Below are 47,308 nucleotides of genomic sequence, written 5' to 3'. Positions count from 1 at the left end.
GGCGCGACGAAGGAGCCTATCCGCAGAGATACGTGACTGAGGAGCAACGAAGCCCACGGCCGAAAGACTCGCCGCCCGAAGGGTTGCGCCGCTTGGGCAGTTCTGGCGTTGTTGCTCCTCGGTCACAAACCGCTGGCGGGTAGGCTCCCTCGTCGCGCCGAGCCAGAACCGCCCAAGCGGCGCAACAGATGCCCACCCAATTCATGAAGAGCACACTAAAGCGACCGAAAATCCGCGGCTTCGAGCCGCTCGTGGAGCGCGCGGAGATCCTCGACCAGGAGATCCGGCGAGGCAGCTTCGAGTTGGGGACGCTTGTTGTACCCCGTCAAGACCGCGATTGAACGCATGCCACCATGCCGGGCGGTTTCAATGTCATGCTGCATATCGCCCACGAACACCGTACCGCCCGGATCCAGAGCGTGATCACGAATAAGTTCATGGATCCTGGCCATCTTGTCCCGCACTCCCACGTAGGCATGATCCAGCAGCGCACCGATCCCGAGTCGCCGCGATTGTTCGGCATATTGGACGGGATGAATGCTGCTGAGAAGCAAGGTGCGAATGCCACGGCTCCGGCACGCCTCGAGCAATGATCGAGCGTGGGGCAGTTCCACCACCGAATGCTGGTGCTTGGGGAATTCGGCGTGAAACCAGGCCTCGAGCTGAGGCAGGGAAATGTGCGACGTGTGCCGGTCGTAAAACTTCGTGAACGGAAGTTCAAACTCGTCGCGAAACTGTTCCAAACTCATGCGCGGACGCCCGGCAAGTTCCAGCAACGCGTTGCTGGTGTGCCAAACAGCCGGCAAGTCATCCACCAACGTGCCTGACCAATCAAAGATGATGTTGCGAATCACAGACCGATGCTAAATCCCGTCCGGGCACAAGGCAAAGGGTTCAGTTTGATCACCCTGCGGCCGGGCGGTGAAGATCCGGAGACTTCATACTGAGCTTGAATCCGCGACAGTGCGCCGCAGGAGGGCACGCGGCCTACCATCGCGACGACCTCTGTGATTGCAGGCCCGGTGTCCTCACCGGGCGTCCCGTGCATGAAATAGGCGGGCTAAAACTTCCTTGTCCGGAGATCAGCAATCCGACGCCTCCATTGACAGCGCCACAAGAAGTTGCTGTCGTTTCTGCGCCGTCAGGCCTGCGACGACGCCTCAAGAATCTCGCGGGATCGCGGCCCCTATTCGACATGTCATTCAAGCTCAAATCCATTCCCGGCTCCATCGTCGCGCCCCAAGGTTTTCAGTCGTCGGGAGTCTTCTGCGATATCAAACGGCTGGGTACCGGCAAAGGCTCGAACAAGGGCCGCAAACTCGACCTCGGCCTCATCGTTTCACAAAAGCCCGCCACCGCCGCCGGACTTTTCACCACCAATCAAGTCTGCGCCGCGCCTGTGAAAGTCTGCATCCCCAAGGTCAAGGCCGGCCATGCGCAAGCCATCGTCGTCAATTCGGGCAACGCCAACGCCTGCACCGGCCGCCGTGGCTTGAAAGATGCCGACCGCATGGCGGGCCTCGCCGCCGGCCTGCTGGGCTTGGACGCCGCGAAAGTGTTGGTGGCATCAACCGGGCGCATCGGTGTGCCACTCCCCATGCAGAACGTCGAGCGTGGCATCGCCGCCGCCAGCCAATCCCTCGGCCATGATATCCCGCACGCCGATCAAACGGCGGAAGCCATCATGACGAGCGATTCCCGACCCAAGCAAGCCGCCGTCGAATTCAGCCTGGGCGGAAAAATCGTTCGCCTCGGCGGCATTTGCAAGGGAGCCGGCATGATTCAACCCGGCATGTCGCCGGACGGCAAGCACCCCGCCTCCCAACCACAAGGCCTTCACGCCACCATGCTGGCGTTCCTGACCACGGATGCCACAGTCGAAGCCAGCGTGCTGCAAGCCGCCCTGAACGAAGCCGTGGCGTTGAGCTTCAACCGGATTACCGTGGACGGCGACATGAGCACGAATGACACCGTGCTCGTCCTGGCCAATGGAGCGGCGGGAGCTCGCTCCGTCACCCAGGCTGATTTGAAATCCCGCTCATCCGCCTACCGGGTATTCTCGGCGGCGCTCCAGCGTGTCTGCCTCGAACTCGCCCTCATGATCGTGCGCGACGGGGAAGGCGTCCATCGCGTGGTCACCGTCCGCATCCACGGTGCAGACTCCCATCGCGAGGCCGATGCCGCCGCGCGGTCCATCGGCAACAGCGCACTGGTCAAGACCAGTTGGCATGGTGGAGATCCCAACTGGGGCCGCATCATCGACGCTCTCGGATACTCCCCGGCCCGGGTGGTCGAGGAAAAAGTGGACATCGGCTACAGCACCCCGGGGAGCAAAAAGATCCTGTGGACGTTGCGGCGGGGCCAGCCGACGAAAACCTCCTTCAAGGCGCAATGCGCCGCCGTGAGCCCCAAAGAATTCGACCTCCATGTGCGCCTCAATCTGGGGGCGGGCAGCGCCGTGCTCTACGCGGCGGATTTGACCGAAGAGTATGTGGATTTCAACAAGGGAGACGTGGGCGATCCCGCTTCCCTGGGTGGTTAAAGCAACTCCTCCCGACCATGGAAACGCTGATTCAGAAGGCCGCAACGCTGCTTGAGGCATTGCCCTATATTCAGAAATTCAGCCACGCAACCTTCGTGGTGAAGTACGGCGGAAGTTTCATGGATTCGCCGGATCCTTCGGTGCGTTTTGGCGTCGCCAGGGACATCGTCTTCCTCGAGGCTGTGGAGATCAACCCCGTGGTCGTGCATGGCGGCGGGAAGGCCATCACCCGCGCCATGGAATCCGCCGGACTCCAAGCCCGCTTCATTCAAGGCCAGCGCGTCACGGACGAGGCGACCGTCGAGGTGGTGGACCGTGTGCTTTCACGGGAAATCAACCCTGAAGTCGTGCAAGCCATCAACGATCTCGGAGGCGAAGCGCAAGGCTTTGCGGGTCCCGACATCTTCACTTGCCGCAAACTGCAATCGATGGGCACCGACGGCCAGCCCGTCGATCTCGGTTACGTGGGCGAAGTGACCTCCGTCAACACTCGCCCGCTTTTGGACTGCATTGCGCGGGGCATCACGCCGGTGATCAGCCCGACGGCGAGAGGCGAGGATGGACTTATCTACAACTGCAACGCGGATGTCGCCGCCGCCGAAGTGGCCATTGCGCTGAATGCAAGGCGCCTGGTGTATTTGAGTGACGTGCCAGGACTGATGCAGGATCCAAAGGATGCCAGCACGGTCATCTCCCATCTTGAAACCCGCGAAGTGGAGGGATTGAGAGCCGCCGGAGTCATCGACAAAGGCATGATCCCCAAGGTCAACAGCGCGGTGAAAGCCGTGCGCCATGGTGTGAACAAAGTCTCGTTCGTGGACGGGCGACTGCAGCACGCCATGCTGATCGAGATATTCACCGACGCCGGGGTCGGCACCGAAATCGTGCTCTGAAGCGCCCCGTCGGCTCACGACCAACCATGCTTCTCCGGCCCCGACCGGGCCGTGCACCATTTCCAAAACCGCTCGAGAACGTCCGAAGAAACAGGCGCTCGCTCCGAGGCTTTCTCCCTCAAGTGTTGCAGGATCAATCGGCGGGAGCGTCGAATGAGGATGACATCCCAGACCGTGAAGGATAGAGGCCACAGCAAAAAGAGAATAAGGATCCAAACGCGATCGGCACTTCCCGTTCCGAAGCCAAAGAAATTGTTCATCGCAAGGAGAACGAACAAGCCGATGTAAGTGCCGGCGGGCAAACCCACCACCCCAAAAAACGCCTTCGATGGCCCTTGATTCACCTTCGTGGCATTGAGGCTCGTCCAGAGACTCACCCAGGTCAGTGTGGCAAGATCCAGCAAGAAGGTGCCGAGGAAGATCGCCGCAGACGCAATCCAGAATGTGACTTCCTCGGATGTCCTACGAAGGAGATGGACTCCATCCACGACAACCCAGGCATCGAAGAGGAGCAGAACTGCCAGGGGGCCTCGCATCTGTTTCCAAATCGCGCGCTGCTGGCCATGGATAATCGCCGTGAGGGGTAAAGAAGTCCCGGTGATCAGTTCGAGAGCGCCGCTTTGCCGGTCACGGTAAATCATGGTTCCTGATTCGCTCGCGACCCAAAGTTTGAAAATCAAGTGCAGCACAAGCGCGGTAAAGGCATACGCAGGGGGATTGCGCCAGTCCTGTCCGTACCGGTAAATTCCGTAGCTCCAAATACCAGCCGCCGTCGCCAGCATCAGCCAGAGAATCCAGTGCCCGTGCGACTTGCGCATCGCCAGCCAAAAGACGGGATTGGGAACCAGGCGCTTGGCGCGAAGCAAAAAGCCGGATGCGGAAACCGTTCGCGCTTTGGCCTCTTTCGAAGCCTTCTGGGTGCCGAACTCCTGCCAGCAACGAGGAGCACGCCAAGCCGCAAGGCTGAGGCAGGTCCAGGCGAAGGCTTGTGTCCAGAGCACGCTCGTGAGCAGATCCCATGCTTTGAGCCCGGTCATAAAGCCTCCTCCCACTTTGGTGAAAGGATACCAGGGAGCCAAGTAAGGCCAAGGCGGCGCATCCATGGACTTTTCGGTCAAAAGGTAAACGACGGCTGCAATCAGAGCCGGATAAGCACAAAGGGCCAGCATGATTCCCGCCGTCAGGGACGCGCAGGCTCTCTCGCTTCGCAGGAGGGTGGAAACGAGCAGCCCCACGCAATGAGAGAGGAACAGCGTGTTGGCCAAAAGCACGGCGGAACCGGCAATCTCGACCAAGCCAATCCCCCCCATTAGACTGATCAGCGCCAGAATGGGACAACTCGCCAGCAACATGTAAACTGCGTTCATGCCGGTAGCCGCCAACTTGCCCAGGACGACATCCCAGCCGCTCAAGTCCGTGAGAAAGAGGAATCCAAGTGTTCCCTCCCGCTTTTCCGCGCACAAACTGTCCGAGGCATTCTTAACTCCCGAGAAGAGCGCCGATCCGAAAAGCACCATGACCATGACCATGAAGAGCTGCCGGCCAACCATCGCCGGGGGCTGGGTCTTTATGAAGACCGTCATCATCCAGATCAAAAGTCCCGAAACCGTGAGACCCATCGAAAACCGATTCCAGTAAGTTGCTCGCCTCCGGGCCAGAACCAGCAACTCACGCTGGACGATGGGCAAGGATTGCATAGCGGGGCTCAAACGAGACGGGGAGGCACCGCTGCTGAAGTCCCCGCTGGACGTTCCCCAGGCGGATCCATGGGCGGCACCGCATAACCGAAATCATGGGCCGCAATCTCCCGCAACCTCCGCAGTAACCGGGTGCGGCTGACAGAGATCAAGCAGGCGTTGGTGGCAAAACAAATCGCAAAGTATCCGACCGGCATGAACCATCCGCCGAAACTCAAGGCCGGACCGCTGAACAAAACCATCCACACGAATTTCATGAGAGCCAGCACCAAACTCAAGAGGATGAAAAGAAGTGTGGGCACCACCATCACGAAGAACAGTGTGTAGAAACCCGCCCAGTTTGTCCTCCTGGACACGAGCCCCTGCCAGAATCCGGTCCAAGTCAGAGTGTGCGTGTCGAACAGGAACAAAGCCAGGTAGCCGGCAATCATCAAACCCTCCCAGCCCCAGCCTGCGGAGCCCGCTTCGGTGGCCGCCGAAACAGTCCAGAAAAGGACGCATAACAACGTCGTCAGAATGACCGGCGCCAAGAATTGACGCCTCATCGCCATGAAATGACCCTGGATGACTTCTCGAGCTGTCATCGGAGTTGAAAACAAGAGTTCGAGCGCCCCGGCCGCCCGATCGTCCGCAAATCGTCGCGCTGCCTCGGATCCAATCCAGACCTTGAGCGACAAACAGAGCAACAAACCCGTGGTCACATAGGTCGCGGGATCAAACCAATCTTCACCCACAGCCAACGCTCCCCAGACCCACCCGCAGGCCACCAGCCCCAAATATCCCCAAACCCAAGCCGGACCCAGCCGTTCGCGGGAGGAAAGCCAGAAGAAAGGGTTTCGATCCAAGAGTTTGCTGCGAAACTCGGCCCGCTGCCGATGGTTGCCCAGTTTCCACGCTTTCCAACGCTCACGCCAGCTTTGGGAACGAACCGTTTCCGGGCGGTCCTGCCACCGATGGGGAACCGCGAGGCTGGCGGCAAGCAAGGCCGCTCCGCTCAAACCCAATTGCGACGCGACAGCGATCCAGTAAGACGTGCTCCAATTCGCATAGAATGTGTCGAACGCCGCCATGGTCGCGAAGCTCGGACTCAAGGCCAGCAGGAACCCGAGAGGTTCAAACACCGGGTTGGCCCCTGGCGACGTTGCCGCCATCGCCATGAGAGGCACCGTGCTCAAAACGAGCAGCCAACCCATCGCGAGCATGGCCGCCCGCCGGCCCTGCCACGAGTACGTCGAGGCGAAGATCCCTGCGGCAAGCGACATGGACAAGGTGCAAAGCAACGCCAGTGCCACTCTCCAAAACTGGCCGGCGCTCATGCCGCCCAGCAACAAGGGCAAGGAGAGGATCGGGAAACACGCCAGCAAACCATAGGCGAGGGTGAGCGATGTGGACGCCAACTTGCCCAACACCACGTCATGCCCTCGAAGATCCGTCAGAAAAAGCAGCCCAAGCGTTCCCTCCCGCTTCTCCTGGCTCAGGCAGTCGGCCGTGGAATGGACCCCGGCGAAGAGGCAATACAGAAAGGACACCGTGGTGAGGAAAACGAACATGGAATGTCCCAATCGAGCCGGCGTCATGCCGTCAGCCATGCCCGCAAAAATCCACGCGCAGCCCAGCGCGGCCACCACCGCCGCTCCTATCCGCAATTGAAAGGTGGATCGCCGCCGGGAAATCAACCTCAGTTCGCGCTCGACGATGGGGAGAACGGTCATGCCTGTTCCTTGAGACGATCGTAGCGGGCCAGAGATGCTTGGTGAATCACGGAAGCCAATCCCCTCCGTGCCCGCCATCCCGAAATCAACGCGACCAGCGCGCAGGTAATCACCCAAACATCATACGGGCCGGTCTGGCTCCACAAAATGACCCAGCTGCGCCGGCCGAAAAGCGATCCATGCAAGCCCGCAAAAACTGCGTAATACACCACCAGGCTGATGACATACGGCAAGAACAGAATTCGAAACACCGTGATGCCCATGGCCCGATTGACGGATTTCGAAAGGAACCCCTTGCGCATGGCCACCCAGGTGATCGCCCAAAGGTCAAGCGGGAGGAGAAACAACGCCGCCCGGCAAAAGGGAGCGGGACTCCAGCCGAAGTAAAGAAACGTGTAGGCGCCGCCGCCGCGCAGTTGCATGAAATAAAGAAGGACCACATCGCAAACCACGATCACGGCCAGGGGAACACCAAACTGGCGGATCACCGCCCATCCCATGCCCGACACCATCGACCGGCTGGAGACCGGGGTGCAGAGCAAAAGTTCAAGCGCACCGCTGCGCTGGTCCTCCACCGACCGGCTGCACACCTCGGAACAGACCCACCACTTCACCAAGCCATGCGCAATGAACATGACCAGCAGCACCGCGTCATCATCGAGCATCATCTCCGGAAAACGCAGATAGGCCCAAAACCACACGACACCGAGCCCTCCCAGCATCATCCACACCAGGGTGAGTTTAAGCCGGTCGCGGCAAACCAGCCAGGCGTAGGGATTCATCTCCAGCAATCGCGAGCGATGCAGCCTGCGCAAGGCGCCGGACCCCTGCGACCAGTCTTTCCACAACGCTTGCAGGCGCTCCATGGACGCCGAAGCGGGGCGCAATCGGCCCGAGGAAGGAGCATAAAAAGCCGCCACCGTCAAAAAGAGCCAGGCCGTCCCATGCACAAATCCAGTCGTGGCCCAATACATCTGCCCCGTCCAACCCGTCATCGTGTCCCGAGTCAGCCGGTAACTCTGATAAGGACTGGGCGTGAGGAACATCCAGTCGATGGAGTAAGTCCGGCCCATCTGCTCGCTGAGCGCGAGGTAATAGTAGCCGAGGGTAAACGGACCCAGGGATTGCAGGAGCAGAATGAGGACCGTCCCGGCCATCGCTTTGCGCTCCTGCCGGTTGATCGCGGACACAAAAAGTCCGGCCGCCAGCGACCAAAACAACGTGTTGATCAAGGTGATGGTCATGAGACCGAACTCGGTTTTGGAAACGCCCCCAAGTAACCAGGCGACCGCCATTACCGGGATCATGCTGGCCAGACCCAGCGCCGCATCGATGGATCCCGCCACGAATTTCCCAAGCACGATGTCGTAACCCCTCAGATCGGTCAGGAAGAGCAACCCCAGGGTTCCTTCCCGCTTTTCCTCGCTCAACGAGTCGGCCGTGCAACGCAGTCCCGACAAGAGCGCGTAAAGAAACGCGAATCCGCTGACGGCCCGAAAAATCTCCCGGCCTTGAAGCTCGAGGGGCACCCCGTTCACAAGGCCACTCAGCGCGATGAAGGCCAGAATGCCTGTGGAAATGAGAGCGGCACCCGAACGGGACCAATACGTCCCGCGTCTCCGGGCGGCAATTCTCAGCTCGCGATCGACGACAGGCAGGGCGCGCATGACGGGGACAATCAGGCCGCGACTCCAAACGCGACTTGCAGCGCCGCAGCCTCAAGCCATCGCTTCGCCAACCCAAAGGCGACCACAGCCAGCCCAGACTGAATACCCAGGCACAAGAATGCCTCGAGCAACTCCGATGTGATCCCTGAATCGGCCCAAGTCGAGGTCTTCAACATTTTCAACTCAAGGGCGGGTAGCCCAGTCGCCAAGTCCCCAGCATGCGCATTCCTCGACTCACTCCCGGACGCAACCGGGGTTCGACCGATGGCTATTGCGTTTCGCCCCGGGTGACGCGAAGGAACACTTCCTCAAGACCCAGCTCGTCCTCTCGCAGCTCGATCAAACGCGCCCCTCCCCTGACCAGGGATTCCGCGACACAACTCGGATCGGTGTCGTGATCCTTCAAAGTCACCTTGATCCGGCCGTCCACGGTCTCCGTCGCCGTCACGTCCGGGCAACCTTTCAGCAAGGCCAGGGCCTGCTCCGCCTCGCTCGATACCTTCACCCAGACCATCCTGCCGGGCGCCATTTGATCGCGGACCCGCTGCACCGGCCCCGCGTAGATGAGCTTGCCCTTCTCGATGATGGCCACGCGATTGCAGAGCGTCTGCAGTTCGCTGAGAATATGCGAGCTGATGATGATGGTTTTCCCCAGCCGTTGAAGTTCTTGCAAGATGGCCATCATCTCGATGCGCGCCCGCGGATCAAGGCCGCTGGCCGGCTCATCGAGCAACAACAGATGGGGATCATGAATCAGCACCCGGGCCAGCCCAAGCCGCTGCTGCATGCCGCGGCTGAGAGCCCCGATGAGCGCGCCTTGCTTCTCGCTGAGCCCCACCAATTCGAGGACATCCTTGACGGTCTTTTCGCGCTGGGCGGAAGGAATCCGGTAACAGGCTCCGAAGAAATCCAGGTATTCTGTGACCTCCATGTCCTTGTAGACGCCAAAAAAGTCGGGCATGTATCCGATCACGTGCCGCACCGAGTCCGCGTCCCGCACCACGTCGTGGCCGAACACCTCGGCGCGTCCGCTGGAGGGAGCCAGAAAAGTGGCGAGGATGCGAAGCGTGGTGGTCTTGCCCGCGCCGTTGGACCCGATGAATCCAAACAAATCGCCTCGATTCACCGTGAGATCCAGGGCGCTCAACGCGGTCATCGCCCCATACGTCCGGCTCAAGCCGAACGTTTGCACGGCGGGTTTGTCCAGGGGAATGTCTTTCAAATTCGGCATAGTCGGTTCAGGGCTCGCCCGTGGAAATGATCATGCGGAACATCGTGTTTCGTTGGGAACGCTTCGGTTCAAAGCGGTGGATCTTCTCCACCGGAGAGTAATCGGGCACCCAGGCGAAGACCACGGCGTCCCCCCGGGCAACGTCATCCGTAAGTTCAAATCCTTCCGGGAAAACAAATCCCCCGGTTCCTCCGAATTGCTGGCCTCCAGCGCCAGACTCGAGCGACCGGCCAAAAGAAGCGGCAATCACAGGCTGGGGATTGCTGTCGAGACGGGCCGACTCGCGTCCGAACGCCTGCCGCCGCCCTTGCACCACGCCTGGAAAAACGCCGCCATTCTGCGACACGAAATCCACCAGCGACTGACCTGACTGGGCACCCAGCGTCGTAGTCACCGACTGACCGGCCGGCACCGCGCCCACCGTATAGAGGCGGCCGCGATAGGCAACATGCACATGCGCAAGATCCCGGTTCAGGTGATTGCGGAGGGTCGCGACCTTCGAATTCACTGTCCCGGCAAAATGGATCGTGACCGCGGATTCGCCCTGAAGCAGCCACTCATGCACAAAGAGTTGGCTGGTCCAAACCGGCACGAAGAGCTCCGCCATGCTGCCGTTGCCCTTCTGATCCAGGGTCAAACGCGAACTATCCGCGCCACCACCCCACCCGCCATGAAACTCTCCCCGCACCGAGGCGAATCCGTGGTTGGTCGCCGAGACCGGATACTGCGCGTTCACCGGGGAATAAAGCGACGCAAAGGAACGCCCGCGCAGGTCCGACTTCTCACCGTGCGGCACCGCATCCACCACGTGAAGCTCGTTGAACTCCATGTCGCCCGCACGCAGCTTGGCGGCAATGAAATAAATCAGAACGGAAAAGAACGCGACGTAGGCGGGAAAGGTCACCCACGTCCACATCTGCTTGTTGATCTTTTTCAACCAATACTGATCCAACGGTCCGATCACCACCAGATACACCACGAGCAGCAAAAGCAGCCACTCCACAGGCAGCTTGCGCACCTGACGGCTGTCGAGCATGGCGCCGAAGATGCCGTCCGAACCCAGGCTCGCGAAAACATGCTCGGCGTTGGGGGCAAACAAAGCATTCGGCAACCCGGCGAGCCGGCTCCAAAACCAGGCGCGATTGGACCAGGACCGAAAGGGCTCGCGGTCCGGACTGAACGTCAAAAGGGTCACCGATCCGCGTCCGCGGGTCATGCTCGCCACCGCGGGAACACTTCCCACCGCCAGCAGGCTTTCCGCGCCGGCCGCGAGCTTCCCGGTTGCAAAAACCATCTCCGCTAGGTCGAACGCCCCATCGTCAGCACTGGGAGCAGGGCCCGAAAAGGCGGAATCACCCTCAGGCCCCAGCGCATTGCGGCGACCACCCGAACGGCGGATCCGCGGTTCAGGATCAGAGGATGAGGAGCGGATCCATTGATTGAAAGCGCCGTTGAGCTTCAATTGGGCGGAGCCCGTGAGCTCGATCGGAGATAACCGGCGCAGCCAGGGCGCGCCCGCCAGATCCGCCGCTTGCTCGACCCCGACCAGGAGATGTCCTCCTTGGTAAACCCACGTGATGAGCGCCGTGATTTGCGGTCCCTTCAGCTCCACCGCCCGCTCACTCGACAGGTAGAGGGCCTGCATGCCTTCCATCGCAATGGGGTTGTCCGGCAACAACTCGCTCGTGAGGCGGACCACCTTCGGCGCGCGATCATTCGCGTTGGCGGAAGTGCGGGGAAATTCCGGGCGCCCCGCCTGCGACTTGGGAATGGAGGCAAGCAGAAAAGCCGAAGCCGCAACCGTGCTCGAAAAGCGGATGTTCTGCTTGTCGGCGCGCAGATTGCCCTTTTCGTCCAGCAGCTTGGCGTCCCACGTCGCAAACCGTGTCTGTGCAAAAACCGGGAGCACGATACGCTTGCGGGTATGGGTCGGCAATTCCACCGCCACCCGGCGCATTTGTCCCGAGCCGGCTTGCGCGGTCGAAAGTTCGATGACCCCATTGAACGACGGTCCATCATTGAAGACTTCAAAAGTAACCGGGAACCAATTCCCTTCACGAATGGTCTCATCGAAGCCCGCAAAAACATCGAACTGCAGGGCGGCTCTCGCCGGAACCACGGAAAGCAAGAAGGCCAGGAATAGCCCCGCCAGGCCCACGGCCCTCAAACCAACCCCTTTTGTGAAATCGAGCGACTCAGGGAAGTCCCACTTCAGGGTCAGAGCCATCCCCCGCGCCTTGGCAGTCCTTGAAAACATGCAGTGCTGAGGGGGGTGTATAGAGGATGCGCGGGAGGGTGGCAACTTCGGAATCTACACGTGAACCCTCGATGCGCAACCCGCGCCCCGCCGTCCAAACCCGCTCCGATTCCCTCCCTCCCGAAAAGTAGGCCTCGCACTCGTTTGACCTCGCCCCGTGTTTTCCACCATGATCCGCCCATGGGCAACACCTTTGGACATCTCTTCCGCATCACCACCTGGGGTGAATCCCACGGCGGCGGCGTCGGTGTGGTCGTGGATGGATGCCCTCCCCGGCTGTCGTTGAGCGAAGCCGACATCCAACCGGACCTGGATCGCCGGCGTCCCGGCCAATCCCGCATCGTCACGCCGCGGAACGAGGCCGACCAAGTCGAGATCCTCTCAGGGGTGTTCGAAGGAAAAACCCTGGGCACGCCCATTTCCATGCTGGTGAAAAACAAGGACGCCCGATCCTCCGCCTACGATGAAATGGCCGTGAAATTCCGGCCTTCCCACGCGGACTACACTTACCAAGCCAAATACGGGATCCGTAACTGGCAGGGAGGCGGTCGCACCAGCGCGCGCGAAACCATCGGACGCGTGGCCGGCGGGGCCGTCGCCCGGAAAATCCTGCGTGAACGATACGGCGTCCAAATCGTGGGTTACGTCTCCCAAGTCCAGTCCATTTCGGCCCGCATCGATCCGGAAACCGTGCAGGCGATGGACGTGGAATCCAATATCGTCCGCTGTCCCGACTCTCGCGTGGCTCCCCGCATGATCCGCCTGATCGAGCGAGTGCGATCCGCAGGCGACACGGTGGGGGGGATCGTCGGCTGCGCCATCCGAGGCGTGCCTCCCGGATGGGGCGAACCCGTCTTCGACAGGCTGGAAGCGGACCTGGCGAAGGCGATGTTGAGTTTGCCGGCTTCGAAAGGATTTGATGTGGGTTCCGGCTTCAACGGACTGGCGTTAACCGGCCTGAAGCACAACGACTTGTTCCGCAACCGTGGCGGCAAAGTGATCACCCTCTCCAACCGTTCCGGCGGCATCCAGGGCGGGATCAGCAACGGGGCCACGATCTATTTCCGCGTCGCCTTCAAACCCGTGGCCACCGTCATGCACGAACAGTGGACGGTCGATGTCCAGGGCCGCAACGCGAGCCTGAAAGGCAAAGGCCGGCATGATCCCTGCGTGCTCCCTCGTGCCGTGCCCATGGTGGAAGCGATGGCGGCCTTGGTCTTGGTGGATCACGCCTTGCGGCATGAAGCCCAATGCGGACCCGCGCCGGCCAAGCCTGTCCGGCCCGGAAAAATCAAAGAATAACCATGCGCGCGACAATCGTGAAACTTTGGCTTCTCGCCCTGGGGGTGGCAGGTTGCGGACTTGGGAATGCTTCGGCCGCTTCAACTCGCGGCGCCATCGGCTCCATCACGCTCGACTGGGACAAGAACTATCTCCAAGTCTCGGCGCCCAGGCTCCCGGGTGGCCCCGTGCGAATCCTCTGGTGGGAAGCCTTTTGCCGCAAAGGCTCCACCCACCGCCGCTGGCAGGACACCACCATTCCCCATCGAACGGAGCTGCTGAGCCGGAGCAAGGATGGCCAGAAGATCCGCTTGCGAACCCGAGTCGAACCTGACGTTTGGGTGGAGGAATCGATCGAGGCCGGAGTGGGAGAGGTGAAGTTCGACATCGTCTTGCGCAATCGCGGGAGCCAGGCGGTGGATCTCGAATGGTGTGAACCGTGCATTCGCGTCGATCGATTCACCGGGCTGGCCCAGTCCAATTACACCGCGCGTTGCTTCATCTATGATCAACGCGGACGCGCCTGGCTCGATCGGCTCCCGCAAACGGTCGCAGCGCTCTACCGCGGCGGTCAGGTTTATGTTCCGCCTTTGATCCACACCAACGATGTCAATCCTCGACCCATCAGCGCGGTGGTGCCAGGGAACGGACTCATGGGCTGCGTCTCCGCCGACGGCAATTGGGTTCTGGCCACGGCATGGAACCGGACTCAACACCTGTTCCAAGGTGTGGTCGTGTGCATCCACAGCGATCCCCACGTCGGCGGCCTCGGCCCTGGAGAACGTCGCCGTCTCAAGGGACGGCTTTACTTGCTGCCCAACGATCCGGAAATGTTGCTCGAGCGTTACCGCAAAGACTTTGGGAAGCCAGGCCTCCGCTTCTGAACCTTCGGTGTCCCCTGGCGGTCTGCCTCCCCGCCATGAAATCGACTGAAGGCTTCGGTCAAACGACCAGGCTTTCAAACTCCTTGTCGATGAAGGCGCGCATCGTTTCCGTCCGCACGTAGCCCAACTCGGCAAGCCCGGCCAGGAGTCGCAGAATCTTCTGCTCGTGATCGGCCTTCAGGATCAGAACGCCGTCGTAGCGTCCCATCGTCCAGTATTGTCCCTCGACTTTCACGCCAGACCGGGCGGCAAGCTTGTCGAAGGCATGAGCGCGGGAAGTCGATTTCTTCATGTTCTTGGCCCCTTGCGCGGTGAACTTGAGCAGAGCGATGTATCGAGACATAGAATTCCTTTCCTTAAGGCGTTGCCGTGAAGGGTTCCCACTTGGGACTGGATGCCTGAGCATGCGCCTCGGAAACCCTCGTTCACGGCGTGTCGAACGATGCACCCGTCGCGCTGCGGAAGCTCCGCAGAACTTGGCTTTGCCAGGGACTGTCTTGGCATTCGAACCAGACCCTTGCCCTCGTTGGGCCATGCAACCGAGGCAACGAGCTGATCCGAGCGGAGTCATCGGTGTGTCCTCAAGTCCGATCGGGGTCGGGACGAGGGATAGAACCTCGCCCAACCCTCCGAACCGCGCCGTTCACGACGCTTCCCCGTCGCGCAAATTCCGCCCGCGCCTAACTTCTCCAACCACAGGGCAGGCCAGAAACAAGATCGTTCCTCCCTCACACCAAACCAACCTCCTCGAACGCGCCAGGCGTTCTCATTTTGCACCGGAGCGCGGCGGTGTCGCCAGCGCGGATCATCGACAACCCGCGGATGCACCCCCACGGAGCCGCCCGTGCATCCCGATGTTGCCGGTGATGCAGGGAGGGCGCGTCCGTCCCGGCGCGCCGCCGGAGCATGATGTTTTGCATCCCGTGGGCGGCGGGCTGGGACAGGCCCGCCCTACCAACAACATCGGGATACACGGCGGAGCCGCGGAATCGCCGCCTTGTCCTTTCCATTTCCCCACTCGTCCACTACGCTGCCTCCTACGATTCATGATCCACACCTCCCCACAATCTCGCCGGAAATTCCTGCAGACCGCCGCCTTGACCGCTCTCGCGGCCGGATGCCGGACCAAGCCTACACCCGCCTCGCGAGTCATCCACCCCTCGGATCCTTTGGTCATCATCGATACGCATACCCACTTCTACGATCCGAGCCGTTCAGAGGGTGTTCCCTGGCCGTCCAAACTCGATCCGTTCCTTTATCGCACCGTACTCCCCCGACATTACAAGGCCCTCCCCCTGCCCCAGCCTGTCGCCGGCACCGTGGTGGTCGAAGCCAGTCCGTGGATCGAGGACAATCAATGGATCCTCGACCTCGCCGCCGAGGATCCCTTCATCGTCGGACTCGTGGGGAACCTTCCGGTCGGAGACCCCACCTTCCCAGCCCATCTCAAGCGATTCTCCCGTAATCCTCTGTTTCGCGGCATTCGCATCGGCACGGACCGCCTCAAGAAATCGCTATCGGACCCCTCCTCCGCCGCCCACTTCAGGCAGCTCGCCTCGCGCAATCTTTCACTCGACCTTCTCATCGGCCCTGGAGACCTCCCGTTTGTAGCTCAACTCGCGTCCCGGCATCCCCGGCTACGCATCATCGTCGATCATGTGTCGAATGTTCCCATCACGAGCGAGCCACCGCCCGCCGGGTGGGTGGATGGGATCTCCCGCGCTTCCGAGCACGAGAATGTGTTTTGCAAAGCCTCGGGCCTCGTGGAAGGCACAGGACGTTCCAACGGCCAGGCGCCGTCCGACGCCCAGTTCTATGATCGCGTCCTCAGCCATGTGTGGAACTCCTTCGGATCGGATCGGCTGATTTACGGAAGCAACTGGCCCGTGAGTGAACGCTTTGCCCCTTGCAGCACGGTTCAGTCCGTCATCCACACCTGGTTTCAAGGCAAGGGAACAGCGGCGCTCGCCAAGGTTTTTGCCGGCAACGCTTCTGTCGCCTACCTCTGGAAATCTCGAGGTTGATTCGATCCATTGGGCATTGCCGTTCACCATGACATCCACTCGAACCTTGCTTGGACTGGGGTGTTTCGTCGTTGCCATCCACCTCCAGGCGTCCTCGAAGCCTCAACCATTCTTACATGGCGCGGTGGTCTCACAGGATCGCATCGCCTCGCAGGTCGGAGCCGAAATCCTCAAGTCAGGTGGCAACGCCATCGACGCGGCGGTCGCCACTGCTTTTGCCCTGGCGGTAACTCATCCTGCGGCCGGCAATATTGGAGGCGGTGGATTCCTTCTTTACCGCCCTGCCTCAGGATCTCCTGTGGCCTACGACTTCCGCGAAATGGCCCCCGCCTCCAGCCACGAGGGCATGTTCCTCGTCAACGGACGCTACGACGAAAAGATCCATCACAGGGGCCACGCCTCCGCAGGAGTTCCCGGCACGGTGTCCGGGCTCCATCTTGCTTGGGAAGATCACGGCCGATTGCCCTGGAAACATCTGCTCATCCCCGCGGCACGCCTCGCCCGGGAAGGCTTCACCGTTTCCCCCTGGCTCGCCGGCTCTCTGCGCAGCGTGCTCACCAACATGGCTCCCTATCCCGCCTCCGTCGCCCAATTCTCCCGGCGAGGACAGCCCTTTCAACCGGGCGAAACACTCAAGCAGCCAGATCTCGCCCGCACGTTGGACCGCATTGCCCGCCAGGGCCCGCCTGGATTTTACCAGGGCAAGACCGCCGATCTCATTGTGAGTGAAATGCGCCGTCACGGAGGGCTGATCACACATCAAGACCTGGCCCACTACAGGGCCATTCGACGAGATCCCATCCGCATCGAGTATCGAGACTTCGAGATCTACTCGATGCCACCGCCCAGTTCCGCCGGCGTCACCCTCGCCCTGGCTCTCAACATTCTTGAAGGTTACAACCTCAAGGGCGCGGGGCGCGGATCCGCCCAAACCCTTCACTGGACCGCGGAGGCCTTGCGACGCGCCTTTGCCGAGCGCGCCCAGCACCTGGGGGACCCTGAATCCAATCCTGGCATGCCTCTCGATCGGCTGCTTTCCAAGGCGTACGCCGCAACGTTGCGCTCCACGATCCGTGACGAGGTCGCCGCCATCTCCGATCCGGCTCGCAAGGAATGGACCGGTGAAAGCCTCGACACCACCCATGTGTCGGTGCTGGATCGCGATCGCAACGCGGTCGCACTCACCTACACGATTGAGCAAAGCTACGGGTCGATGATCGTGGTTCCCGGAGCCGGCTTTTTGCTCAACAACGAGATGGGAGATTTCAATCCCGGTCCGGGCTTAACCCGAAGCCAAGGATCCATCGGCACCCGGCCCAATCTGGCCGCCCCGGGCAAGCGCATGCTCTCGAGCATGAGTCCCACCCTTGTCGTGCAGAATAGGAAAACCGTGCTCGCGACGGGAAGTCCGGGCGGGCGCACCATCATCAGCACCGTTTTGGGAACCTTGATTCACATCATTGACTTTGGACTCAATGCGCAGGAGGCAGTGGATGCCGCCCGTTTTCATCATCAATGGCTGCCCGACAAGTTTTATCTGGAGCGGGACGGTTTCAGCCCCGACACACTGGCTCTACTGAAATCCCGCGGACACCGTCTTGAATTCGTGGGATCGCAAGGCGCCGCGCAGGTCATCGCCGTCTCCACCAACAACGTCCTCGAGTGCGCCGCCGATCGCCGTGCCCCGGATAGCGCGGCGGCGGGGTATTGAACCTCCCGACTTTCTTGATGGTGAAGTTAGTCATGAGGTTGAAGAATCGTCACCTCCCATCTTGGACTCGCATTGGGACGAGGAACCACGCCGGGAGGGCTGCGTTCCACCGCAGCCCATCTTGATCACCCTCTGAAAACGTGGGACGGCGGTGGAACGCCGCCCTCCCGGAACCGAGGTGCATGGACACCTCGGGAGATCCGCATGCACGCCGTGGTTGCCCTGGGCAATCGTCCCCCAACAACGAAGTGATTCTGCTCGGTCTGCTGCGACTGCCTTTCAGCACCGTCGCGCTCCGCGGCTGCGTCACCGGCTCGCAGACCGCACGACTCTGCCAACAACTCATGCCTGCAACCCGGAGGCCTTGGTGAGTGCATATTCTGTTGGCCTCCGGCCTGCGGGCGGCGATAATGCCGAGTGTGGATCGCACCGACTTCTATGACGTCGTCGTGCTGGGTGGAGGCAGCGCGGGTTACGCCGCCGCCCGCACCGCTTATGCCCAGGGCCGGAAGGTGGCCGTGGTGGAAGGAGCGGCGGAGGTCGGCGGATTGTGCATCCTGCGCGGTTGCATGCCCACCAAAGCGTTGCTTCAGGCCGCCGAAGTGCAGCACCTCGTGCGCAAATCGCCCTTGTGGGGCGTGCGAGGCAAAGCCGGCCCGCCCAATTTCCGGGCGGTCATGGCTCGAAAAGATTTCTTGATCGAAGACTTTGCCCGTTATCGCCGTGATCAACTCACCGATGGACGCTTCGATTTTCTTCGCCACGCGGCACGCTTTCGCAACCCGTCGGAAATTGAGTTGGACTCCGGGAGGGTCATTCGCGCCTCCTCCTTCATCATCGCCACGGGCAGCACCCAGGCCGTGCCGGACCTGCCCGGGCTTCGGGAGGCGGGGTACTGGACGAGCGACGACGCCCTGGCCCTGCGCAAACTTCCGAAATCGATCCTCGTGCTGGGGGGAGGAGCGGTCGCTGTGGAATTCGCCCAATTTTTCGCCCGCATGGGTGTCGAGGTGACGCTGGTGCAGCGCAGTGCGCAACTGCTCAAGGATTTCGATCCCGACGCGGCCGACGTTTTGCTTCAAGTTTTTCAAAGGGAGGGAATGCGCGTTTATACCCGCACCCGCTTGCAATCGGCCGGCCGCACGCAGGACGGAGCGCGGTTCGTGGAATTCTTGCACGAGGAAAAGCTCGTTCGGGTGGAAGCCGAGCAGATCCTGTTCGCCCTCGGACGGATGCCCGCCACCCAAAGTCTGGAATTGGAGAGGGCGGAGGTGGCCACCGACTCGGGCCGGATCAGGACGAATGCCGAGATGCGGACCACCCAACCGCATATCTTCGCGGCGGGTGATTGCACCGGCCCGTTCGAAATCGTCAATGTCGCCATCCAGCAGGGGGAAATCGCCGCCTGGAATGCCTCGCATCCGGATCGTCCGCGCTCGATCGATTACCGCCTGGTCAGCCACGTGGTTTTTACAGACCCTCCGTTGGCCATGACGGGCATGACCGAAACGAAGGCTCAATCGATCGGCATGGCGGTTCGCACCGCCCGTTACCCTTTTTCGGACCATGGCAAATCGATGATCATGGACGCCCTCGACGGATTCGTGAAACTGCTGACCGACGCCACCAATGGCGAGATTGTCGGAGCTTGCTGCGTGGGGCCGATGGGAGGCGAACTGATCCATGAGATCGTCGTGGCGATGTCCCAGCACCTGACCGCGGCCCAACTGGCGGCGATTCCCCACTACCATCCAACCCTGGCTGAAATCTGGACTTACCCCGCAGAAGAACTTTCATGAGTTCGCCGAAAATCACCGCCGATGAAATCCGCCGTTGGAAAGGCCATCGCAGGATCGCCGCCCTCACCGCCTACGACTACCCCACCGCCAGATTGCTGGATGAATCAGGCATTCCGGTCATTCTGGTCGGCGATTCCCTCGGCATGATGGTCCTCGGTTATCCCGATACCACTCATGTGACGTTGGAGGACATGGAGCATCACGTTCGGGCCGTATCCCGCGCGCGCCCCTCCGGACTGATTGTCGCCGATCTTCCAATCGGAACTTATGATTCTCCCCACGCCGCGCTCGCTCACGCGCGGCGCCTCGTGGCGGCCGGTGCCGCCGCCGTCAAAGCCGAGGGAGGAAGAGCCATCGTGGATTCCGTTCGCGCCATCGTTGCAGGAGGCATCCCCTACATGGGCCACTTGGGCATGCTTCCGCAAAGCGTCCTCGAGGAAGGGGGTTACAAGATCAAAGGCCGCTCGGAAATTGAACATCAGGCGTTGCTCGAAGACGCGCGAGCCTTGGAGAAAGCGGGCGCTTTTTCCATGGTGCTCGAATTGGTCACCCCGCCCGTGGCCGAAGAAATCACCGCCCGTTGCAGCATCCCCACGCTCGGCATTGGCTGCCGTACCGCCTGCGATGGCCAGATTCTGGTCATGCACGATCTGGCGGGTCTGTTTCCCTGGTTCACGCCCCGGTTCGTCACTCCCATGGCCTCCTGCGCGGCCGAAATGCGCCGTGCCTTCACCCAGTGGCGAAGGGAAGTGGAGTCCTCTCCCTCGCCGCCCGCAGCCCAGCCGCCCTCAACACCATGAAGACGTTCACCCACCTCGATGCCACCGGCGAAGCCCGCATGGTGGACGTTACGCGCAAACCCCCGATGTCGCGCGAAGCCGTGGCCGAAGGCCAGATTCGACTTTCGCCTGCCACGCTCGAACTCATTGAATCCAACTCGATTGCTAAGGGAAACGTCCTCGCCACCGCGCGACTCGCCGGAATCATGGCCGCCAAGCGCACCGGCGAATGGATTCCGCTTTGCCATCCCCTGGCCCTGACCGGCTGTGAAGTTGGATTCGAGTTTCCGAGCACCCGGGATCGCATCGTGATTCGCGCCTCCACCCGCGTCGTGGGCCCCACCGGCGTCGAAATGGAAGCCCTCACCGCCGTCGCCGCGACCGCTCTGTCGATCTACGACATGTGCAAAGCGGTGGATAAAGCGATGGAAATCGGGTCCATCCGATTACTCTCCAAAACCAAGGAGCCTTTTCAACCTCCCGACTAACTTGATGCTGAAGTTACTCACCGTTCCGCACCCGGCCCGGCGGAGTTTTCTTGCTGGAAAAGGCAGTTGATCTCCACCGTCCCTCGCCTCTCACTCAGGGCGAGCCAGAATTCGAAAGTACTTTTCCCGTCCCGCAACAGCACCGGCTGAAAGAGACCCAACCTCATCGGTTCCATCTCGCGAGAACGTCCCCACGAGGTTCCATGGTCCGGCGACATTCCCGGCGCTTTCCAAGACCACCGCGCGCACCGCGCCGGTCCGCACGCGCAAGACCAACTGGCCTTGCTCAATCACGATCGACTCCAGCCGGAACACACTGGAACCATTGCGTGGATCCGTCCCTACGCGAAACTCTTGGAGGGCCGTCAACCCGTCGCCATCCCGGTCCGAAAGAGCATCGGACGGATCGAGCGGGTCCAGTCCAAACGCCGATTCCCACGCGTTCGGAAGTCCATCCCCGTCGGAATCTGTGCCGGCTCCACCGCCGGTCCCGGCCTTCCCGGGCGAGGGCGTGGCGGCTCTCCAATTCAAAGGCTCATTCGCCAGTTCCGAAAACGAAACGCGATGAATGGATTGTCCGGTTCCATTGGCGCCAAGAGGCCAGGGCGCACCGGGCAAGTAGACAAGGCGCTCCACGAGGACGTAAGGCACAAAGCCCGCATCCGGATGAGGCGGCAACTGAGGCGGATCCGGCTTGTAAAGTCCGATTTCGTCGCCGGAGTTTCCCAACTTCCCAACCAGCGGACCAAACAGTCGGACGGTGGCCGGAATCTGATGCTGGCTCCGGAAGGCGGACTCAACGCTCGCGCTGGTCGCCGGGTCGAAATTGACCAGCAACACGGTTTCGTCTGGAGCCAGCGTGACATTGGCGGGGAACGTGAACCCCACCCCTCCGTTCACTTTCCAGCGGTTGTCCGGGTTCAAGGGATCGAACAAGGAAGCCGGAGCGGAGGAACGATTCCAGAGCTCCACGAACTCGTCGGTGACATTATCCACGCCGGCCCGGGCAGGCGGGTGATAGTGGATTTCACTAATCCCGATAGGCCCCAAGAGAGGGGGCGCGTTCGCCGCCCCCCGGCCCTGGCGGAATTGCTGCAAGGTGGCCGGGTCGTCGGATCCGAAACTGAGTCTGCTGGAAGGGACGAATTCGAATCCTGCGCTCGTGGGATAACGCGCGAAGGAAACCCCGTTGGCCGAGGCTCCGAACGACCCCGACACGCGAAACCCAGTGAGATTTCCGGCTGCATCCGCGGCGCTGAGATAGATTTCGTCGCCATGCGCGGAATTCAACGTAAAGGCCGAGGATGACCCCGCTCCACCGTCCAATTGAAACCCATAAAAAACCACGTAGCCTTGAGCGGGCACCACCGTCCCGGCTGAAATCTTGAACTTCTTGAGATCCTGATCTGAATCGCTCAGGAACCAACCCCCGATGTCTTGAGGCAAGGATGTGGGGTTGTAGATTTCCACCGCGTCCTCCAGGGGTGGGTCGGTGTGGGCCAAAACCTCGTTGATCACCAGGGGCGGCAGTTGAAAATTGCTCGTGCCCGGCGTGCCCGAACCCGGAAAAGAAATGATGGTCGCGGAGCCATCAGGCAGCCTTCCTTGGGAGATGCCCGACCTCTGCGATCCAAAACTCAGCTGATCCACCACGGCTCCCGAAGCGTCAGACAGCACCAACGTTTCGCCGGACGCCGAAAGTCTGAAGGCCAAGTGATCCCCCCCGCGTTGGACCGCGTCATCGGCCTCGAACCGCACGAATGCGTTCGTGCCGGTTCCGATGAACGAAAGTGCGGGAAGAACGGAGAGCCGGGGACGGGCGGAGTCGTCGCTCAAGGCCATGCCGCCCAGGTCAACCGGAAGGGAATTTGGATTGTAAAGCTCCAGCCAGTCATCTCCAGACGTCGGACTCGCCATCCATTCGTTGATCTTCAGTCTCTTGGGGTCTCCCAACGGAGTGGCGACATTGGCAGCACCGGATGTGAGCAGGCCCAGTTTCCATTCGCCCGCCGCGTTGGGCAGCCTGGAAAGGGAGAACCCGGTCGTTTGCAAACCATAGCGAACGGAATCAAGCAAGGCGCTTCCCTCTTCCGGTCGATCGAAGACCAGCACCACCCCACCACTCGCCTTGAGGCCGAAGCCGGTATTGACTTCGCTCGGGAGTGCACTGCCATCGCATTGAACGGTCCAGTACCCCCCGGGCAAGATGCGCTGTCCGGCGGGAATGACATATCGCCTCGGGCGCGCCGTGTCGTCGCTGAGCGAGAGTCCGGATAGATCCAGGGTTCCCGTGGAGGGATTGTGGAGCTCGATCCATCCGACCGAAACGCCAGGGGCGGGGTAAACTTCATTGAGAATGACTTGGGTGGCTGCAGCCGTAGGAGGATTGGCGACTTGCCGGGCTTTTAAAGCCAGACCGAAAACCAAGTCGGATGAGCCTGTGGCGGCTTGGTGAACTTCCACCGCCAGCGTGTTTTCGCCTGCCCGCAGAATCCGTTTCGGCAATTCAAAAGGACCCTCCAACGACGCTGTGGCCACGCGGCGAGCCGCCGGAGTGGATGAGGAAATCGGACCGGAAGGCATGCCGTGCCGCAGAATCTCGACCCCATTCAGATAAGCGACCAATCCATCATCGACCAAGACTTCCGCCTGCAATGGGAATTCCACCACAGGGGAAGGCGCCGAAAACCGGGACCGGAAATAGGCCGTGGTTCCTGTCGCGGGAATGAGGCTTGCTCCCGCGGGCAGGATCGAGGAAGGGTTGGCATACAATACACCCGCTTGGACGGGCCAAGTGCTGTCGTTGAATTCAGGGTTCCGCCAACCGGCCTCGGCTTCGAGCCCCCGAGTTTCATAACTCCAAAGGTTCGTGAGGGCGACCAGCCCGGTGAACAGACCCACAACGGATCGATTGATTCTTATCATAGGATTGCCACTTCCAGGCGTAGGTTGATTGAAATACGCCATGGATTCCGCCCCATCCGGGCTTCGTCCCTCGGAAATGCCAGCACGCTGCGCGCCAAAGGTGATTCCATCCACCTTCTCGAGCCGTGGATCGAAGAGCGCAATCTGGCCTCCGGAATGAGAGAGATCGAAGCCGAGGTCTTGACGCGAACCACCCATCGCGGGATCCGAGCTAAAAGTCAGGCGCCCCCGCGCCTCCAGAAAGGTCAAATCCCGGATGCGCGTCCGGTCGGGCCTCCCGGCCGGGGCATCCGAAAACCAGCAACCTCCGAGATCCACCGGCAACCGCGAGGGATTGAACAACTCGACGAAGCCGGCTTCCAATGCTGTTCCCGCCTTCCATTCATTCAACCGAAGTTCCCGGACCGATCCGACCCGCGCAACCTGATTGGGCTTCCCGGGTGTGCGATCGTGCAAGCCCCAAGTCCCTCGTTCATCTCGACCCGCGGAATACTCCTCCAATTGCGCACCGAATTCGACCGCATCCCATTCGACCGCCACGCCATTCGTCCAGCGGAACAACCGTAGGCTGTCCCCCCGGCGATCGAGCGACAGGGTCCAAGCACCGGCTCCCGCGCCCGACAGGCTGCGCTTATTGAACGAGACGATTTCCTCGGGCTTCAGCATCAATCCCGCGGGAAAACGCATCTTTCCAGGACTCATCTCGTCGTCGGAAAGACTGTATTCATCAAGAAGCACCGGCAAAGGGCCGTCATTGAAAAGCTCCACGAACTCGGGCGACTTCGGACTGCCCGCCGCCCCAACCTCGTGAATCCGCAAGCGTCCCGCTCCGGGGTCCACCCGCCACGCTTCGGACACAACCGCCTCTTCCTCCCGCATCCAGCGTCCGGCCCAATCACGGGCCAGGATCCGGATCTGATGCGGCCCCGGGGAAAGACCCTCCAAGACCAGCAGGGCTTGCATGGATTGGGGCTCGCTCCAAGCACCTTGATCCAATCGATAGCGGTAATGGATAAAACCCGGCCCCACCACCCGGAACGCCGCTCTCGATCGCCAAGTGGTGCCCGACGGACCGCCGGTCAGTATCGGCCCGCGCGGAACATCCGCGCCCAAATTCAGCCCGCCGGCTGCCATGCCCAGAGCAGGCGAATCCGCTCTCAACCGCAATGCCGAACGCAAGGTGTTCGTCGTCACCGAATCCAGGTTGGCTTCGATAAAAAGCGGATCTTCTCGAAGCGTGTTCACCGCTGCCACGGGAAGATTCGTTCCCGACAAGAGGTTGTTTCGCACCGTGAGAACGGTGGTTCCGAATTGAGGATGATCGACATAGACATCCTCGAAATTCACGGGCGTTTGCCAGACGATGTTGCCTTCCACCCAAGCGCCGCGACCGGGAAAGACTCCCTCGGTCGCCCGCCTCCCCGGTTCGTCGAACTGCATACCCGACTTGGTCATCCTCAAGGCCGTGTTGTGCAACAGGGTGTAAAAATTACCCTCCTTCGCCATCGCCATGTGGTCGCAATCGAGAAAGTAATTGCGGAGGATGAGGATTTCCGACGCGTTCCCCAGATGCCACCCGCCCGACACGGCGCTGGAAGTATCCACCACGGAAACCGATTGATGAGCGTGGGCGAACACATTGCCCTCCACCCAAGCGTCGGCGCCGTCCAAGTCAAGAATGTCGTCACTGGCCCCGGTAAAGACGTTGTTGAGCACCTCCAGGATGGGGCCGGGGCGCTTCCCGCCCGAAAAGTCGATGATGTCATTCAATCCACTGGTTCCGCCGAAGTGGTTTCCTTCAATCACCGCGCGACCCCCTTCCTTGATCCCCTCTCCATGAATCAACTCGGCCAGGCTCAATCCGGGAAAGTGGCAATCGGCCACGCGAAAGGAAGAATGCTGGAGCTCAAGATACTTGGCGTTCGCATGAGCAAAGCGTACGTCCACCATCTCCAATTCAGATCGATCCGCCCGGATGAATTGGCCCAAGGCACCGCCAAATTCCAGATCCGCATGGACGATTCGATTGGATTGGGCCGCATCGGAGAAGAAAATGCCGCCCCAAAAACCCAAAGATCCGGGCGGTCGCGACAATCGCACTCGTGCCTCCGGCCTGCCTTCGATCCCCAACCGCCCCTCCACGTCGATACGGACTCCCGGATCGAGGTAAACCGAAACCCCAGGTTCGATCACCAGTTCCGCCCCCGCGGGAACACGCACGTTCCCGGCAACCCGGAATGGGCCTTGTGACGCCTTCCAAACCGTCCGCCCCCCGAGGAGTCCCGACACCTCCGAGCCCGATCCATACTCGGCCCACACTTCCAAAACACGGCGAGAGACTTCCCTTGCCTCTTTGTCCAGAGCAAGCACGAGGACGGAGTTCAATCCGGGAGCCATGGGCACCCGGGCGATCTCCCAACGCGCCCCGAGCGGATTCCACAATGCGGATTCGCCGTTGACTCGCACTTGCACGGTGAACCCCGCGGGCGCCGTTCCCGCCAGAGCCACCGTGGTCTCGCTCGTATGAACGTATCCCTGCTTCATGGGCAGCTTGTGTTGGATCTCGATTTCCCGAGGCAGGCGGGATCGCACGAAGGTTGTCCGCGCCGCGTTGAATGCCAAAATGGACTCCACCACGGATCCCGGCACCAACCCGCCGATCATTCGTTCCACCGCGTTCGTCAGGTGAGACGGTGAAAAGGTGGTGTTCATGAGCCGGTCCAGTGCCTGATAGTACCGGGCGCAAAACTCCGGATGCCGCATGAAGCGGGCCATCACCGGATTGGCTGCCATCCGGAACAAATCGTCTCCGATGACACCCGGAGTGTCCCCGCCACCCAGGATGGTATCCAGATCGTAAGGAATGACCCTGAATCGCCGGTCCACCACTCCGCGGTACAAAAAATAATCGTCCCCGGCTCCCGCCCCGTTGTTGGCGTTGGCCAGATTGGTTTCTTTGTTGTCCAGCAGCGTTTCCACAGCGAAATAATCGATCAAAGCATCCACGTTCAGCACCCGCCGCACGGCCTCGGCGTATTCCGCGTCGGAACTCCCGTGCAAGACCCGGGTCAACTCGATCAAGTCGCCCCATTGATCTTCGCTGACCCGGGTTTGCTTGAAATAATTGGTGCGGTAGGGATCAGGGTCCTCCCCCTGATAACGCAGGTTCGCTCCGCCCTCCCGATCGACCCGAATGCCGCGATAGACATTCCCGGCGCCGTCTCCCGGAAAATGCCGACCCGCAAAATTCTCGTCGATCACCTCGCTCGCCGCATGGAAACCGTGGGAGGGGGCCGCGGAAATCGCCACCGCGGCTCCGTTCCACCGGAGCGATACCGGAAGCACGTGCTGCGCGACCATGCCGGCATGGTGATAAAGATCCGCCGCCAAAACCTGCAAATGCGGGTTCTGCCCGTTCAAGTTCAGCGCTTCAACTCCATTCCACCATTCGTCCGACCGGAAATTGATGCGAAAACTCTGAGGCTGCCGGGCCTGGCTACCGTTCCCCCGGTTCCGCACCGACACGCCGTATCGGCAAGCGATTCCATCGCCGTCAATGCTGATCCAAGTCGCATTAAATTGAGCGTGACTGGCGGACGGATTCGGATCGGGAAAAGGACTGGACCCCGAAAAAGGAGCGTTGATCCGACGCAACCAGGCGGAGTCCGATGCCGTCAGGATGATCCGGTATTCAGGAAGTTCACGATGAGGCGAACGGTCTTCCACCTGGAACAGGGCGTTGGCCGATTGCGACCACGCTCCATCGACGAGTGCTGGAGCCGGCCATGTTCGCGACCGGCCGCCCTCATCCCTTGCCTCCACGAAAAACTCGACCACCGTCCCATGCGGAAAGGGCTCCAACTCGGCGCCCCATACCCCATCGCCCGCCCTCAAATCGCGCTGCAACCCGTCGTCGGCCATCGCCACCGATCCAAAGGCAGCCTCGCCATCCATTCGAAAATGCAACGTCAGGGACACCCCAGCGGGCCCTTCGTTACAGCGAGCCCTGATCACAACCCGGTCCTGCGAACGGGGCACGATGGGCAAATGCTCCACCTCCGAAATCAAAGGGGCCGTCCTGCTCTCCTGCACCGAGTTCACGGAGCCCGGCGTGCCGCCCTTCACCTTGCTGACGGCCCAGTTGCTGACCACGCCCACATCCGCCCCCGAGTTGATCAACTCGATCGTTCCCCCGCCCCCGTCCGCATCCGTCCGCCATTCCCATCCTCGATAGCCATGATCCACCGCTCCCAGCACTCGTGTGGCCCAGTCCCCTTCATCCGCGTAGGTCACCCGGCAATGCACATCCCCGTCCCGACTGCGTAACTCAATCGTCTCGCGCGTGTTGGAAAGGCGTCCTTTCCACGGTCCAACCGGAGAGGGTGAAGCGGGATAATGCTCCCGAAATACCACGGGATCGGCGGCCACCACCAGCCTGCCCCCTGCTGAAATACGAGTTTCCGAAAAGACAAATTCAACACCCGCTCCCAATCGCCAGCCTTTCAGCGAGACCTCCGCTTCACCCCGATTGTGCAACTCGATGAATTCTTCCCGATCATCATGGCTCGCCGGATGATACATGATCTCGCTGATGACCACGTCGCCCCGCGCGGCCATCAACCCCATCCAACAAAGCATGATCCAACTCAACCCGGCCCTCGGGGTGAGGACAACCCTGAACGCAAACGCCGTTCGGATTCGTTTCACAAATCAGCCGCCAGGACTGCTTCCGCCAGAAAATCCGCGAGATGCATGACCCGAACCTGAGGGTAACCCATGTTTCTCAATCCCGCTTCAATTTGCATCTGGCAGCCGGGATTCGAAGTCACCACGGTGAGAGCGCCTGTCGCGCCAATCTTCTCCACTTTCCGCCGCTGCAATCGGGCGGCCATTTCAAGCTCGGTCAAATTGTAACTTCCCGCGCTGCCACAACACACTTCCGCCTCCGGAAGCTCGACGTAATGTTCTCCCGCCACTTTGCGAACCCACTGCCTCGGCTGCCGGGTAATGCCCTGGGCATGGGCCAGGTGACATGCATCGTGAAAAGTCACTTTACCCCTCCGCCACGGCCCCGCCACGAAACGTGTGAAGTCCAAAACCTCCGAAAGATCCCGAACCTTGGAGGCGAACCGCCGGGCGCGTTCGCACCACTCATCCCGCTCCTCGAATAAAGAAGCATATCCTTTCATCGCGGACCCGCAGCCCGCGGCGTTCACGACGACCGCGTCCACCCTGGCTTGCTCGAAGACCTCGATGTTTCGCCGCGCACTGTCCCTTGCCAGCTCCAGCTTGCCGGCGTGCGAATGGAGCGCTCCGCAACAGGACTGAGCCGGCGGCACCACCACATTCCAACCCGATCGATTGAGCAACCGAATGGTGTGTTGATGGGTGTCGCCAAAGAGGACCTGCATGACACAGCCCGAAAGCATTCCCAGCGTTCCCTTCACTTCTCCTTCCGCCGGGGAGAAAGCAGGCAGGGTCCGCCATGAACTCTGTTTCGGCAGCAATTCGACCATCGTTCGCGCCCGTTCCGGCAGCCATTTTTCCATGCCCGCCGCGCGCAACCATTGGGCCGGGCGCAGGGCCAGGTCCATGCGCTCTGGATACGGGAACACCCGCTCGATCAACACATCGCGGAGCCACCTTTCAGGCCAGCTCCGGGTGTGGCGGCCCTCGATAAAATGCCGGGTATGTTCCAGCAATTCGCCGTAAGCCACGCCACTGGGGCAGGCCGTCTCACACGCGCGGCAACCCAGACACGTGTCGAGATGGCGAATCGGCTCGTCCGCCAGTTCCATCCGTCCATCCTGCACCGCCCGCATCAAATGAATCCGCCCGCGGGGCGAATCGTTTTCGTTGCCAGTCTCCAGATAGGTCGGACAAGAGCCCAGGCACAATCCGCAATGAACGCAAGCCATGGACTTCCGTTCGTCCAGAAATCTCGCAGGAATGGCACTCATGCGTCTTGATGCTTCCACAGTCCCAAGGGATCGAACGCCTCGCGCACTTCGTTCCGCAGTCGCTCCGCAACGGGATCGGGCGCGGGCCGGCCAAGTTCCAAGAAGGCCGGCTCCGGACTCCTCGCATAAACCACCCCGTCCGCGACCCGCGCCAGCCAAGCGGAGCGGCCCGCCCGCTCCAGCAACCGGAGCAAATCCGCTGGAGGGACCGATCCGCGTTGGCAAGAACCCTCTCCGCCACCCGGCACGCCTTGATGACGAAAGACCGATTCGTAATCGAGACCTTCGGGTGAAATCATCTTCAATTCAGGCAACTGCGCGGATTGCCAATCCACGGCGGGTCCGTCGCCCTCGAAAGCCACCACAACCTGGCAGCGTGGTTCCTGCAGGCCCATCAGACTCCCGCCGTAGGCGTCCAAGACCACGGGTTCCAGGGGCATTGATCTCCACCGCTCGACCGCTTCAATCATCTTGGAAACATTTGCGAACTCGTGGGTCAAATAAACCGTTTTCTCCGGCCGGGGCCGCAGACGAAAGGTCGCCGCAATGAGAATTCCCAAAGACCGTCCGCTCCCCACCCAAAGCCGGTGCAAATCAAATCCCGCCACGTTCTTCACCACACGCCCTCCCGCATGAATCAATCGGCCATCCGCCAGCAACGCCTCCATCCCGATCAAATGCTCGCGAATCGTGCCATACCCACAGCGACGTGGGCCCGACAGGTTTCTGGAAACCACGTCCTCCACAGTGACACGCTCCGGATGAACCGGATCCACCGGAATCCACTGTCCATGTGCTCCAAGCACGTCGCCCAAGGCCGACCACGCGAGCCCCGACTCGACGGTGACCGTCATGTCCTCGGGATGGTACTCGCGCACCGATTGCAGGCCGCTGACGTCGAGTTTCTCCGGCGGCACCTTGCGGGTGCAGCTTTCCACGCATTGCCGCCGCAACGATTCAAGGCTGGGAGCACTCACAGCCGTTCTCATTGTGGTGGGTAGGGCGCGTCACTCCGTGCGCGCCGCCTTTGGAAACACCCGGTTTCGGCGCGCAGCGGAGTGCGCGCCCTACCTTGATCAGTCAAAATGAGAACGGCTGGGGCACTCATGCGGCGGCTTGCTTCTTCACGGCAACATCGCCGCAACGGGCGCCGGAGGGAAACATTTTCCCCGGATTGCTCCGCAGACCCGGATCGAACACACGGCGCAAAGTGCGCATGGCATCGAGGTCGTCCGGACTGAACTGCCGCGACATGAATTCCATTTTCTCCACGCCGATCCCATGCTCGCCAGTCACGCTGCCGCCCAGTTCCACGCAGCGCTCAAGAATCTCGTTGCCGGCCTGAACCGCTCTCCGCACCTGGTCGGGATCCCGTTCATCATAAAGGATCAACGGATGCAGATTGCCGTCTCCCGCGTGGAAGACGTTCGGAATGCGCAGGCCGGACCGCTCCGACACCTCCCGAATAAAGTTCATCATTTCGGGCAGTTTCGACCGGGGCACGACCCCGTCCTGCGTCAAAAAGTTCGGACTCAACCTTCCAATCGCACCAAAAGCACGCTTGCGGCACTTCCACAAGGCGGCGCGCTCCTCGGAGGTCTTGGCGTGGCGAACTTCACGCGCGCGATTCTTCCGGCAGAGAGTGGTGACTCTCTCCACCTGCCGGTCGAGCCCGGCTTCGATGCCATCAAGTTCAATGATCAACAGTGCTCCAGCATCCAGGGGAAACCCGAAATGATAGGCGGATTCCACCGCCTGAGTGATCATTTGATCCATCATCTCCAGGGCGCCGGGCACCAAACCGTCCGCGATGATGTCGCTCACGGTCTGGCTGGCATCGCTGACGGACTCGAAAACTCCGAGCATCGTCCGGTAGGCCTGGGGCGAGCGGACCAACTTCAGCAAGACCCTGGTGACCACCCCGAACATGCCCTCGGCACCGATGGCGGCCCCGCGTAAATCCATGCCATCGTCGCGCTCGCCTTCGCCCGGACGCGTTCCCAGCCAGACCACATCGCCGTCGGGAAGCACCATCTCCAACCCCAGAACATGGTTGGTGGTGACGCCCTGCTTCAGGGTGTGGGGTCCGCCCGAATTCGTGCCCACATTGCCGCCGATGGTGCAGGCCGATTGGCTGGAAGGGTCGGGGGCGTAATAGAGGCCGAAGGGCTGGGCTGCCTGCGTCACCCAGGCATTGACGCAGCCCGCCTCAACCAAGGCCCGGCGATTGCGCGGATCCAGGTCAAGAATCCGATTCAAGCGGCTCACGCCGATCATCACCGCGTTGGAACCCGCGAGCACGCTGCCACTCAAACTGGTGCCGGCCCCGCGCGGAACGATGGGAACGCCCGCGTCGCGACAGAGCCGAACCACTCGGGCCGTCTCCTCCACGGTTCCGGGCAAAATCACCGCCCCCGGAAGATTCCTCTCCAGCGTGAAGGCATCGCACTCGTAGACCAGCAACTCCCGGGGCAAAGCCACCACCCCCGACGGACCCACAACCGAAAGGAAATCCTGAAGCAACTTGGGATGGATCACGGCACCAACGTCGTTCAACACGCCGCGACCGTACCCCAATGGCCCGGATCGTGTCGAGGCGCGCACTGAGGTTGAACGGAAGTAATCATGGGCCTTCGACCCCTTCGAGTGTGAAAAATGCGGGTTCGGTGCCCGCAATCCGAACCGCGTCGACTCGCTCCAACTGCACGAACTTCCAGGGGAAATCCCATTGCATCTGCACTCCACTAGCCTCTCGAACCATCAACGCCCTTTCGAAGACACCTCCCGAAACGGCCTTGCCTGCCTATTTCATGCACGGGACGCCCGGCGATGACACCGGGCCTCCAAACACAGAGGCAGGCGCGATGGTAGGCCGCGTGCCCTCACGCGGCACACGGTCGCGGATTCAAGCTCAGGATGAATGATCCGGGCTAAACGCCGCGCCCCACAGTCGGTCGGGCCGAGTTCCAGGGTTGCGACCACTTCGTTCAGAATCCCGAAGAACCCGGTTCGCTCACCCAAGCTGCTCCCATCACAAGAGATACACCCAATCAACTCTTTTTCCCAGAAGTCTCGACTTCGTCACCGGATCGTCACCCGAACCTGGGAAAACTAAGACGAGTCGAATCATCGGGAACCCAGTTCCCGGCAAAGAAAGGCCTATCGTGAAAAACATCAACACCCCTTTGGACTACGCTCGCGGAACCCATTCGGATGCCATGCTTCACCTCCTTCAGGCCGATGCGTGGGCTCTCGTAACGAGGGCGGGACTCTTTCACGCCCGGAGTTCCGTCGTGGGCGCCCCTGAGTTCTGTTCAACCCGAATAAGGTTCCGTTCACTTCTCTCCATCCTCACGATGGCCTACGCGCGGGGCATCTATCCGTCAGAAGAAATCGAGGAACTGTGCACCAAGGCTCCCATGTGGCGGGCCTGGTGCGACGGCAAACCAACAAGCGCAGGAGATTTGTCTCGATTTCGCCGAGCAGCCCGCCCTGCCCTTCGCGAAACCCTCGCCCAAGTGTTGGAAGATTCCATCCGAGCCAAGAGAACCATGGAGGATTTCTTCCCTCAGCTCACCCACACGCGCGGCATCGAGACCGTGGATTGGAGGGATTCCGCCTGTTGGAGAACTTCGCTCCCGGCGCGCGGAGAAGTTCACAGATCGGACCCTCTGAACTCGGCAGCCGATCTCGACTACCGCGCAATGGCCGAGGAACGCATCCAACGCGCGATCTTCGCCGACTGCATGAATGGCGATTGGTAGAGCGCCAGCCGTGCGGACACGACCTGACCTTCGGATCAGAAGCCCGCGACGGCCAAGGCTTGCGCATCCTTGTGAGGAGGGCGGGCGAAACTGGCACCTCCGAAAAGAATGCTCCCGATACGCTCCAAGTCATGGTTCGCAAACGGAAACCATTCTTCCCACCTCCGCCTCATCTACCGCCAAGCGGGCTCAACCTGATTCCACGCCAGGTCAGGAGTTCTGAGCCTCGTTCTTTTCCTCTCCGCTCTCGGCCTGAGCCTTCTCGACGCGCAATCGCAACTGCCCGCACGCGGCGTCGATATCGTGCCCCTTCTCCCGCCGGAGCGTGGCCGTAACGCCACCTTCTCTGAGCCGACTCAGGAAAGCCTCTTGTTCAGGCTCCTCGGGCCGTTCCCACGGCAGTCCTTCGACTCGGTTGTAAGGAATGAGATTGACCTTGGCCTTCAGCTTGAAGGCCAGTTCGCCGAGCGCCTTGGCATCGCCCGGAGTGTCGTTGATGCCGGCCAGCAAGATGTATTCAAAAGTAATCAGGCGAGACTTCGCTTCGCGAAAATAAGCGCAAGCCTCCATCAGCACCCCCAGCGGGTATTTCCGGTTGACAGGCATGATGCGGTTCCGGACCGGATCCGTCGCCCCGTGCAGCGAAATGGCCAGTTGGAATTGCTCAGGCTCGTTCGCCAACTGCCGGATTTGCGGCGCCAGACCGCTCGTGGAAACCGTGATCTTCCGCGCCCCCAATCCACCTCCCCACGAGGCATTGAGAATCCGCAAAGCCTGCATCAGTCGCTCGTAGTTGGCCAGCGGCTCGCCCATGCCCATGATCACGAGATTGCTCACCAGCCGTTCCTTCGCCTTCTCGATGAGCCCACCCTCCTTTCGCCGCTGGTCTTGATGCCAGCGCTCAACAGCATAAACCTGACCCACAATCTCCTCAGGCTCCAGATTCCGTTTCCACCCCTCCAGGCCGCTGGCGCAAAACCGGCATCCGTACGCGCAGCCGACTTGGGTCGAGACGCAAAGGGTATGCCGGTCGCTCGACTCGCCGTAAAGGGCCGGATTCGCCGGAATCAACACGCTCTCGATGAGCGACCCGTCCCGCAAACGCCAAAGAAATTTGCGGGTGGTATCCCCGGAACCCTGGACCGCCACCAACTCAAGGGGATGCAGGGAGAACGTTTCGGCCAATCGCTCGCGCAGTTCCCCAGGAACGTTCGTCATCTCATCCCAACTCGCCGCGCGAGCGCGATGGACCCACTGGGTGATTTGATCCGCCCGGTAGGTTGGATGCCCCCATTCCGACAGGGTCGCTGTCAGTTGTTGCGGAAAAATCGTTCGAATGTCCGGCCGCGAATTCGCCATCGCCCCTTAAGCTGATGCATCGCCCGTCGCGTCTTCAATCAAGTTCTCCTGCGTCTGCGTCTATTTTCCTCCTCGACCGTCTTCACCACCAAACCCGCCCGGCCGCGGAGCGGAGGCGATGGCGAAGGCGGCCTTTCGACCGCCTTCGCAGAATCAGCGTAAGTCGTTGATTCAAAACTGGTGCATCGGGCAGGACTCGAACCTGCAACCCTCTGATCCGAAGTCAGAAGCTCTATCCAATTGAGCTACCGATGCAACGCCAGAGGCGTTTTACCGGGAGGCGACGAGGGCGGAAAGAGAAAAACAAGAGGTTGACACGCCCGGGCTCGTTTGCTTGCATCTGCGTTCCCAAAATCAGGGTGACTATGTACGCAGTATTCGAAACCGGCGGTAAACAATATCGTGTCTCGGCAGGCGACCTCCTCGAAATCGAGCGGATCGAAGCCGAGGCGGGACAACCCTTCACCTTTGACCGCGTCTTGCTGGTCAATAAAGACGGCAACATCTCCGTGGGATCCCCCACCGTGGCGCAAGCCTCCATCGTCGCGGATGTGGTGGAACACAAACGCGGCGACAAGAAGCTCACATTCAAGATGAAGCGCCGCAAGGGTTACCACAAGACGATCGGACACCGGCAGGAACTTTCCGTCGTCCTCATCAAAGAAATCACGGGCTAAACCGTCGCACCACCCTTTTCCCTCACTTCAACTTATGGCACACAAGAAAGGCGGCGGCAGCGTTAAGAACGGACGCGACAGCGTCAGCAAAAGGCTTGGCGTCAAGGAATACGGCGGTCAATTCGTCACCGCAGGCAGCATTCTCGTGCGCCAGCGCGGGACGAAATTCACCGCCGGCCAGAATGTCGGCACCGGTCGGGACTGGACTCTGTTCGCGAAGACCGACGGCCACGTGAAATTCGAAAAGAACAGCAAACGCGTCAGTGTGATTCCCTCCACCGCCAACAACTAAGATTTGCCCACGGGCACCCGGGGCGCAAGGCGAGGTTCCTCAACCTCGCCTTTTTTCTTCACCCAACCCGTTTCCTTCGTGTTCATCGACGAGATCAAGATCTACGCGCGGGCCGGCCACGGCGGCAAGGGCTGCGTCGCCTTCCACCGAGAAGCCTTCGTGCCCAAAGGCGGCCCCAGCGGCGGCAATGGCGGACGCGGCGGCGACGTCATCTTGCAAGCGGATCACGACCTCAACAACCTCATCGAACAATACTACAAGCCCCGCCTCATCGCCCAAAATGGTGAAGCAGGCATGGGCAAAGGCATGGACGGCCACGCGGGAAAGGTCCTCCTCGTCAAAGTTCCATGCGGAACCGTCGTCTGGAAACTGCCTCGGGTCGCCTCCCCCCAAGACGAGGAGATTCCCAGCAAACCGGGACCTGAACCTGAAACTGAGGCCGAACCCACCCGCCCCACTCTGCTGAGCGCGACCGGCAGGCGGCCTGTCATGCGTTACTCAGGGCGCGAGCGCGCCCAGGAAATCGATCTCGAACAGGAGCCAGATCCCATCATTCCAGACGGAGGATCCGGGGAAAAGCAATGGGTGGCGGATTTGACAGAACATGGCCAGCAGTTTGTGCTCTGCCGGGGTGGCCGGGGAGGGTTGGGCAACCGCAATTTCGCGACCGCTCGCCGGCAAACTCCCCGCTTCGCCCAACCCGGAGAGCCGGGCGACGAAGGCGACTTTCAGCTCGAACTGCGCATCATGGCCGAGGTTGGACTCGTGGGCTTTCCCAACGCCGGCAAATCCACCCTCCTGACCGCGATCTCGCGCGCCCGCCCCAAGATCGCGCCGTATCCGTTCACCACGCTCCACCCCCAGATCGGCATCGTCGAATACGAGGATTACTGCCGGCTCACGGTGTGCGATGTGCCCGGTTTGATTGCCGGAGCGCACAAGAACGTCGGACTCGGCCACGCGTTCCTTCGCCACATCCAACGGTGCAAAGTCCTGGTCATTCTGCTCGACATGGCCGGAACCGATGGACGCGAACCTTGGCAGGATTATCGGGAATTGCTGGCGGAGCTCGAACTTTATGATCCCGCCTTGCTGCAGCGCCCGCGCTTGGTGGTCGCCAACAAGATGGATGAAGAGGTTGCGGAATCGAACCTGCGCAAGTTCAAGCGCCGTATTCCCAAAACGCCCGTGCTTCCGATCGCCGCGGCCTTCGACGAAGGCATCCCCCAGTTTAGGAAGGCGATTCGCGATTCCGTCGAAAACTGCGGTTAAGGCCGCCCGCCACTCCGGCCTGCGGCTTCAGGCCAGGAGAAATTGCAGATCTTCCATGGTCAAACTTTGGGCGAACTTTTCCTCACCCAGCAGATCGGAGGCGAGACTCGACTTCTGCTTCTGCAATTGCCGGATTTTTTCTTCGATGCTGTTCTTGATGAGCAGCCGGTAAGCAATAACCTTGGAACTCTGGCCGATCCGGTGCGTGCGGTCGATGGCCTGGTTCTCCACGGCGGGATTCCACCAGGGATCGAACAATACCACGTAACTCGCCGCGGTCAGATTCAATCCAAAGCCGCCCGCTTTGAGCGAAATCAGAAAAATGGCCGAACCCTCCGCGGCCTGGAAATCCCGGACCAGATCGCCGCGATCCTCCGTGCTCCCCGTCAGTTTGAAAGTGCGGTAGGCCTTTTCCTCAAAAGCCGTCTCCAGGAGATTCAGCATTCCGACGAACTGGGAAAACACGAGCACCTTGTGCCCTTCCTCCATGAGCGGTTCCAGCATGTCGAGCAGCGCGTTGAGTTTGGCGCTCTCATCCACCGCGCCTTCCTTGATGAGACCGACATGACAGCAGATTTGACGCAGCCGCAGAAGCGAAGTGAGAAAATGAAATCGTTCTTTGGCGAGTTGCTCGTCGGATTTCACCCCCAACAATCGCTGTTGCGCCAGTTTCAGTTCGGCTTGATACAGCCGCTTTTGCTCGCCCTCCAATTCGCAGAAGAGATCCTCTTCGATGCGGTCCGGCAAGTCCCGCGCCACTTGGCCCTTCGTGCGGCGAAGCAGGAAGGGGCGCACCCGCGCGGTGAGGCGTTGCCGCGCCAGTGGATCTCCCTTGGCGTCATACGTCCGCATGAATTGAGACCGGTTCCCCAGCGCCCCGGGCATGGCAAACGCCATCAAGCTCCACAAATCCAGCAGCCGATTTTCGATGGGGGTTCCAGAAAGGACGAGCCGATGCACCGCCTTTAACGCCCGCGACGCTTGCGCGGTCTTCGAATCCGGATTCTTGATGTTCTGCCCCTCATCCAGGATGACCACCGACCAGGCGATGCCGGCGACAAGTTCCGCCGTCATGCGCAACTGCACATAGTTGAGGATATGAAGGTCGGCGGAGCCTGCCTGCTCGGCCAACTGACCCACATCTGCGGCGGTCCACAACCGGACTCTCAATTCCGGGGTAAACTTGGCAGCCTCCGAACGCCAGTTGTCAGTCACGGACTTGGGGCAGACCACCAGGACGGGTCCGGACTCGTGCAACTCCTTGCGCAACCAGGCCAGCCAGGTCAGCGCCTGGAGTGTTTTCCCCAGGCCCATGTCATCAGCCAAGATTCCGCCAAAGCGGTTCGAGGCAAGATAGGCCAGAAAATGGTATCCATCGGTCTGGTAAGGCCTCAATTCAGCCTTCACAGCAGCCGGTTGATGGGGGGTGATCCGGGTTCGTATCTCAGAGGCCCGACGCTCGATCTTTTCAATTTGCGCGGCGGGCAGAAACTTTTTCGCCGCCTCATTGGCCAGTTGCAACGCATGCAGACGCTGAGGCTCGGAAGAGAGCTCGTGCGGACTCAATCCCAGCTTGGCGAGCTTCTCGTCCTCCTCGGGGGTCAGGTCATAAGCAAGCCGCCGCCACCCCTTCCCTTTCAAACGCACAAACGATCCCCTGGCATCCAACAGCGCCTTGATTTCCTCGGAAGTCAAATCCGTGGCTTTCGTATCCACCGTCACACGCAGATTGAACCAATCGACGCCGTCCTCCTCCACCTGCAGCTTCACGGTGGCCGAAACATCGCCCTCCACGATGGTCTTCAGCGGCTTGTCGAGTTTGAGAAGGATTTCCGGCGGCATCGACTTCACCCAGGCCGCGAACAGACCCGGAAAATTCTTCGTCACCCGGCACTTCGGCTTCTCCCCGTAGTAGGACGGGAACTTGACGCCAAGCATTTCCATCAGCTTGGGCACTCGATCCATCAGGCTTTGATCGACCACGCTCATGAGCAGATGGGAATGACTCGCCTTCTGGCTCTCTTTCAATTGCCACTGCCGCCCATCCCAATGTCCATGAAATTCAATCAAAGGGCTGGCCGCGGAGGCCGCGACGTCGAATTCGCAATACTCCGCGGACGAATAGACGTTGGGGGTGACCAGCCGGCAACCGATGGAAACCTTGGGCACAACCCGCTGAACGCGGGATTCCAAACGCTCCGGCATGACGCAACGCAACGTCGTCAAAAAACGCACCCCGCTCGGTGTCTCAATGATTTCCGAGGGAATGGCATTGGGTCCATCCGCCGCGAGCAGTCCGGCGGGGACCGGGGGCGAAGGGCGCACCGCATCGGACGAAACATAAAAACAACGCGTCTTGCCCACCACCGCCAGCGCGGGCGGCGGAGGCGCTCCCTCCGGGTCGAGCAATCGAAGTTGATAATCCCCGCCCCCCTCGGCGGGAGCAGTCACTTCCCAGCGCAACGGCTCCTCGATGAATTGAACCGGCTCACCCGAATCTCCCACAATGAACTCCGGCGGAGGCTTGATCCGGAATAAACGGCACAGGAATCCATGAGTCTCGGCATCCTGATACGTCAGCTTCACCCGCGGCTCCAACTTGTAACTCGCCAGGTAGGCGTCCACGAGTGGACGGCTCCATTCCTCCACCGCCAGTGCCCCATCCAACAGCGCTTCATCGAGACCGCGCAGGAAATCGAGTTTGCACCGGACGAACTTCTCCTGCCCGGCCACGCGGTGTTCGAGGCAGGCGGCATCGCGAGCCAGGATCAATCGGAATTCGTGCGTTTGAACGGTCTGCGCACTTCCATCTTCACTGTCCTCCACCAGTTCCGAAGTCGCGGCATCCAAACGCCGAAACCACACTCGAAGCTGCTTCTTTCGGTACCAACTCGAAGTCTCCGCTTCAATCTCGGGCGGAATCGGGATCCCTTTCAAAAACTCCGGAACCGGCTGCCGGTAGTTGCGCGCCGTGTAGGCCAGGAAATGCCAAAACTCCACCACGTGGGTCGCCGGCCGCGGACCAAATTCGCAATAGCCGTAGAGATCCGCCTCCAGCCTGATGCCCAATCGCGAAAGGCTCCAAGAATCAATGTGATTCGTGGATTTGTGGAATCTGAAAACGGTGTCCACATGCTGGCAAAAGGAAGACTCCTGCACCGTCAAAGGCCGGCCGAGAATCTCCGCGACGTACGTGCCAAACTTGATCTGAGAATCCGGGGCGAGCCGGCGCGGAATGGTTGCTTTCGCAGCCGGAGTCTCCTTTCGCCCGGGAACGGCCGAGGTGGCCTTGGCGGCAGCGGCTTTCGCGTCCAGGACGGTCAGGAATACCGCTCCGGCGTGCTTGCAATTCACCTTGCGGGCGCAATTACAGGCGGCTTTCCACCCCCCATCCGGCAGCGGCACAAGCGAACTCCGGTAGGGAGCTCCCCCGAGAACGTCCGCCGCCACCCCCTTACCATCCTCGATCAACTCGACCTTGGAAACTTTGGCGTGATCCACGAGGTAGCGCGCCTTGCGCAACACATGCTCGTCGAAGAGGCCCCGCGCCTTCTCTATGCCTCCGGACCACATTGTCACCATTGTTTTGCTCATGTTGTTCGACGGGCCAGTCCCGCCCACTGCAACCATTTGGATTCCACCGCTCGTTTCACGCGATCGTCCATCCGAATCAAGGGCGGCCACACGCGCGACTGTCCTTCACCGGCAAGCTTGCGTGTGGCGTCGAAGCCGAGCTTCGATCCCGCCCCCTCGACGGGCGTCGCATGATCAAGCACGTCCGCCGGCCCCCGCGTCATCAAGGTGTCGCGCTGCGGGTCGGTGTTCGCGCACAGGCGAAACAACACCTCCCGCGTGTCGTGAACATCGACGTCGTCATCCACCACCACCAAATACTTCGTGAACATCATCTGCCCCATGCCCCACAAGCCGTGCATGATCTTGTAGGACTGCATGGGATAAGTCTTCCGGATGGAAACAAAAACCAGGTTGTGAAAAACCCCCTCCGCCGGCAGCGCGATATCCACGATCTCCGGGAAATTCATGCGGAAGATCGGCAGGAAAAGCTTCACGCTCGCGCCTCCGATGTAAAAATCCTCCATGGGAGGGATTCCCACAATGGTGGCCGGATACACCGCGTCCCGCCGATGCGTGATCGCAGTCAGATGGAACACCGGGTAAGGCGACGGCAGCGTGTAATAACCCGTGTGGTCGCCGAACGGTCCCTCCTCCCGCAAGGGCTCGGCGGGATCGACGAAGCCCTCCAAGACCACGTCGGCGTTGGCAGGCACTTCCAGGTCGCACGTCAGGCATCGGACCAGCTCGATCGATTGCCGCCTCAAATAACCCGCCAGCAAAAACTCGTCCAGACCGTCCGGCAACGGAGCTGTCGCCGCGAACGGATAAACCGGATCGCCACCGAGAAAAACCGCCACCGGCATCTTCGTTCCAGAATCATAATAGCGGCGCCCATGGCGGGCGCCCACCTTCTGTAACTGCCAGTGCATGCCCGCGGAACAGGAATCATACACCTGCATGCGATACATCCCCACGTTCCGCTCCCCCGTGTCCGGATCCTGGGTCACCACGCATGGCAGCGTCACAAACCGGCCCCCGTCCAGCGGCCAGCACTTCAGAATCGGAAGATCAAGCAAGCTGGGACACTTCTCATCGGCCGCGCCTGCTCGATCCACGCCAGGCGCGGGCGGCCAGCGCTCGGCGCGCGCCGGAGTTTCGAAACGATGCACCACTTCCTGGCAAGGACCGGACTCAACCCGTTTCGGACGCGCATGTCGAAGATCGAACGCCAACCCCAGCAGCCTGGCCACATCGCGCCAACCCGTGGGCGGCTTGGCCTTGACGAGCGCCCCTAACTCCGCCGCCACGCTCTCCACCGAATCGGCCCCCAGCGCCAGGGCCATCCTCTTCCAGGATCCCATGGTGTTGATCGCAAGTGGAAAACCGGACACCTTTCCCTGAACCGTCGGCTTCTCGAACAACAAAGCACGCCCGCCGCCCGGCTTCTTCATCTCTCGATCGGCGATCTCCGTGATCTCCAACTCCGTGGCGGCAGGCTCGGAAATCCGGATGAGTTCCCCCGCCCGGTCGAGCGCCTCGACAAACTCCCCGTAGGATCGATAGGCCATGAATTGAACGCTACTTGCTGCCGGGCTTCACCGCCGGAATTGCCGCCAAATCAGGGGGGAGCGCGGCAGGATCAAATGTTTCCACCGCCAGCCGGATGAGAGAAAAAGTAGGAACCCCAAGATCCACCCGGCCATTCGAACGATCCACCAACATCGCCACTCCTGCCACCAACCCGCCAGCATTCCGCACAATGTCCATCGTCTCCCGCACCCGCCCCCCTTGGGTCACCACGTCCTCCACCACGAGGCAACGTTCGCCCTGCGCGATCTTGAAACTGCGGCGCAACACGAGTTTCCCCTCCTCCTTCTCCACAAAAATAAACCTCAATCCCAACTGACGCGCCACCTCTTGTCCAATCACAAGCCCTCCCATCGCCGGGGCGATCACCGTCACCGCCCCGGCCGAAGACGCGGACTGCGCCAGCGCGCGTCCGAATTGTTCCACCACCGGCATCCTCTGGAGCGCGAGCGCACATTGGAAGAACTGCCGGCTGTGCAGGCCGCTCCGCAGGACAAAGTGCCCGTCGAGCAAAGCGCCGCTTTCTCGAAACAAAGTCAAGGCTTCTTCAGGAGTCATGGACAACACCGTCTACCGCGAGGTTGAAAATCGAAAGGGTTCGACACGCTTGGCGGCCTTGCGCGCCTCCCGATGGCTGGTGACCGGCTCGTTCAATCGCACCAACGACCACTGTTCGGGAAAGACATAGGATTCCCCGGGCGCAAGCTGCTTTTCCGGACTCAGCGGCTCGAGTTCCGCCACCCGTTCGTCCCAGTAAAACTCCACCGAGTTGCCGCCGTCGGTGTAACGCCCGCCCGGTTCGTACGGAAACGACTTCACAAACAGCAAATTGCCTTTGACGTAAGCGATCCATCCCGCGTCGCTATCCGCCCCAATCTTAGTCGCCTCGCCTCGAGCCTCCACAATCAGCATGCCGTCCAATACCTTCGCGCGCGAACTGGCCGGTGTCACTCCGTCGTATTGCCAGCTTCCCGGCTTGCCCGTGCGGATCGACCATTTGGCCGGAAAACGGCTCTTGCGGTTCAAAGGGATGATGGCATAGCCGCCGTTGACGCAAAGGGTGCGATCCCACAAACAATACGAAACCGGAGTGGAGCCCGTGTTTTTGACCGTTTGAGTCACGCCCAGTCGTCCGGAATCAGGATCCATCGTGAATTCTTTCTCGAGCCGCAACCCCAACTCGCTTTCGGGCGGACTCGAAACCCGCACTTGATAAGGACTCGGGGAACTCGCGTGATAAACCCCCGCCCACAACTGGGGATGCGCAGAGATGCCCCGCAGTTCAGGTCCAATATCCAGTTGATATCCCCCGAAGGACCCGCGTTCCAGCGTGGCAAGAGTCTTCCCGCTCACGGTGGGATCCTCGAAAAGAATATTGTCTCCGGAGAAACCGTAGAAAAGAACCCTCCCCCCAATCTGAGGAATGACCACGGCAATCAAGTTCAAGTCTTCCGCGATCAAGTAATGCGCGCCTTCCCAATGCTGGTACGCGGCAACGCGGTGAGCTCCGGTGGCCGCCCGCGCCAATCCGGGAAGGATCAACCCAACCGCCCAACAAGCCAGCACGAGGGCCGGAAGCAACCGACCGCCCCGCGCGCCCAAATTCCTCTCTGCCAGGGATGACATGATGACGAACGCGCCCCATTCGTGCCATCCACCCGGCTGAGCACTCACTCGAAACCGGCGGGCGGCCACTGCATTCGGCGCGGAACGGGGGGGAGCTTTGCACGAAGCTGCCGAAAGACAAGCCGGGAACCCAACTCGATTGCCCGTTGCGTCCAACCCTCCTTTGACTTAGAAACGCCTGCCCGAAGCGCCCCGCGTTTTAGGGCTTTTATGAAACCGGATCTCGAAATCTACGACACCACCCTCCGCGACGGCAGCCAGGGCGAAGGCATCAATTTTTCCCTGGCGGACAAGCTTCGCATTGCCGAAAGACTCGATGGTTTCGGAATTCATACCATTGAAGGCGGCTGGCCGGGATCCAATCCCAAAGACCTGGAATTCTTCGCTCAGGCCAGCCGGCGCAAGTGGAAACAAGCGCGCATCGCCGCCTTTGGCTTTACCCGGCGCAAGGGCGTGCGCGTCGAGCAGGACGAACAAGTCCGGATGCTCCTCGACGCCCGTGCCCCGGTCATCACCATCGTCGGCAAGACCTGGCTCCTGCACGTCCTCGAAGTGCTGCGCGTCAAGCCGGACGAAAACCTCGCCATGATCGGCGACACGATCCGGTATCTCAAGGACCAGGGACGCACCGTGGTCTATGACGCGGAACATTCCTTCGACGGATTCAAAGACTCTCCGGATTACGCCCTGGCCACGTGGCAGGCGGCCGAGGAAGCCGGCGCCGACTGCGTCTGCTTGTGCGACTCGAACGGAGGCTGCCTTCCCTCCGAGATCGAGCGCATCACGCGGATCGCCCGGTCCAAACTCAACACGCGTGTGGGTATCCATACTCACGACGACATCGGACTCGGAGTGGCCAATGCCATTGCCGGTATCGAAGCTGGGGCCACGCAGGTCCAAGGCACCATCAACGGATTTGGCGAGCGAACCGGCAATTGCAGCCTCACCAGCGTCATTCCCATCGTTCATTACAAACTGAAGAAACTGGGGGTGCCGGCCAAATCCCTGCCGAAACTGCGCGAACTTTCCGAATTCGTGGATGAGATCGCAAACTTGCGGCACGACCCGCGCCGGCCCTGGGTCGGCCAAACTGCATTCGCCCACAAAGGCGGCATTCATGTCCACGCCATCGAGCGCGTGGCGCGCAGCTACGAACATATCGAACCCGAATCGGTGGGAAACACGCGCCGCGTCCTGGTCAGTGACATGTCCGGTCGCACGAACATCCTGGTCAAAGCCCAGGAACTCGGCTTCCCGCTCAAGGCGGATCAACCCGAACTCCGTGAAATCACCAGCCGCATCAAGGCGCTCGAGAGCCAGGGCTTTGAATACGAAGCCGCCGAGGCCTCGCTCGCGCTCCTGATCCGCGGCGTGCTGGAAAAAAATCCCGAACTCCTCTTCAGTGTCGATGCCTACCATGTCTCCACCCGCGGCTCCGTCAAAGACTCAATCTGCGAAGCCACAGTCAAAGTACGGGTCCGGGAAACCATACATCACACCGTTGCGGATGGCGACGGACCCGTCAATGCCTTGGATGGCGCATTGCGATCCGCTCTGGCCCGGTCCTTCCCCAAGCTCAAGGCCATTCATCTCATCGACTACAAAGTGCGCATTCTCGATGGTGTCGCCGGAACCGCTGCCAAAACGCGAGTCCTGATCACCAGCAGCGACGGACGCCGCGAATGGGGCACCGTCGGCGTCAGCGAGAACATCATCTCGGCCTCGCTCCAAGCCTTGGTGGACTCGATGGAATACGCCCTTCTGAACGGGAAGAGAGGGACCTGAGAAAGTCCTGATCCCCGAGATCTCTGTCCCCAAGGAATTCTTCCTCTCCCTGCGAAGCATGAGCGGGGAGAGGACCGAGAGGGGCTGCGGGCAAAGACATGGGTAACACTTTCTTCGCTTCATCCTTCCTGCGGGAGAGCGCCCTTCGGGCGGTGGAGCGTAGCGGTGAGTGCGACAGCACTCACCGCGCAGCGGAACCGCCCGAAGGGCGTGGCGTCCGCGCCGATCGGGAGTTTCCCATCTCAGTTTGTTCCGGACGCGTGGACGTCACCGGTGGCGTGCATACCGAGCTGGACGCATGCCGCCCACATCGCTCTCTCGCAATTCTCCAATCAGCAAACTGCCAAAGTAAACTGCCCAGTCCTTCCGGCCCGCCTTGAGCCCGACGCGATAGCCAACGAAGGCTTCCCCAATCAAGCGCTTTCGACCGCGCCACTTGATCTGCCCATTGCTCCTGACCTGACGAACAAGCCACTGCTGGGGATAGGTCACGACGGCGGTTCTTCGTTGTCGCACGCCGGGACGGTAAAAATCGGCCGGTGGTCTTTGCGCCAGTGCTTCGTGTGGGCGAATCTGATTGTAGACACGCAACCAGCGATCGATCCGGCGCTGCTGCGCGCGCCGAGTGTGCGATGGCGGGCGGGTCGTTTCCGCCTTCATCACTCGGTGCATTTGCTCGTGGGCCCCATTCTGTTCGGGGTGGCCTGGCGCAATGAACTCCAGCGAAATCCCCATTGCCGTCCACCAAACGCTCAATCGCGAAAGCCCTGCGGGACCGTTCGATCCAAACGGCCCCCCGTTGTCCACGCGGATCACCGCTGGATAGCCGTAGCGTCCAAAAAGACGCTGGAAGATTCGTCTCACGGGCTCCCACCTTTGGTCGGGCAACAACCGGATGCTCAGCACATAGCGGCTGTGCAGATCGCGGACCGTCAGCGGTTCCACCCGCTTTCCATCTTGCGTCCGAAACCACCCTTTGAAGTCCACGGTCCATACTGGGTTGTTCCGCTTGGCCACCGTCAACTTCCCACGCCGGATGGGGGGCCCGCTCCAGGAACGCCGACGAACACGGCGACTGAGCTTCAGCTTCTTGAGCCATCCTCCAATCGTCCGCGCCGCCGGAACGCCTTGCCCTTGGTACTGCCTGGCCAATCGAGCCCGCAGTTTGCGACTACCCCAGCTCCGATGACGTCGTCGCAACTGCCGAAGACGTTTCAACCACTCCGGGCTTGTTTGCTTGGGCGAGCGATGCGGACGGCGCGTTCGATCCATCAGTCCCCGCGCCCCCTCCTACTCGAAGCGCTGCTTCCATTTGTAGCCGCACTTGCGACTGATACCGAAAGACCGGCACAACCGCGACATGCTCTGTTGGGCCTTCAAGGCCAACTTCACAAACCGCATCCGTCGCGCCACCTGAGTAAAGATGTTCCATGTCACGCCCCCAAAAACGGCGGGAAATGAAACGAAAACTGTTACCCATGTCTATGCTCACTTTGTTACCCATGTCTTTGCCACGTGCC

Annotated in this window: 32 protein-coding genes and 1 tRNA gene; 14 read left to right on the top strand and 19 right to left on the bottom strand. The window is 60.9% G+C overall.

The genetic code is table 11. The features are described 5' to 3' along the window. Nucleotides 1–215: 215 nt before the first annotated feature. On the bottom strand, nucleotides 216–854 hold the full coding sequence (locus FJ404_09640) for an HAD family hydrolase (GenBank protein MBM3823132.1): 639 nt from the start codon (nucleotides 852–854) through the stop codon (nucleotides 216–218). A 341-nt stretch (nucleotides 855–1,195) separates the two neighbouring features. On the opposite strand from FJ404_09640, the gene argJ reads away from it, so the two are divergent. After that, nucleotides 1,196–2,542: a bifunctional glutamate N-acetyltransferase/amino-acid acetyltransferase ArgJ gene (gene argJ / locus FJ404_09635; protein MBM3823131.1), complete on the top strand. Its 1,347-nt coding sequence runs from the start codon at nucleotides 1,196–1,198 to the stop codon at nucleotides 2,540–2,542. Between the two features lie 17 nt (nucleotides 2,543–2,559). Next, on the top strand, nucleotides 2,560–3,435 hold the full coding sequence (gene argB, locus FJ404_09630) for an acetylglutamate kinase (GenBank protein ID MBM3823130.1): 876 nt from the start codon (nucleotides 2,560–2,562) through the stop codon (nucleotides 3,433–3,435). Between the two features lie 14 nt (nucleotides 3,436–3,449). Here argB and FJ404_09625 read toward each other — a convergent pair whose 3' ends face one another. The 5 genes from FJ404_09625 to FJ404_09605 form a co-directional block, all read right to left on the bottom strand. Beyond that, nucleotides 3,450–5,132, bottom strand: a complete 1,683-nt coding sequence (locus tag FJ404_09625; protein ID MBM3823129.1) for a hypothetical protein — start codon at nucleotides 5,130–5,132, stop codon at nucleotides 3,450–3,452. A gap of 8 nt (nucleotides 5,133–5,140) precedes the next feature. Continuing rightward, nucleotides 5,141–6,844, bottom strand: a complete 1,704-nt coding sequence (locus FJ404_09620; GenBank protein ID MBM3823128.1) for an ABC transporter permease — start codon at nucleotides 6,842–6,844, stop codon at nucleotides 5,141–5,143. Then, complete coding sequence (locus FJ404_09615) at nucleotides 6,841–8,511, bottom strand: hypothetical protein (GenBank protein MBM3823127.1); 1,671 nt, start codon at nucleotides 8,509–8,511, stop codon at nucleotides 6,841–6,843. Before FJ404_09615 ends, FJ404_09620 begins: the two co-directional genes overlap by 4 nt. Nucleotides 8,512–8,779: 268 nt before the next feature. Next, a complete protein-coding gene (locus tag FJ404_09610; protein MBM3823126.1) occupies nucleotides 8,780–9,742 on the bottom strand; it encodes an ABC transporter ATP-binding protein in 963 nt (320 codons plus the stop codon). 7 nt (nucleotides 9,743–9,749) lie between these two features. Then, nucleotides 9,750–11,969 (bottom strand): hypothetical protein, encoded by a 2,220-nt coding sequence (locus tag FJ404_09605; GenBank protein ID MBM3823125.1) that lies wholly within the window; start codon nucleotides 11,967–11,969, stop codon nucleotides 9,750–9,752. A gap of 210 nt (nucleotides 11,970–12,179) precedes the next feature. Between FJ404_09605 and aroC the strand changes: the two genes are divergently transcribed. Both aroC and FJ404_09595 read left to right on the top strand, forming a co-directional pair. Then, a complete protein-coding gene (gene aroC / locus FJ404_09600) occupies nucleotides 12,180–13,301 on the top strand; it encodes a chorismate synthase (GenBank protein ID MBM3823124.1) in 1,122 nt (373 codons plus the stop codon). 17 nt (nucleotides 13,302–13,318) lie between these two features. Then, nucleotides 13,319–14,164 carry a hypothetical protein gene (locus FJ404_09595; protein ID MBM3823123.1) on the top strand — a complete coding sequence of 282 codons (846 nt, stop codon included), beginning with the start codon at nucleotides 13,319–13,321 and terminating at the stop codon, nucleotides 14,162–14,164. Between the two features lie 58 nt (nucleotides 14,165–14,222). On the opposite strand, the gene FJ404_09590 is transcribed toward FJ404_09595, so the two are convergent. Then, nucleotides 14,223–14,735, bottom strand: a complete 513-nt coding sequence (locus FJ404_09590) for a GYD domain-containing protein (protein MBM3823122.1) — start codon at nucleotides 14,733–14,735, stop codon at nucleotides 14,223–14,225. Here FJ404_09590 and FJ404_09585 point away from each other — a divergent pair. The 5 genes from FJ404_09585 to moaC all read left to right on the top strand — a co-directional run bounded on the left by FJ404_09585 (nucleotide 14,455) and on the right by moaC (nucleotide 20,965). Continuing rightward, nucleotides 14,455–16,188 carry a twin-arginine translocation signal domain-containing protein gene (locus FJ404_09585; GenBank protein ID MBM3823121.1) on the top strand — a complete coding sequence of 578 codons (1,734 nt, stop codon included), beginning with the start codon at nucleotides 14,455–14,457 and terminating at the stop codon, nucleotides 16,186–16,188. The two genes, FJ404_09590 and FJ404_09585, sit on opposite strands and share 281 nt — an antisense overlap. Nucleotides 16,189–16,216: 28 nt before the next feature. Next, entirely contained in the window at nucleotides 16,217–17,899 is a 1,683-nt protein-coding gene (ggt, locus tag FJ404_09580; GenBank protein ID MBM3823120.1) for a gamma-glutamyltransferase, read from the top strand. A 410-nt stretch (nucleotides 17,900–18,309) separates the two neighbouring features. After that, nucleotides 18,310–19,698 (top strand): NAD(P)/FAD-dependent oxidoreductase, encoded by a 1,389-nt coding sequence (locus FJ404_09575; protein ID MBM3823119.1) that lies wholly within the window; start codon nucleotides 18,310–18,312, stop codon nucleotides 19,696–19,698. Next, complete coding sequence (gene panB / locus FJ404_09570; GenBank protein MBM3823118.1) at nucleotides 19,695–20,498, top strand: 3-methyl-2-oxobutanoate hydroxymethyltransferase; 804 nt, start codon at nucleotides 19,695–19,697, stop codon at nucleotides 20,496–20,498. The genes FJ404_09575 and panB overlap by 4 nt, the downstream gene beginning before the upstream one ends. Then, nucleotides 20,495–20,965, top strand: coding sequence for a cyclic pyranopterin monophosphate synthase MoaC (gene moaC, locus FJ404_09565; GenBank protein ID MBM3823117.1), 471 nt, complete (start codon nucleotides 20,495–20,497; stop codon nucleotides 20,963–20,965). Before panB ends, moaC begins: the two co-directional genes overlap by 4 nt. Before the next feature lie 90 nt (nucleotides 20,966–21,055). Here the strand turns inward: moaC and FJ404_09560 are convergent, their stop codons facing one another. The 4 genes from FJ404_09560 to FJ404_09545 form a co-directional block, all read right to left on the bottom strand. Then, nucleotides 21,056–28,528 (bottom strand): hypothetical protein, encoded by a 7,473-nt coding sequence (locus FJ404_09560; protein ID MBM3823116.1) that lies wholly within the window; start codon nucleotides 28,526–28,528, stop codon nucleotides 21,056–21,058. Between the two features lie 65 nt (nucleotides 28,529–28,593). Then, entirely contained in the window at nucleotides 28,594–29,850 is a 1,257-nt protein-coding gene (locus tag FJ404_09555) for a (Fe-S)-binding protein (protein MBM3823115.1), read from the bottom strand. Beyond that, nucleotides 29,847–30,839, bottom strand: a complete 993-nt coding sequence (locus FJ404_09550; protein ID MBM3823114.1) for an FAD-binding oxidoreductase — start codon at nucleotides 30,837–30,839, stop codon at nucleotides 29,847–29,849. The genes FJ404_09555 and FJ404_09550 overlap by 4 nt, the downstream gene beginning before the upstream one ends. Nucleotides 30,840–30,954: 115 nt before the next feature. Next, on the bottom strand, nucleotides 30,955–32,388 hold the full coding sequence (locus tag FJ404_09545) for an FAD-binding protein (GenBank protein ID MBM3823113.1): 1,434 nt from the start codon (nucleotides 32,386–32,388) through the stop codon (nucleotides 30,955–30,957). 626 nt (nucleotides 32,389–33,014) lie between these two features. Here FJ404_09545 and FJ404_09540 point away from each other — a divergent pair. Next, nucleotides 33,015–33,614 carry a hypothetical protein gene (locus tag FJ404_09540; GenBank protein MBM3823112.1) on the top strand — a complete coding sequence of 200 codons (600 nt, stop codon included), beginning with the start codon at nucleotides 33,015–33,017 and terminating at the stop codon, nucleotides 33,612–33,614. Nucleotides 33,615–33,824: 210 nt separating this feature from the next. Here FJ404_09540 and rlmN read toward each other — a convergent pair whose 3' ends face one another. Both rlmN and FJ404_09530 read right to left on the bottom strand, forming a co-directional pair. Next, entirely contained in the window at nucleotides 33,825–34,973 is a 1,149-nt protein-coding gene (rlmN, locus tag FJ404_09535; GenBank protein MBM3823111.1) for a 23S rRNA (adenine(2503)-C(2))-methyltransferase RlmN, read from the bottom strand. Between the two features lie 178 nt (nucleotides 34,974–35,151). Then, nucleotides 35,152–35,228 (bottom strand) — tRNA-Arg (locus tag FJ404_09530). Between FJ404_09530 and rplU the strand changes: the two genes are divergently transcribed. The 3 genes from rplU (at nucleotide 35,225) to obgE (ending at nucleotide 37,214) form a co-directional block, all read left to right on the top strand. After that, nucleotides 35,225–35,650 carry a 50S ribosomal protein L21 gene (gene rplU / locus FJ404_09525; GenBank protein ID MBM3823110.1) on the top strand — a complete coding sequence of 142 codons (426 nt, stop codon included), beginning with the start codon at nucleotides 35,225–35,227 and terminating at the stop codon, nucleotides 35,648–35,650. The two genes, FJ404_09530 and rplU, sit on opposite strands and share 4 nt — an antisense overlap. A 34-nt stretch (nucleotides 35,651–35,684) precedes the next feature. Beyond that, nucleotides 35,685–35,942, top strand: coding sequence for a 50S ribosomal protein L27 (locus FJ404_09520; protein MBM3823109.1), 258 nt, complete (start codon nucleotides 35,685–35,687; stop codon nucleotides 35,940–35,942). A gap of 78 nt (nucleotides 35,943–36,020) precedes the next feature. Beyond that, on the top strand, nucleotides 36,021–37,214 hold the full coding sequence (gene obgE, locus FJ404_09515) for a GTPase ObgE (protein MBM3823108.1): 1,194 nt from the start codon (nucleotides 36,021–36,023) through the stop codon (nucleotides 37,212–37,214). Nucleotides 37,215–37,241: 27 nt separating this feature from the next. Here obgE and FJ404_09510 read toward each other — a convergent pair whose 3' ends face one another. The 4 genes from FJ404_09510 to FJ404_09495 are packed head-to-tail and all read right to left on the bottom strand — an operon-like array spanning nucleotide 37,242 to nucleotide 44,003. Continuing rightward, nucleotides 37,242–40,808 (bottom strand): DEAD/DEAH box helicase, encoded by a 3,567-nt coding sequence (locus tag FJ404_09510; GenBank protein MBM3823107.1) that lies wholly within the window; start codon nucleotides 40,806–40,808, stop codon nucleotides 37,242–37,244. Continuing rightward, nucleotides 40,805–42,358 carry a UbiD family decarboxylase gene (locus FJ404_09505; GenBank protein ID MBM3823106.1) on the bottom strand — a complete coding sequence of 518 codons (1,554 nt, stop codon included), beginning with the start codon at nucleotides 42,356–42,358 and terminating at the stop codon, nucleotides 40,805–40,807. Before FJ404_09505 ends, FJ404_09510 begins: the two co-directional genes overlap by 4 nt. 10 nt (nucleotides 42,359–42,368) lie before the next feature. Beyond that, nucleotides 42,369–42,935: an orotate phosphoribosyltransferase gene (locus FJ404_09500; protein ID MBM3823105.1), complete on the bottom strand. Its 567-nt coding sequence runs from the start codon at nucleotides 42,933–42,935 to the stop codon at nucleotides 42,369–42,371. 12 nt (nucleotides 42,936–42,947) lie between these two features. Further along, on the bottom strand, nucleotides 42,948–44,003 hold the full coding sequence (locus FJ404_09495; protein MBM3823104.1) for a DUF4380 domain-containing protein: 1,056 nt from the start codon (nucleotides 44,001–44,003) through the stop codon (nucleotides 42,948–42,950). A 210-nt stretch (nucleotides 44,004–44,213) separates the two neighbouring features. On the opposite strand from FJ404_09495, the gene FJ404_09490 reads away from it, so the two are divergent. Then, nucleotides 44,214–45,788: a citramalate synthase gene (locus tag FJ404_09490; protein ID MBM3823103.1), complete on the top strand. Its 1,575-nt coding sequence runs from the start codon at nucleotides 44,214–44,216 to the stop codon at nucleotides 45,786–45,788. 267 nt (nucleotides 45,789–46,055) lie between these two features. Here the strand turns inward: FJ404_09490 and FJ404_09485 are convergent, their stop codons facing one another. Both FJ404_09485 and FJ404_09480 read right to left on the bottom strand, forming a co-directional pair. Next, nucleotides 46,056–47,060, bottom strand: a complete 1,005-nt coding sequence (locus tag FJ404_09485) for a transposase family protein (GenBank protein MBM3823102.1) — start codon at nucleotides 47,058–47,060, stop codon at nucleotides 46,056–46,058. Nucleotides 47,061–47,078: 18 nt separating this feature from the next. Further along, nucleotides 47,079–47,225 (bottom strand): helix-turn-helix domain-containing protein, encoded by a 147-nt coding sequence (locus FJ404_09480; GenBank protein ID MBM3823101.1) that lies wholly within the window; start codon nucleotides 47,223–47,225, stop codon nucleotides 47,079–47,081. Between the last annotated feature and the right edge of the window lie 83 nt (nucleotides 47,226–47,308).

It is taken from the genome of Verrucomicrobiota bacterium, assembly GCA_016871495.1.
Taxonomy (GTDB): Bacteria; Verrucomicrobiota; Verrucomicrobiia; order Limisphaerales; family VHDF01; genus VHDF01.
This window is presented reverse-complemented; position numbering and strand designations above follow the sequence as displayed.

Coding starts and splice junctions, on each gene's coding strand:
- FJ404_09500 (MBM3823105.1), bottom strand. CDS start 42,935: ATGACTCCTGAAGAAGCCTTGACTTTGTTTCGAGAAAGCGGCGCTTTG.
- FJ404_09590 (MBM3823122.1), bottom strand. CDS start 14,735: ATGACTCCGCTCGGATCAGCTCGTTGCCTCGGTTGCATGGCCCAACGA.
- FJ404_09485 (MBM3823102.1), bottom strand. CDS start 47,060: ATGGATCGAACGCGCCGTCCGCATCGCTCGCCCAAGCAAACAAGCCCG.
- aroC (MBM3823124.1), top strand. CDS start 12,180: ATGGGCAACACCTTTGGACATCTCTTCCGCATCACCACCTGGGGTGAA.
- argJ (MBM3823131.1), top strand. CDS start 1,196: ATGTCATTCAAGCTCAAATCCATTCCCGGCTCCATCGTCGCGCCCCAA.
- argB (MBM3823130.1), top strand. CDS start 2,560: ATGGAAACGCTGATTCAGAAGGCCGCAACGCTGCTTGAGGCATTGCCC.
- rlmN (MBM3823111.1), bottom strand. CDS start 34,973: ATGGCGAATTCGCGGCCGGACATTCGAACGATTTTTCCGCAACAACTG.
- FJ404_09490 (MBM3823103.1), top strand. CDS start 44,214: ATGAAACCGGATCTCGAAATCTACGACACCACCCTCCGCGACGGCAGC.
- FJ404_09520 (MBM3823109.1), top strand. CDS start 35,685: ATGGCACACAAGAAAGGCGGCGGCAGCGTTAAGAACGGACGCGACAGC.
- FJ404_09605 (MBM3823125.1), bottom strand. CDS start 11,969: ATGGCTCTGACCCTGAAGTGGGACTTCCCTGAGTCGCTCGATTTCACA.
- FJ404_09510 (MBM3823107.1), bottom strand. CDS start 40,808: ATGAGCAAAACAATGGTGACAATGTGGTCCGGAGGCATAGAGAAGGCG.
- FJ404_09610 (MBM3823126.1), bottom strand. CDS start 9,742: ATGCCGAATTTGAAAGACATTCCCCTGGACAAACCCGCCGTGCAAACG.
- FJ404_09495 (MBM3823104.1), bottom strand. CDS start 44,003: ATGTCATCCCTGGCAGAGAGGAATTTGGGCGCGCGGGGCGGTCGGTTG.
- moaC (MBM3823117.1), top strand. CDS start 20,495: ATGAAGACGTTCACCCACCTCGATGCCACCGGCGAAGCCCGCATGGTG.
- FJ404_09625 (MBM3823129.1), bottom strand. CDS start 5,132: ATGCAATCCTTGCCCATCGTCCAGCGTGAGTTGCTGGTTCTGGCCCGG.
- panB (MBM3823118.1), top strand. CDS start 19,695: ATGAGTTCGCCGAAAATCACCGCCGATGAAATCCGCCGTTGGAAAGGC.
- ggt (MBM3823120.1), top strand. CDS start 16,217: ATGACATCCACTCGAACCTTGCTTGGACTGGGGTGTTTCGTCGTTGCC.
- FJ404_09555 (MBM3823115.1), bottom strand. CDS start 29,850: ATGAGTGCCATTCCTGCGAGATTTCTGGACGAACGGAAGTCCATGGCT.
- FJ404_09505 (MBM3823106.1), bottom strand. CDS start 42,358: ATGGCCTATCGATCCTACGGGGAGTTTGTCGAGGCGCTCGACCGGGCG.
- FJ404_09560 (MBM3823116.1), bottom strand. CDS start 28,528: ATGCTTTGTTGGATGGGGTTGATGGCCGCGCGGGGCGACGTGGTCATC.
- FJ404_09585 (MBM3823121.1), top strand. CDS start 14,455: ATGTTCTTGGCCCCTTGCGCGGTGAACTTGAGCAGAGCGATGTATCGA.
- FJ404_09615 (MBM3823127.1), bottom strand. CDS start 8,511: ATGCGCGCCCTGCCTGTCGTCGATCGCGAGCTGAGAATTGCCGCCCGG.
- FJ404_09550 (MBM3823114.1), bottom strand. CDS start 30,839: ATGAGAACGGCTGTGAGTGCTCCCAGCCTTGAATCGTTGCGGCGGCAA.
- FJ404_09575 (MBM3823119.1), top strand. CDS start 18,310: ATGCCGAGTGTGGATCGCACCGACTTCTATGACGTCGTCGTGCTGGGT.
- FJ404_09620 (MBM3823128.1), bottom strand. CDS start 6,844: ATGACCGTTCTCCCCATCGTCGAGCGCGAACTGAGGTTGATTTCCCGG.
- rplU (MBM3823110.1), top strand. CDS start 35,225: ATGCAACGCCAGAGGCGTTTTACCGGGAGGCGACGAGGGCGGAAAGAG.